Source organism: Bradyrhizobium cytisi (assembly GCF_008123515.1).
Taxonomy (GTDB): domain Bacteria; phylum Pseudomonadota; class Alphaproteobacteria; order Rhizobiales; family Xanthobacteraceae; genus Bradyrhizobium; species Bradyrhizobium cytisi.
The window spans coordinates 1-57,083 of sequence record NZ_VSSR01000071.1 but is presented as its reverse complement, the minus strand read 5'-3'; the positions used below and the strand labels follow the sequence as shown (position 1 = coordinate 57,083).

Here is a 57,083-nt window from a genome sequence, read left to right as displayed (position 1 = left end):
CCGCTTCGCGGGCAAAGATATCTTGAAGCTTTCAGATCGCGAGATGCGCGCGATCCGCGGCAACGACATCTCGATGATCTTTCAGGAACCGATGACGAGCCTCAATCCGGTGCTGACCGTCGGCCGTCAGATCCGTGAAACGCTGATGATCCATCAGGGGCTGGACCAGCAGGCCGCCGAGGCGCACGCGATCGAGATGTTGACGCTGGTCGGCATTCCCGAGCCGAAACGGCGCGTGCGCGAATATCCGCACCAGCTTTCCGGCGGCATGCGTCAGCGCGTGATGATCGCGATCGCGCTCGCCTGCAATCCGAAGCTCCTGATCGCGGACGAGCCGACCACCGCGCTCGACGTCACAATCCAGGCACAGATCCTGAAGCTGATGCTGGATTTGAAGCGCCGTGTCGGTGCGGCGATCATCCTGATCACGCACGATCTCGGCGTGGTCGCCGAAATCGCCGAACGCGTCATGGTCATGTATGCCGGCCGTAAAGTCGAGGAGGCGCCGGTCGCCGAGCTGTTCCGCTCGCCGCGCCATCCCTATACGCAGGGCCTGCTCGGCGCGGTGCCGAGGCTCGGCTCCTCGCTGACCGGCGCCGCGAGGCGGCTCGCCGAGATTCCCGGACAGGTGCCCGATCTGCGCAAGCCCATCACCGGCTGCGTCTTCGCCGGCCGCTGCGCGCTCGCGACCGATCTCTGCCGGCAATATGCGCCGGGTCTCGAGGAAAAGGCGCCGCGCCACATCGCTGCCTGCCATTACGCCGCCAAGGGAGCGGTTGCGGCATGAGCCCCCCGCTGCTCCAGGTCAACGACCTCAAGAAGCATTTTCCGGTCAAGACCGGCCTGTTCGGGCGCAAGTCCGAATGGGTCTACGCGGTCGACGGCGTGTCGTTCGAGATTGCGCGCGGCGAGACGTTGTCGCTGGTCGGCGAATCCGGCTGCGGCAAGTCGACGGTCGGCCGCGCAATCCTGCGGCTGTTCGACGTGACGTCGGGCCAGGTGATCCTCGATGGCCAGCGCATCGACGACGCGCATCCGAGCACGATGCGCCAGATGCGGCAACGCATGCAGGTGGTGTTCCAGGATCCGTTCTCGAGCCTCAATCCGCGCATGCGCGTGCGCGACATCCTGGCGGAGCCGATCCGCAATTTCGGCCTCGCCAAATCTGCGGCCGACCTCGAGACGCGCGTGACCGCGCTGATGGACACGGTGCGCTTGCCGCGGGAAGCGCTCAACCGCAGGCCACACGAATTCTCCGGCGGCCAGCGCCAGCGCATCGGCATTGCACGGGCGCTCGCGGCCGAGCCGGAGCTGATCGTCTGCGACGAGGCAGTTTCGGCGCTCGACGTCTCGGTCAAGGCGCAGATCGTCAACCTCTTGCAGGATCTTCAGCGCGAGTTCGGGCTGGCATTGCTGTTCATCAGCCATGACCTCGCGATCGTCGAGCACATGACCCACCGCGTTGCGGTGATGTATCTCGGCAAGATCGTCGAGGTGGCGCCGCGCCGGGAGATATTTGCGGCGCCCAGGCATCCCTATACCAAGGCGCTGCTCTCGGCAGTTCCGTTGCCGGAGCCCGGTGCGCAGCGCAACCCCATCATCCTGGGCGGCGACGTGCCGAGCCCGATCAATCCGCCGAGCGGGTGCCGCTTCCACACCCGCTGCCCCTACGTGTTCGATCGCTGCCGGACCGAAGAGCCGCAGCTTCGTTCGGCTGGGGGCGAACAGTGGGTGGCCTGCCACCTCGATGCGCTGCCGGCGGGATAAAGAACCTCTTCAGCCAACGTCGATCGCAAGCTGATCATCTGTCGCGGCTGAAGACATCCGGCTGGAGCGGCGCGTGGTTTCCACCGCGCGGGCGACGTCGAAATCCGGCTAGGCCTAGGCTTCCACGCCGGACAGGTCGGTATTTGACGGAACCGCTCCGGCGCTCGAACGGTTGAAGGGCGACACCGCGGTGACGCCGGGATAGCCTTCCGTCGGCGCGGTGCGCAAGCAGGCAAGCAAAACCAGGAGAAAGAGATGATCCGCAAGGCAAAGGCAGTATGGCAGGGCACCGGCCGCGATGGGACCGGCCATCTATCGAGCGAATCCGGCGTGCTCGCCGAGACGCCCTATTCGTTCAAGACGCGGTTCGAGAACGAGAAGGGCACCAATCCCGAGGAATTGATCGCAGCGGCCCACGCCGGCTGCTTCACGATGGCGCTGGCCTTCGGTCTTCAGCTCGCTGGCTTCACGCCGACTGAGCTCTCCACCGAGGCCGCGGTTACCCTCGATCCCGAAGGGAAGGGATTCAAGATCAGCAAGTCGGCGCTGACCTTGCGTGCCAAAGTGCCCAACCTCGACGACGCCGGTTTTGCCCGTATCGCCGGCGAGGCCGAGAAGAACTGTCCGGTGTCGAAAGTGCTCAACGCGACGATTACGCTCGACGCCAAATTGACCTAGCCGAATATTGGGAGCTGCGCCAGGACTTGCCGGCACCAGGACTTGCCGACACCAGGACTTGCCGGCATCGGCCTGATGAAGGCAAAGTCCTGGGCGAGGGGCCGTCGAGGATGGGGTGTTTCCGCTTGAATCGCGGCAATCCCGATGGAGCAGATGGAGCATCAAATGACGACAGAGCGCGCAGTTTTGGCTGGAGGATGTTTCTGGGGCATGCAGGATCTCATCCGCAAGCAGCCTGGCGTGATCTCGACGCGGGTCGGCTACACCGGCGGTCGGGTGAAGAACGCCACCTATCGCAATCACGAAGGCCACGCCGAAGCAATCGAGATCATGTTCGATCCCGCGAAGACCAGCTTCCGGACCATGCTTGAGTTCTTCTTCCAGATCCACGATCCCACGACGTTCAACCGTCAGGGCAATGATCTCGGCACGAGCTACCGCTCCGCGATTTTCTACACGTCAGACGAACAGAAGCACGTCGCCGAAGACACCATTGCCGATGTCGAGGCATCGGGCCTGTGGCCCGGCAAGGTGGTGACGGAAGTCGCCCCCGCCGGCGAATTCTGGGAGGCCGAGCCCGAGCATCAGGATTATCTCGAACGCTATCCCGACGGCTACACCTGCCATTTCATCCGGCCGGACTGGAAGCTGCCGCGACGTGCGGCTGCTGCGGGAGGCTAGCGGTGGCCAAGGGTTCTTGAGTCAGGCGGGCAAGATACGGCTGCTCGCGGTCACACCCGACAAGCGATCGAGCGGCGCGCCTGATATCCCGACCGCCATTGAATCGGGGATGCCGGATCTTCAGTCGCTGCAAGGGTGACAAGAGCGCAGCTCAGAACCGCTTCGCTATCTCGGCGAGGCGGCGGTGGGCGGTGTCGCGGGCGGCACGGATCGGCTCGGCCGGGCCTGCCGTCGGGCCGATCGGCACGAAGCGCACGTCGCTGACGCCTATGAAACGAAGCGCCTCGCGCAGGTACGGAGTCGCCATGTCGATGCGGCCGCGGTTCATGCCGGTGGCAAAGTCGCTGCCGGAGGCGAGGATGACGATCGTCGGCCGATCCTTCAGCAAAGGAAGGTAACCCTGCGCCGGATCGAATCGGAACGTCAGGCCGGGCTGGATGACGATGTCGAACCACTGCTTCAGCTTGTAGGGGATGCCGAAATTCCACATCGGCGTCGAGATCAGCACGCGGTCGGCCAGCGAAAAGCGCAGCGCCATCCGCTCGGCCTGCGCAAAGCTGTCCCGCTGCGCGTCGTTGAAGGCCAGCGCGTTCATCCGCGCATATTTGGCCTCGACGATGGGGCCTGCAAATTCCGGCATGAGCTCGCGCCAGAGATCGACGACGTCGATGTCCCAGTCGGGGCGGGCCTGGCGAAAGCCGTCAAGGAACGTCCGTGCACCGGCGCTCGACTCGGAATCGGCGCGTGGGGAGCAGGAGAGGTGCAGAAGCTTCACCGCCACTCATCCCAGCGCTCTAATGACGGCGTCCGCGCGGGTGACCACCGCGACGTTCTGCATGGCAAAGTTGATCGAGGCCGAGTGCCAGTCGGCATTCATGGTCGAGCAGCAGTCCTCCGGCACGATCATGAAATAACCTTTGTCGGCACCGGTGCGCGCGGTGTGCTCGACCGACATGTTGGTCCAGGCGCCGGTGTTGATGATCATGTCGCGGCCGGTGGCTTTGAGGATCGTCTCGAGCCGCGTGCCTTCCCAGGCGCTCATCCGCATCTTCTCGACGACGAAGTCGCCGGGCCGCGGCTCGAGGCCGGAGACCGGCGCCGCCCCCCAGCTGCCGCGCACCATCGCCTTGCTGTCGACGAGACCCTCGAACAGCGGCGCGTTCAGCGTCACGCCGGGTGCGCCGGGCTCGACCACGAACCAGACGTGGATGATGACCACGCCTCGGGCACGCGCGGCCTCCGCGAGGCGGCGGACATTCTCGACGACATGCTGCTGCTTCGCGTGCCCTGGCGCGCCGGACTCGGCGAAGGCGCCGCCGTCCATGATGACGTCGTTCTGGAGGTCCTGGATGATCATGGCGCAGCGGTTTGGATCGAGGCGCAACTCGCCGTCGGCCAGGATTGGCGCCGCGGCGGCAGGGCCGGCGCTCGTGGTGCCGCCACCACTGCGCCTGCCGCTCATGTAGGGCTCGTGGCGCGGGCCGGCCTTGGTCGGGATGGCATAAACCGAATGCGTCGAGGTCAGGTACAGCGTGCGGAAATCCGGTCCGCCCCAGGCGAGGTTGGCGACGAGCTCGGGCACGCGAACTTTTCCAAGCAGCTCGCCGCGCGGCGAATAGACCCAGACGCCGCCGGGTGCGGTGACCCAGACGTTGCCGTGCTGGTCGCACTTCATGCCGTCTGGCAGGCCCGGCTCCAGCTCGGAGCGGATGCCGCTTGCGAACACCCGCGCGTTCGACAACGTGCCGTCGGCATTGACGTCGAAGACGCGGACCAGCGCCTGCACGGTGTCATTGACATAAAGCAATGTCTCGTCGGGCGAGAAGCACAGTCCGTTCGGTTGATCGAACAGGGTTCTGTCGACCACCAGCTTGGGCTCGCTGCCGGGCACCACGCGATAGACGCCCTGGAAGCCGAGCTGGCGCGGCCGTTCGACGCCGTAGACCGGCATGCGGCCGTACCAGGGATCCGAGAAATAGATCGCGCCGGACGAGTGCACGCAGACGTCGTTGGGGCTGTTGAGCTCCTGCCCGCCAAAGTGCGAGGCCAGCACCTCGCGCCGTCCGTCCGGCCGCTCGCGGATCAGCGACGAGGTCGCGTGCTCGCAGACGATCAGGTTGAGCTCGGAATCGTAAGTCATGCCGTTGCATTTGTTCGACGGACGCTTGACCTCGGCAACGCCGCGCCGCGCATCCCAGCGCCGGCGCACGTCGCCCGGCATGTCCGAGAACAGAAGGTAGTGATCAACGGGATGCCAGATCGGCCCTTCCGTGAAGTCAAAACCTGTGCCGACCTGCGCGACCGGCGCGTAAGGGTCGATCAGCGTCTCGAATTCGGAGCGCAAGGTGACGTGTGTCATGGGTCGGTCCTCAAGATCATCTCAGGCCGGAAACCAGTTCCGCGCGGGCAGGGACTGCACGATCGGGCCCGGCACCTGGTCCTGGAGACGGCCCACGACGTTGCCGCCTTCGATCTTGGCGGGGCGGTCGTGCACCGGCAGCAGATAGCGCGAGTTGCTGAGCAGCTTCTTGATCGCGGCCTTCTCCGCGCGCTTGCTGGTGCCGTGATTGCCGGTCGTGCGCGGCTCCCAATCGTGGATCTCGTTGAAGGGCGTGACGATCTGGTCATTGATATCGTAGATCACATCGCCGCAGATGGTAGCGATGCCGTCGGCGGTCTCGACGATGATGTTCATCGAGCCCTCGGTATGAGCGTTGGCGGCGTCGCAATAGACGCCGGGCATCAGCTCGATCGGGCCGGTGATCTCGAGGTCGAGGAAGCGCAGCGCGCTCTTGGTGTGCAGGCGGTCGATCAGGTGCTTGATGTCGGGTGCCGGATATTGCGGATGCATCAGGCCGGAAACCGAATATTCCAGCTCCTTGCGGTTGAGGACGACAGTCGTGTTCATCGGGAACAGATCGTCCTTGCCGGCATGGTCGATGTGCAGATGGGTGTGGCAGACAAAGCGGACATCGCCCATGCGCACACCGTGGCGTGCGAGCTGGTTCTCGATCATGTTCTCGTGGTACTGCAAGCCGCGCATGCCCAGCGTTTCCATGATCTGGTTGGAGCGATAGCCGGTGTCGACCACGACCGGATATTTGCCGCCGAGGATCAGAAAGCCCAGCGTAAGGACGCGGCGGGTGCGGCCGCAGTCGCGGCCAAGCACCAGGAAGCTCGATTCCAGCTCGATATCGCCGTAATCCAGGATCTTGATCTCGAGCGCCATTCGTATCCCTCCCTGTTCTGCTTTTATCTGTCAAAGCCGATAGACGCGCGTTGCGGTGCCTCTGAAGATCGCATCTCGTTGCTCGGCGTTCAGCGGTGCTGCCGCTGCACGAAAGGCGTCGACGAGTTCGCGATAGCTGGTCCACAACTTCTCGATCGGGAAATTGGAGCCGAACAGGCAGCGCTCGGCGCCGAAGATCGCGACGGTGTCGGTGACGACGGCGGCGATATGCGCGGGGTCGTTGCGATGGATGAACGTGCCGAGCCCCGACAGCTTGGAGACCACGTTCGGACACGTCGCGAGCCGGGCCATCCCGGCGCGCCAGGCAGCGCGCCCCCCAGGCGAAAGGTCCTCGTGCATGCCGGCATGCTGAAGGACGAAGGTCACCTTGGGACAGGACCCCGCAAGCTGCGCTCCATCCGGCATCTGAGGCGCGAAGAGTTGGAGATCAAAGCTCCAGCCGTAGTCGGCGAGGTGCGCAATGTTGCGACGGACCATGGGATCGATGCAGAGATCGGGCTTTGCGGCGAAGCGATAGAGCGGGTTCTCGTGCCAGTGCAGCTGCATGCGTACGCCGCGCACCAGCGGATAGCGCTTCAGGCGGTCGAGCTGCGGGCGCACGTCGTCGACCGCGAAATTGGCATAGGCGACGATGGCATGTGGCCAGCCGTGCTCGTCGGCGGTCTGCTGCACCCAGGCGGCTTCGTCCTCGAAGCGGTCGTTGGCCCAGTTGGTCTGAACGTAGACCGAGCGGGTGACGCCGCTGCCCTCGAGGTCGTTGAGATATTCCCGGATCGGATAGTCGCGCCGGACCGCCTCGTAGGGTCCGAAGATGCGCGGCTGCATTGGGCCGACCAGCCAGGGCAGATCGGCCTGCCGCCAGATATGATGATGCCCGTCGACAATCTCGGTCACGCAACTCTCCTTCGTCCCAGTGCCAGTACGTGGGCAACGATCGACGTGCTGGATCCGCCGTCGACGAGGTCGTCGACGAAGCGCTCGATGGCGACCAGCGCTTCCGTCTGCGGACGGAAGCTCTGCCCGGTCGCGAGCGGCGTCAGCCAGCTGACGCGCCAGGCCCGCCGCGACAGTTTGGCCACGGCGTCACGGAGTGCATCGGGTTCGCCCCGCTCCAGCCCGTCCGAGACGATGACCACGGCCGCCCCTCGCGCGTACCCGCCGAACCGCGGCACTGCGAGGAAGGCCCGCAGCGCGTCGCCGATGCGGGTGCCGCCGTCCCAGTCGCTGACGAGATGCGCGGCCGCACTCAGCGCCTGCTCGCGCCGCTTCAGCCGCAACGAACGAGTGACGCGGGTCAGCCGGGTGCCGAAGGTGAAGACCTCGACATTGGGCGCAGCCTGGACCAGCGCATGAGCGAGTTTCATGTTCTCCTCTGTACGGCTCTTCATCGAGCCGGAGACGTCGATCAGCAGCAGGAACTTTCGCGGGCGCTGGCGTCGCTTCATATGGCCGAGCCGCAGAATTTCGCCGTCATTCCGGACGGAGTCGCGCAAGGTGCGGCGGAGATCGGCAAAGGGACCGCGACGGGCGCGCATGCGGCGATGGCCGCGCCGCCGCGGCAGCCGCCGGGGAGCCTCGCGCGACAGGCGGCGGAGTGCATCTGTCGTGGAAAGCTGCGCAAAGCGGCGTTCAACCAGCGCCTCGGTGCGGGTGGCGGTCAGGCCGGACTCATTGGCCTCCTCGGAGAGCAGCGGCTCCTCGTCGCCGCGGCCCTCTTCCTGTAGCCTGACGGTCTCGTCGTCCTCGCCATCATCGACGCGCTCCAACGCTTCGCTGCCGCGGAAGTGGAGGTCGAACAGGCGGTCAAAACTCGCGCGGCGTTCGGGCGGTGGAGCGAGAGTGGCCAGTGCCGCCTGTCTGATATCCCCGAGGTCGCGTGGGCCGAGCAACTCGATCGCTGTGAGGAACGCGGTGGTCTGCTCCGGGGCGACGGCAAAGCTGTTGGCGCGCATGAGTGCAACGAAGGAGACGAAGATGCGGGCGGCCTGTGGCAGTTGGAGGTCGGTGCTCATGCGGTTGCCTCCGCGAGCATGGCGTCGAGCCGGGGCGAGATGAAATGCAGATCCTCCTCATCCTTCAGCGCCACGCCGATCGAGCGCCTGAAGGCGTCGGGCCAGCGCGCGCCGCCCCTGTGTAGGAGCGTTGCGGCCTCGGCCCAATCGACGGCTTCGGCGATGCCCGGCGCCTTGCTGAGCGGCTCGCGACGGAGCCTGCCGACGGCCGCGACGACGGCGCGTGCGGTCGCTTCCGCAACACTGGAAGCCCGCAGCATGACGATGCGTGCCTCACGCTCTTCGGTGGGATAGTCGATCCAGTGGTAGACGCAGCGGCGGCGCAACGCCTCGTGCAAATCGCGTGTGCGGTTCGAGGTCAGCACGACGACGGGTCGCTCAGTGGCGCGCACCGTGCCGCGCTCGGGGATCGAAATCTGGAAGTCGGACAAAAATTCGAGCAGGAAGGCCTCGAACTCCTGGTCGGCGCGATCGATTTCGTCGATGAGCAGCACGGTGGAGTCTGGGGCCCGCAGCACCGCCAGCATGGGACGCTCGATCAAAAACGTCTCGCCATAGATATCGATACTTTCGTCGCCGGCCTGGCGGATCGCGAGCATCTGGCGCGGGTAGTTCCACTCGTAGAGCGCCGCGGAGGCGTCGATCCCCTCGTAGCATTGCAGGCGGATCAACCGGCGGCCGAGCACGGCGGCGATGGCTTTTGCGGCCTCTGTCTTGCCGACGCCCGGTGCGCCCTCGAGCAACAGCGGCTTGCCAAGCGCGAGGCCGAGGTAGGCGGCAGTCGCGAGGCCCTCGTCGGCAAGGTAATAGGCGGCGCGCAGCGCCTTCTCCAGCGCCTCCGGGCTGTCGATGCCGACGATGTTGCTGCGGACCGCCATGAACCGGGCCCTCTAGCGCCGCGCCTGCGGCCGCGTGCCGCCCTGGGCCTTGATCGCACGCAACACTTTTTCCGGCGTAATCGGCAGATCGTCGATGCGTACACCGACCGCGTTGAAGATCGCATTGGCGATCGCCGGCAGCACGGGGTTCGCACACATCTCACCCGGACCCTTGGCGCCGAATGGACCGTCGGGGGCAGGGCGCTCCAGCACCGCAATGTCATGCGGGCAGATGTCGCCGGGGCCGGGCATCAGATATTCGACGAAGTCGCGCGGGCCGTGCACGGGCTCGGGATAATATGGCTCCGGGGTCTCGTAGAGCGCGTGGCTGACGCCCATCCAGGCGCCGCCGACAAGCTGCTGCTCGACCAGGCGCGGGTTGAGCGCGCGGCCGAGCTCGTAGGCCGAATCCATCCGCACCATCGCAACTTCGCCGGTCTCGTCGTCAACCTCGACCTCGGCGACCAGGCAGGCATGGGCGTAGCAGGTGGCGGGCGACATCTCGCCGGTCTCCGGATTCACTTCAGAGAGAGGCACCAGGAAGATGCCGCGGCCCGAGATGGTCTTGCCCTGCTTGAACTGCGCGGCGATCGCGACGTCCTTGGTCGAGATCGAGCGATGCGGCGCGCCCTTGACGTGGATGTTGCCGCGCCCGTCGGTCTCGAGATCGGCGGCGTTGACCTCGAGCTCTTCGGCCGCAGCTTCCATCATGACACCGCGAGCCTCGCGGGCCGCCGCCATCACGGCGTTGCCGACGCGATGGGTGCCGCGCGAAGCGAACGAGCCCATGCAATGCGGGCCGGTGTCGGAATCTGCGGTGTCGACATAGACGTCCTCGACCGGCACGCCCAGCGTCTCCGCGCAGATCTGCCGCGTCACCGACTTCATGCCCTGTCCCAAGTCGATCGACGACAGCGCCACCGTGAACTTGCCGCTCGGGTTGGAATGCACCAGCGCCTGGCTGGGGTCGCCGCCGAGATTCATGCCGATGGGATAGTTGATCGACGCGATGCCGCGTCCGCGATGCCGGGTCATCTAGCGCCTCCTGGTGCCGAAGACGGAGGAGAAACGGGTCGCGCCATGCGAGGGCGTGGTTGGCCGCGGAGAGGGCGGCGGAGGAGGTGGTGGTGGCGGCTCGCGCGGCGGTTCGCGGGTGACGGTGGGTGGAAGACGGTCGTAGCTGGTGCGCTGCTGCGCCGGAGCGGTGGGCCGCGCGCGCGAAGAATCCGTCGGGGTCGGCGGGATTACCGCGCGGCTGCCGCCGCCGTCCTTGCGCGAGGATGCTCGCTTGAACTCCTCGCGAAGCGGCCACTTGGCTTTCTCGGCCGCGACCTGGACGCATTCGATCAGCGCGGTGTTCTTGGCCTCGCGCCGGTGCGCCTTCATGTCGCCGTCGCGATAGGCGTTGAGGATGCGGAATTCCATCGGATCCATGTTGACGAGGTGTGCCAGCTTGTCCATCTGGCACTCGATGGCAAAGTCCATCGCGGTCACGCCGAAACCGCGCATGGCGGTCGCCGGCGTGCGGTTGGTGAAGACGCAATAGACGTCGCCATAGACGTTGGGGATGGTGTAGGGACCCGGCAAATGCGCTGCGCATTTCACTGCGGCGTAGCTGGACAGCCGCGTATAGGCGCCACTGTCAAAATAGCAGCGGATCTTGCGCGCGACGACGCGGCCGTCGCGCATCACGCCGTCCTTGATGTAGATGCGCTCGGCGCCGCGCGGCGGGCCGTATTGCATCTCCTCCTCGCGCCCGAACACATAGCGCACGGGCCGCCCGGTCAGCATCGCGCCGAGAATGGCGAGCGGCTCGGTCAGCGTGTCCACCTTGCCGCCAAACCCGCCGCCGACGGTGCCGCCGATAAAGTGGAAGGTGTTGGACGGCACGTCCAGAATCTTGGCGCAGGTGTCGACCGAGAAGAACAGCGCCTGGGTCGAGGTGTAGATCACATAACGGCCGTTGGTGTCCGGCGCCGCGATCGCACCATTGGTCTCGGTCGGCGCATGCTCGATCGGCGACATCTGGTAGCGCTGCTCCAGCACGTGGTCGGCGGTCGCGAGCGCCGCGTCGGCATCGCCGAAGCGGAGCCTCTGGTGGTCGTAGGTCTCGTGATAGGTGAAGGTGTTCTTGGGATAGGTTTCGTTGACGACGGGCGCGCCGGGCTTCAACGCATCCTCGACGTCGAACACCGCCGCCAGCGGCTCGTAGTCGACCTTGACTTTTGCGATGGCCTCGAAGGCCTCGCGCTCGCTGTCGGCAACGATGGCGACGATCGGTTCGCCCTTGTAGCGGACCTTGTCGACCGCGAGCGACGGCTCGTCGTCCTTGCCGAAATTGATCAGGCTCAGAAGCGTGTTGAGATTAACCGGCACATCAGTGCCGCGGATGATCCGGCGTACGCCGGCGGAGCGCTCGGCCTCGGTGGTATCGATGCGGCGAATTCTGGCGTGCGCCTGCGTCGAGCGGACGACCTTCAGATGCAGCATGCCCTGGAGCTTGTGGTCGTTGAAGTAGCTCGACGTGCCCGTGACATGGCCGAGCATGTCCTGGCGCTGGGTGCCCTTGCCGATTTCCTTCAGATTGTCGTCGCGCTCGTCGGCGAAGATGTCCTTGCGCAGTTCCAGCATGGTCACGTTCCCTTAGGCGCTGACCCGGCCGCTGGCGGCGGCGAGGATGGCGTTGATGATCGGCTCGTAGCCGGTGCAGCGGCAGATGTTGCCTGAGATGGCTTCAATGACCTCGTCGCGACTCGGCGACGGGTTGCGGTCGAGCAGGGCCTTTGCGGCCATCAGCATGCCCGGGGTGCAATAGCCGCACTGGGCGGCAAAATTGTCGGCGAAGGCGCGCTGGAGCGGATGCAGGTTCGGGCCCTGCTTCATGCCGTCAAGCGTCTCCACCGAACGGCCGGCGACGGTTTCCGCCAGCGTCAGGCAGGAGAGGTGAAGCTCACCGTCGATCAGCACGCTGCAGGTGCCGCAGCCGCCCTGGCCGCAGCCGAATTTGGGCGTCATGTCGCCGATCAGCTCGCGCAGCGCGACCAGCAGATTGGTGCCGCCGTCGACGAAGATCGCGACGTCGCGGCCATTGTGACGAAATTGCAGGGGGATCTTGGACATGACCGTTTATTCCTGTCCTGACAGCAGACGGCGCAGATGGACGCCAACGATCTCGCGGCGATACCAGGCGCTGCCAAGCGCATTGTCCGATGGCGATGTTCCTTCAGTGGCGGCGGATGCGGCCGCCGCTATGGTTGCGGCATCCAGCGAGTGGCCCTCCAGCGCCCGCTCGGCGGCGCGGGCCCGGATCTGGGTCGGTGCCATCGAGCCCAACGCGATCCGCGCGCCAGCGATCCGGCCGCCGCTGATCGGCAGATGCGCGGCCAGCGTGATGACAGAGCCGCCCTTCGGCTTGATGCGCGCGATCTTGCGATACCGAAACGCTTCGCTGCTTGCGGGACGGGTGCAGGAGACCGACAGGACCAGCGTGCCGGCTTGACGGTCGCGGGCCTGCAAAAACTCCTCAATCGGGATGTCGCGCGCGCCAAAGCCGCCTTGCACGGCGACGGTGGCATCGAGCGCCAGCAGCGCGACGGTGAAATCGCCATACGGGTTCGGGGCGAAGAGATTGCCGCCGACAGTCCCCATGTTGCGCACGGCCGGGCCACCAATCGAACGGGCAGGGGCGTGAAGGAAGCCGAGATCTCGCTCGGCAAGGACGCGCGCGAAAGTGACGCCGGCGCCCAGCGTGATGCGCGGGCCGGAGGCATCGATCCGGGTCAGCGCCTGGTCCTGGGCGCGAACGACGGTCGAGATTGTGACGTCGCCCTCGTTCAGCGCGCGCATCACCAGCGTGCCGCCGCCGAGATAGCGCGCGCTGCGGTCGGTGGACAGCGCGCCCGCCGCCTCACTGGCGCTGGTGAAAGTCTTCACTGTCACGCCCATTTATGCGGCCTCCCTCAGATGGCGGCGGATTGCCTCGAACCCGGCCTGATAAATGTCTTCGGCAACCATGTGGGTGATGCGGTCGCGGTCCTCGGGCTTGGTCGTGAAGCGCGACTCCCAATGCCAGAAGGTGCGATCGCCGTCGGTGACCGGCAGCAGGCGGACATGGGCGACGTAGTTGAACATCGGGATCGGGGTATCGAGCAGACAGTAGCTGAAGCTCTGTTCGAGGTCGGACAGCGCCAGCAATTGCTCGCGCAGCTCTGCGCCGTCCTTGAGCTTGAACCGCCTGACGCAGCCGATCTTGTCCGGGGAATGTGCGCGCTCGATCGAGGAGGTCTCAACCGCCGGATGCCAGCGGTCGTGCCCGTTGAAATCGCGCAGCAACGACCACGCCGCATCGGTCGGCGCGTCCAGGATCGTGCTTTTGACGATATGCGGCACCGCCATCACCCTCCGAACACGCGCTTGAGGGCATCGAAGCCGCCCTGGAACACGCCGCCGCCGATGTTGCCGACGAGCTCCGTCTCCCGCTCCGGCGCGCAGTCGAACTCGGCGGTCCATTCCACAAAGGTCTGGTCGCCGTCGGTGACGGGCGTCAGCCGCAAGGTCGCGACGTAGTTCTCGACGCCCATCGGGGATTCCAGGATCGAGTAGGTGCAGAACATGTCGTAGTCGGAGAGGCCCAGAAGCTTCTCGCGGATGCGGTCGCCGTTGCGCAGGCGAAAATCCCTGACGCAGCCGATCTTGTCGGAGGGCTCGCCGCCCTCGATGCGGCTCTCAGCGATCGCCGGGTGCCAGTTCGGTAGGCCATTGAAGTCGCGCACGCGCGCCCAGACGCGGTCATTGCGCGCATTGACGACGGTGGAGACGTAGACGCGGGGCATGGGTCAGACCTCAGCTCTTCTTCCGCGGACCACGCTCGGCCGGCGGTTCGCCGCCCTCAGCTGCAGGCGGAGGGGCTGCGGTCTTGTCGCCGCCACCGCCCCTGCGCGCGGACTCCTTGATGCCCTGCATGTCGCGGGCCTCGCGGATCAGGCCGGGCATTTTTGCGAGGCTGCCACCCTCGACGCCGATGTCAGCCAGCAGCGAATCGATCAGCGGCGCCTGCACGCGGTAGCGCAGCGCCGAGTCGATCACCTCGTCGGTGGCGCTGCGGCCGCCATTGCCGCCATGGCCATTGCCATTGAGCCCGTCGACCTGGAGGATACGGATGCCCTCGATCTTCTCCATCGGCTTGACGCTCTCGCGCACGATGCCCTCGATACGGTCGAGCAGTTTTCTGCGGAACAGCGAGTAGCGGGCCTGGTCGGTAAGGACGTTCTCAGCCTCGTTGAGCATCCGCTGGGCTTCGGCTTCGACGGTGGCACGGACACGCTCGGCGTCCGCGGCAATCCGGGTCTCCTCGGCCTGCTTCTCGGCAATCATGATTTCGACGGTCTTGCGGCGTTTGGCGATCTCGCTCTCGCGCGCGGTGATGACGCGCTCGGTTGCCTCGGTGGCCCGCATCCGCGCTTCCTCGGCCATCGCCTTGGCAGCGGATTCTTCCAGCGACTTCTGATGGATCGCGATTGCCTTCTCCATCAGGACGGTTTCGACCTCCTTCTCGCGGTTGACCTCGAGCTTGCGCAGCTCGCGCTCGCGACCGACGCGGGCTTCGTCCAGGCCGCGGTCGGAGGAGATGCGCGCGCGCTCGACCTCCTCGCGGGAGGCGATCTCGGCCTCCTGCAACGACTGGACCCGGGCGACCTCGAGCTGCTCGATAGCGCGCCGGCGCTCGAGGCGGGCAGCTTCCAGCGCCTGCTCGCGCGAGACGTCGGTGGTCTCGACCTCCTTGCGGGCGACGATCTCGGCCTGCCGGACCTGGCGGTCGGCATCGATCCGCTCCGATTTCTTCGCGGAGAGGGCGATGACGCGGTCCTCGTCAGCGATCTCGATCGCCTTCTTCTGCTCGATATTGAGCACCTCGCGCTTCTTGGAGGAGTTGATCCGTTCAGCTTCCAGGGCAAGATCGACCACGATACGCTGGCGCTCGATGGTGTCGCGCCGTTTCAGTTCGGCGGCCTCCAGTACGCCCGTGCGCTCGATTTCCAGCGAGCGGGTATCGCGCTCGGCCTGGATGCGTTCGGCCGCAACGGCCTTCTCCTGCGCGATGCGGGCCGCCTCGATCGCTTCGCGGGAGGCGATGTCGGCTTCCTCGACGGCGCGATTGCGCGCGATCTCCAGCGAACGCACGCGCTCCTCCTGAGCGATGCGGCTCGCTTCGGTCGTCTCGCGTGCGGCGATGCCCGCAACTTCAAGGGCCTGGTTGCGCTCGATCTCCAGCTGCCTCGTGTTCTGCTCGGCAGCGATGCGCTCGGCGGCGAGCATCCGCTCGCGGGCGATGCGGGCCGCCTCGACCGCGCGCTGTGCCTCGATCTCGGCCTCCTGGATGGTGCGGACCTGCTGGATCTCCAGCGCGCGGGTGCGCTCGTCTGACGCGATACGCTCGACATTGACGATCAGCGTCTGGGCGATGCGCGCTTTCTCGGTAGCTTCGCGGGCGGCGATCTCGGCTTCGTCGATGGCGCGGGTGCGCTCGATCTCGCGGCGGCGCGTTTCCTCTTCGTTGGCGATGCGGGCATCGGTAACGACGCGGTCCTGCTGGATCCGGGCCTTCTCGATCGCCTCGCGCGCGGCGATCTCGGCTTCCTCGACGGTCCGCATCCGCTCGATCTCGCGCTGGCGGACCTCGCGTTCCGACGCAATGCGCGTCGTGTCGATCGAGCGCTGGTTGGCGATCCGCGTCTTCTCGATCTCCTCGCGCGCCAGCAGCTCTTTCTCCTCGATGGTGCGGGTGCGCTCGATCTCCTTCTGGCGGGTCTCGCGCTCGGAGGCGATACGGGCCTCGGCAATCGCCTGTTCATTGGCGATCCGCGAGCGCTCGATCGCCTCGCGTGCGGAAATCTGCGCCTGCTCGGCCTCGGTCTCGCGCAGGGCGCGTTCGCGGGCGACTTCCGTGCGCTGGAGCGCGCGGCGCATCTCGATGTCGCGTTCCTGCTCCAGCCGCGCCGTCTCGCTCTCGCGCTCGATTTCGAGTGCCTGTCGCTCGGCCTCCAGATTGCGGGTGCGGATCTTGATCATCGAGTCCTGCTCGATGTCGTTGCGCAGCTTGCGCCTCGCCTCGATGTCCTCCATCAGCTTGGTCAAGCCTTCGGCGTCGAAGCGGTTCGAGGGGTTGAAGAATTCGAGGTCGGTCTGGTCGAGATCGGTGATGGCGACGGATTCGAGCTCGAGCCCGTTCTGGGCGAGCGCCTCGGCCGCATTGGTCTTGACCCGCGCGACGTAGTCGCCGCGACGTTCATGCATCTCTTCGAGGGTCATTTCGGAAGCGACCGAGCGGATCGCGGAAATGAACTTGCCGGCCAGCAGCGCGTGGAGCTGTTCCGGCTCCATGGTGCGGCGACCGAGCGTTGCGGCGGCGATCGAGACGGCTTCGCGAGTGGCCTGGACCCTGACATAGAAATCGGCCTCGATATCGACGCGCATGCGATCGCGCGTGATCACGGCGTCCTGCCGCGAACGCACGATCCCCATCGGCAGCACGTTCATGTTGACCGACGTGTAATCGTGAATGAAGGGCAGCACGAAGGCACCGCCGTTGATCACGACGCGTTCGCCGAGGAAACCGGTCCGGACGAACGACACCTCCTTGGAGGAGCGGTGGTAGAGCCAGTTGACGATGTAGACGCCAACCACGATCACGATGATCGCGACGATCAGCCAGAGAATAAGCTCGCCGACCAGGATCCCTGACATGTTTCCCTCCCTCAATCTTACAGGCGTTATCGCGCGCCGATCGCCTTGAATTTGCGTACCTGCTCCGTCAACGCCCGCTCCACCGGCAGCCGCTCCATCGAGGAGGCACCGTAGAAGCCGTGGCAGTAGCGGGTGTTCTTCATGATGAAATCGGCATCCGCCGGATCCGCGATCGGGCCGCCATGGGCAAGCACGAGAATGTCCGGATTGACGCTGAGCGCGGCAGACGCCCAGGTGTCGATGCGCGCCGGGCAGTCCTTCAGCTTGGGTGCGGTCTGCGCGCCGATGGTGCCGCCGGTGGTGAGCCCGAGATGGCAGACGATGATGTCGGCGCCGGCGATCGCCATCGCGGCGGCTTCCTTCTCGCTGAAGACGTAAGGCGTCGTCAGCAGGTCCTTCTCGCGCGCCTTGGCGATCATGTCGATCTCCAGCGCGTAGGACATGCCGGTCTCTTCGAGATTGGCGCGGAAGACGCCGTCGATAAGGCCTACGGTCGGGAAGTTCTGCACGCCGGCAAAGCCGAGCGCCTTGAGCTGGTCGAGAAACACATCCATGTCGCGGAACGGATCGGTGCCGTTGACGCCGGCGAGCACCGGCGTCTTGCTGACCACAGGCAACACTTCGCCGGCCATCTCCAGCACGATGGCGTTGGCGTCGCCATAGGGCATCAGCCCGGCAAGCGAGCCGCGGCCGGCCATGCGGTAGCGGCCGGAATTGTAGATCACGATGAGATCGACGCCGCCGGCTTCCTCGCATTTGGCCGACAGGCCGGTGCCAGCGCCGCCGCCGACGATCGGCTCGCCGCGTTTCGCCATCTCGTGAAACCGTCTCAACAATGGTGCGCGTTCAAACCGGGCCATCGGTCACCTCGCTAGTCTCCGGCGTGCCCCGGCGCGGCCGAACAATGTTCGGAACGCAGCTGTGATGGTCGAGGCGAACTCGGGATCGTTGATGTTCTGCTTGACGCGGATCAGTTGGCGGTTGCCCGTCGAACGCACCGTGCGCTCCAGCGTGCGGAACAGGGCGGCGTCGGCCTCGCCATCCCAGAACGGCTGGCCGCGGGCATCGAGCGCGGAGACGCCCCCCTCGGGCAGGAAGAAACGCACCGGCCCGTCCATCTGGTTGAGCCGCTCGCCGATCCAGCGGCCCATGCGTTCGTTCTCCTCCACCGTCGTCCGCATTAGCGTTACCTGCGGATTGTGGACGTGGAATTTGCGGCCGCGATAGCGTTCGGGGATGGTGTCGGGCGCGCCGAAATTGACCATGTCGAGCGCGCCGACCGAGCCGATATAGGGCAGGCGGGTGCGGATGATCGCGCCGAAGCGATCCTCCGTCGCCGGAAATACGCCGCCCATCAGGAGGTCGCAGATTTCGGTGGTGGTGAGGTCGATCACGCCGGCGAGCTGGCTGGAGTCGACCAGCTTCTCCATCGAGCGGCCGCCGACGCCGGTGGCGTGGAAGACGAGGCATTCGAAATCCTCGCGCAGATCGGCCGCGATCTTCTGTACCGCCGGCGTCGTGACGCCGAACATGGTGATACCGACCGACGGCAGCGCGGCGCTGGCAGCCCGTTCCCTGTTCTCGCGCTGGTCGAGCCGCGCCTTGACCATGCCGGCGATGGCGTTGGCGCCGTTCGACAGCACCGCGCGCGAGATCGAGTTGAGGCCCTGCACGTCGGTGACCGAATGCATCATGGTGATGTCGGCGGGCCCCACATAAGGCCCGACGTCCCCGGAGGCGACCGAGGAGATGATCAGCTTCGGCACGCCGACGGGGAGGGTGCGCATGCCGGGTGCGACGAGAGATGCCGCACCCGAGCCGCCAGCGGAAATCACGCCGGCAACATTGCCCTGCCGCTTGATCCAATTGGCGAACGCGTCAGCCATCGCGGTGACTGCAGCACCGCGATCCGGGCCGAACACGGCCGAGCCGCCGCGACCGTGGTTCAGCGCGATCTCCTGGGCGGAGACATCGCAGGTTGCGTGCTTGCCGCTGGTGGAGACGTCGACCAGCCGCGTACGCAGGCCGCCTTCCACGATGATGTCGCGGATGAAGCGAAGTTCCGTGCCCTTGGTGTCGAGCGTGCCGACGACCAATACGACCGGAGGGCCGGAGGTCTGCGCCGTCACCGGCTCACGCTTGCGCCGCGCGGTCTCGTCGAGGCGGGGAACCTGCGTCGAGAGCGTGCGTGCGGCGGCCTCGATGCGCCCGATCGGGACCGGCTGCGACCACCGTGTCGGCGGCGTCGGATTGGAGATGTAGATCCGGATCGGTCCGCTGGCGCGCGTCGGTTGCGGGAGCGGCTTCGTTTCACTGCCGGCAGCCGGCACATCGATTTCGGGTTCGAGCTCGGCGTGCAGTCCGACGCCGAGCAGGCGCCGCTGCAGCTCGCGGTCGGCGGACAGCCGGCCAGAGTCGATGATGCGGTTGATGCGGCCGTTGACCATGATCGCGACATTGCGCGAGATCGCAGTCGCAACCCCAATGTTCTGCTCGATCACAAGCACGGACATGTCGCCGTCCTCGCCGAGCTGCTGCAGCATTTCCTCGACCTGGGCGACGATGACGGGCGCGAGCCCCTCGGTCGGCTCGTCCATGATCAGCAGCTGCGGATTTGTCAGCAGCGCGCGCGAGATTGCGAGCATCTGCTGCTCGCCACCGGAGAGCTGGCCGCCGCCATGATCCTTGCGTTCGGCGAGCCGCGGAAAGGTCTCGTAGATGCGTTCGACGGTCCAGGCACCGGACCGCATGCCGCCGGCGAGCCGCAGATGCTCGTCGACGCTGAGCGAGCGCCACAGCCGCCGGCCCTGCGGCACATAGCCGACGCCGAGCCGCGCGATATGCGCGGGTGGCCGCCGTGTGATGTCCTCGCCGCGGATTCGGATCGAGCCGCCGCTCACCTGCACCAGGCCCATGATCGCCTTGCACAGCGTGGTCTTGCCCATGCCGTTGCGGCCGACCACGGAAAAAACGCCGGCATCGAGCGAGAGGTCGACACCCTGCAGCGCGTGCGAATGGCCGTAATAGACGTCGAGGCCGCGGACCTCGAGCGCTGCGGGGGAGCGGCGGACCTCATTCATGGCCGCCTCCGAGATAAAGTTCCTGCACCTCGGGGTCGGACTGGATCTCCTCGGGCACGCCTTCCTTGAAGATGCGGCCGTTGTGCATCATCGTCACGCTCTCGACGACGCGCAGCGCCACGTCCATGTCGTGCTCGATGATGATGTAGCCGATATGCGCCGGCAGCGAGGTCAGGATCTCGACCAATTCGGCCCGCTCGGTCGGTGAGAGGCCGGCGGCGGGCTCGTCGAACAGCACGAACCGCGGGGCGCCCGCCAGCGCCAGCGCGATTTCGAGCTGGCGCTGCTGGCCGTGTGCGAGCTCGGCGACGCGCTGATCCTTCACCGCGGTGAGGTGCACGGCTTGCACCAGACTGTCAGCGGCCTGCATCAGCGCATCGGTCTGGCCCGGACGAAGGAACGAGAAGCGCCCGCGCGAGACGCCACGGCAGGCGAGATAGACGTTGTCCTGGACGGTGAGGCCGGGGAACAGCGCGGAGATCTGATAGGTCCGCCTCAGCCCGCGGCGGATGCGCTCATAGGGCGGGAAGTGCGTAACGTCCTCACCGAAGAAGCGGATCGTGCCCGATGTCGGCAGGAAGTCGCCGGTGATGCAGTTGAACAGTGTGGTCTTGCCGGCGCCGTTGGAGCCGAGCACGGCGCGCCGCTCGCCGGGGCGCACGGTGATGGTGACGTCGGTCAGCGCCGCCAGCGCGCCGAACAGCCGGGTGACGCCGCGCAGCTCGAGTGCTGCACCGGCACCGACCGCGGAGAGACGCCGGGCGACGCTATCCATGGCCGCGCCCTCCGCCCGGGTGATCTGACTGCGGACGTTGGCTCTGGCGCCAGCGTTGCCACAGGCCGATCACACCGTCTGACGACCAGAACACGATGGCGAGGAAGCCGAGGCCAATCAACAGCCGGAACCGGTTGCCGTCGAGCCCGATCCTGACCAGGAAATCGAGCGCAAACGTGCGCAGGAGGACGAAGACCAGTGCGCCGATATAGGGACCGATCGGCCGGGTAATGCCGCCGACGACGGCGATGATGAGAATGTCGATGCAGGCGCCGACGCTGACTGAGCCGGGCGAGATCTGGCGGTAGTTCCAGACCTGGAGCACGCCGGCAAGGCCTGCGATGAAGGACGCTACCGCATAGGCCGCGACGCGGTGCGCATTGACGTTGAAGCCGAGCGCTGCCATGCGGCGCGGATTGTCGCGCACGCCCTGCAACGCCAGGCCGAACGGTGCGCGAGAGATGTAGTCGACGGCGAAGTAGCAGATCGCGGCGACCGCGAGCACGACATAGTAGAAGGGAATATCCCGGCGCCAGTCGACGCCCCAGAAATGCGGCGTCGAGACATTGTTGATGCCGGTGTGGCCGTTGAAGATCGCCCAGTTCTGGTTGGTGAAGTAATAGAAAGCAGCGCCGATCGCGAGCGTGATCATGATGGTGTAGATGCCCTCGGTCCGCACCGCGAGGGCGCCGCCGAGCGTGCCGAAGATGGTCGCGAGCGTCAGCGCCATCGGCACCGCCAGCCACCACGGCCAGCCCAGGCTGATATTGGCATTGCCGCTGACGCCGAACACCGCGACCATGTAGGCGCAAAAGCCGGCGATGGTGAGCTGCATCAGGCTGACCATGCCGCCATAACCGGCCAAGAACATCAGGCTGAGCGCGATGGTGCCGAGGATCAGCGTCGTCGCAAAAATTTCGATCAGGAAGAAGCCGTTGGCGATCAGTGGCATGATCAGGAGGATGGCCGCCACGATCCAGACCGCGGGATTGTTGGCGTCGGGCCAGCTTCGCGCGGCCGGCCGCTGTGCCGCGGCGGCGGGGTTGTGGATCTGGACGCGAGCGTCGTGGGTGACGGACATGTCAGCGCCTCGCGAGCAGGCCCTGCGGCCGAAGCGCCAGCACCAGCACCATGATCAGGAACGTCACGACGATGGCGTAGGTCGGGATGTAGACCGAGCCGAGTTGCTCGGCGAGGCCGATGATCAGCGCGCCGAGCGCGGCACCCGGGATCGAGCCCATGCCGCCGACGATCACGACCACGAGGGACGCGAGCAGGAAACGGATGTCCTCGCCGGGGGAGAGTGACTGGAAGGTGCCGCCGACCACGCCCGCGATGCCGGCAAGCCCGGCACCGAGCGCGAAGACGAGCACGAAGACGATCTGGATGCGCACGCCGGTTGCGGCGAGGATGTCACGATCGTCGACGCCGGCGCGAATGATCATGCCGATCCGTGTGCGGTTGAGCGCGAGCCACATTGCGATGCCGATGATCACGGATGCCAGGAAGATCACAAGCCGCACCAGCGGATAGCGCAGGTAGACCGGTTCGCCCGAGGATTTCACTGCGGTGATCAGCGGCAGCTCAATCGGACCGATCAGCCAGTTCGGTGTCTGGACTTGATAGAAGTCGCCACCGCAGGCCCACAGCATGAGATCGGCGAACACGATCGAAAGCCCGATCGTCACCATGGTCTGGCGCAGATCCTGGCCCTCCATGCGGCGGAACACAAGGAGCTGAAGCAGGACGCCGACCAGCGCCGTCAGGATGAAGGCAACGATGAACGAAAGAATCCAGGAGCCGGTCGAGGCACTGATGGCGTAACCGACATAGCCGCCGAACAGGTAGAGCGAGCCATGGGCGAGGTTGACGTTGCGCATCAGGCCGAAGATCAGCGTGAAGCCGCTGGCGACGAGGAAATAGAGACCGCCGAGCGTGATGCCGTTGAAGAGCGCGTTGAGGAACACCCGTTTGCGGCCGATCGCCTCTTCAAGCCCCGGTGGCCATACCGCGAAGATCAGCCACAGCGCCACTGCGACAGCGATGATGATGATCAGCGCCCATGCAGGATGGCGCTCGACAAAGCGGGTCATGATCGCCGCTCCGTCGTCACGTCCCTCCAGCCCTCTGCTTTCAAGCGAGGCGAGGTCGCACGCAGACCGTTGGCGGCCGCAAGCCCTGCCATGAACGTACGCTCCCTATCGACCGCGATCCTCTTGTCGGGATCGCGTTCTGCATATCCTAGTGGGACGCACGGGAGCGCGTTTGATCGTGAGTATCTTTTCGCGTGCTCGTCAGCCGCGCAAAACCTTGGCCGCGCGGCGATAATCGGTCGGCGCCATCCCGACATTGGCGGCGAAGAAACGGGTGAAACCGCTCTGCGAGGAGAAGCCGAGATCGAAGCCGATATCGGCGATCGGCGCTTCGCTCGCCACCAGCGCCTCCAGCGCCTGCTCCATCATCAGCGTGTTGAGATAGAGGTGAGGGGTAACGCCGGTCTGGGTGCGGAACAGCCGGTAGAAATGGGGGCGCGACAGGCCGGATTCGCGCGCGATGGTGTCGAGCTCGATCTCGGCGCCGGGGCTCTCCGACATCATCTTGATGCATTTGCGCACGCGAAAATCGGTGACGGAGCCGCTCGCGCGTGGATCCCGCGTGAGCTCGGCCTGCTGCCAGCTTTCGTCGTAGCAGATGTCGATCAGGCTTCTCAGCTCGCCATCGAGGCTATTCAGCGAGGGTGCGCCGCACACAAGGGCGGCTGCGTGCCTGATATGCTTGTCCAGCGCAACCGACCGCGTGAGCTGGGTGCGGCCAAACCGCAGGCGGTCGGCGCCCGGCGCGTCGGGCGCGAACCACTCTGCATTGACATAGAGCACGAAGAACACGGCGCCGCCGTCGAGATCGGACGGCAGGAAATTATGCGGCTCCCATGGATTGACTGCGACCACGGAACCTTCGGTGAGCTCGTAGCGTCCATCGTTGACATCGATGCATGCGGGACGCCCCCCGACATGGAAGATCAAATGACCTTCGCGATGTGCGTGGATGTTGAAAGGGCGGTTCAACTGATAGACCGTCGCCCGGCCAAAGCGGCCGTGGAAGACGGCGAGCGCCCGGCTCATGCCTTCTCTCCCAGAAGCTCTCGTCTTTTTTTGATAGCGTTCAACAACCAAGGAGAGAATGCAAGGGCGCACGTATCGCGCACTTTGCAAATCTCTCCCCGGTCAGTCATGGCGTTGCTGATAAGACTACGTCAGTACTTCTTACATTCCGGTACCGTACGGCTTGGCAAACCGATCTTGGCGAACACGGCGGGGTCGTAGCCCAGCGTCTGGTTCACGTTCGGGATCACCTTCACGACCTTCGAGAACAGCGCGCCCTTGCCGTCGTCGACGACTTCGGTGACGAAGTTGGTGCCGATCGCCTGGCGGTTGGCGTCGAGCTTGATCTTGCCGTTGGGCGCATCGAGCTCGATCTTGGCCAGTGCAGCCTTGTACTTGGACTGGTTGTCGCTGAGATCGCCATTGACCTGACGCAACGCCAGGACCAGCGCCATGGTCGATCCGTAATAGTTGGTGGCGAGCAGCGACGGGCTCGGGAAGCGCTTGTTTGGCGGGAAGGCGTCCTGATAGTCCTTCACGAACTTCTGCCAACCCGGATCTTCCCAGGTGTCGGCCTGGCCGCTCGCGGCCAGCGTGCCGACCAGCGCGTTCTTGGCATTGCCCTTGGACGACAGGATGGTCTGATCGATCATGATCGACCCGCCCATTAGATGCGCCTTGCCGCCGGCCTGCTGGTACTGGTTGAGGAAGTTGACGGCGTCAGCGCCGCCGAGGCCGAGATAGATCGCATCGACGTCGTCGGGCAGGGCGGCGATGACCGAGGCAAAGTCCTTGGTGCCGAGCGGCACCCATTGCCGGTTGGTGACCTGTCCGCCGGCGCCGCAGAACTCCAGCACGAGGCCGAACACCTGGGTATAGATGAAGGAATAGTCCTCACCGACGGTCGCGATCTTGCGATACTTCTTCTCGTCATAGGCGTATTTGCCGAGGCCCACCTGCCACTGCGCGCCGTCCATATTGTAGCGGAAGAAGTTCGGGGCCGGATCGACATAGGTCGTTTCCTGGGCCCCGGAGGCCGCGTTGATGAAGGTCAGCTCGGGATGGGTCTTTGCAAAATTCTTGACCGCGATGCCCTCGTCGCCTGACAGCGGCGACAGCAGGATCTGCACCTTGTCCTGCTCGATCAGCTTTCGCACCGCACGGACCGCAGAGTCCGGCGTTGCGTCAGTCGAGGCGATGACGAATTCGAGCTCCTTGTCGCCAACCTTCTTGCCGAGCACGTTGAGCGCGGTCTGGAAGCCGCGGATGCCGTCCTCGCCGAGCACGGTATAGGTGCCTTCGAGCGTCGCGGTGACGCCGACCTTGATCTTCTCCTGCGCGAAGGCGGTGCCCGACAACAACAGGCTGCTCAACGCGATCAGTCCTAGACTGCCTTTCAACATTGCTCTCCTCCCTGGGGCGTTCTTGTCGTTGTTTTTCACTCGTTGTTTTTCACCGCATCCTCGCGCGTCCGCCGCGCGGTGCGACGTTTTGCAAGGCCAACGGTTCTTGAGGTGGAGGCTAACCGAACTCGGATGCGGCGCACGCGTCGGAGCCATGCGCGGCTTAACGGGCAGTCTCATTTTGAATGGTGCGTCGCAAATCGTTCCTCACCGCCCGAAGCCCGATCGGGGTGGCAGTCATTCAGTCGGCTTCAATACGCGATCTGCCATTGACAGGCAGCCCGAGGTGATAGAATTATAACAAGATAAGTTGTAAAAATAACAATATGTCACCATCGTACCAGCATCTCGCAGGGCGACGGGAGGAAGGTTTGGAATTGTCCGGTTCGGGTACGGCAGAGCCAGGGACGTCGACCTCGCTTTTGATGGTCAGTGCCATCAACAAGCGTTTTGGCGGCGTGCGAGCGCTGCGCGACGTCAACCTCGAGGTTCGCGCCGGCGAAGTGCACGCGCTGCTGGGCGAGAATGGCGCGGGAAAATCCACGCTGATCAAGATCCTCAGCGGTGTTCATGCCCTCGACAGCGGCACGATCGAGATCGCCGGCAGGCCGGTGGAATTCGACAGCCCGGCGAAGTCGCGCGAGGCGGGGATCGCCGTCGTCTATCAGGACCTCAGCCTCGTCGAATCCTTGAGTGTCGCGGATAATCTGTTGCTCGGCCGTGAGCCGCGTGCGCGTTTCGGCTTCGTCCGGCAGCGCGCGCTGATGGCCAGGGCCGAGGCGTTCCTGAACGAGCTCGGCATTCCCCTGGATACGAGAGCGACTGTCGGCTCGCTGCCTTTCGCCTATCGCCAGATGACGGAGATCGCCAAGGCCCTGATGGGCGAGGTTCGGCTTCTGATCCTCGATGAGCCGACCTCTTCGCTGACATCGGATGAGGTCCGGATCCTGTTCGATGCGATCGGGAAGGCAACGCGTCGTGGAGTCGGCGTGATCTATGTGACCCATCGGCTCAACGAGGTCTTCGAGATCTCGCAGCGCGTGACTGTGCTCCGCGATGGCGCTAACGCCGGCACGTTCGTCACCGCCGAGACCGACATGAAGCGGCTGGTGAACGCGATCGTCGGAGCCGATCGATCGACACCCACTGGCCCGCGCACCGAACCCGCCGCGAAGCGTGAATTGGATCCGTTGCCGGTCTTGTCGCTGTCGGATGTGTCTAACGACCGGCTTCGCGCTGTCGATCTGTCCGTGCTGAAGGGCGAGATCCACGGCCTCGCCGGATTGATCGGCAGCGGACGCACGGAGATTCTGGAGACAGTGTTCGGCCTCCGGCCGCTCGAGAGCGGCGCAATCGAGATCGAGGGCCGGCGATGGCTGCCGGGAGGACCTGCCGATGCGATAGAGCAGGGCATCGCGCTGGTGCCGGAAGACCGGCACGTGCAGGGTCTGGTCCTGGACCATTCGATCGAACGAAATGTCACTTTGCCGCGGATTTCCCATTTCTCGCGCTGGGGCTGGATGCAGCAACGCGCCGCTGCCAGGCGGGCCGAAACCGCGGTCGCCAGGCTTTCGGTGAAAGCGCCGGGCGCGTTCAGCCTGGTCAGGACACTCTCCGGCGGCAACCAGCAAAAGGTCGTGTTCGGAAAATGGAATGATCCGCGGCCGCGCGTGCTGCTCCTGGACGAACCGACGGTCGGCGTCGACGTGGGCGCACGCGAGGAGATCTATGCCGTGATCCGGAATGCCGTCCGCGACGGCAGCGGGGTCCTGGTCGTCTCGTCCGATCTCGTCGAGTTGATCGAGCTCTGCGACCGCATCTCCGTGATCGTCAACGGGCATGTGGCTCGTACGCTTTCGCGCGGCGAGATCGATGATGCCGAAGAGCTGCATCATCTCCTCCAGATCTACCAGGCCTCCGGGCCAGGCCACTTGCAAGAGCTTCCCGCATGACAGAACTGACTGCTCCCAACGTGGTCGCCTCGTCGACCCGATCCGATCGCCGCCGCAAGATTCTCCAGAATCTGCTGCGGGGCGAGCGGCCGTACATGCTGTACATCGCCTTCGTGATCCTGCTGGTCGTGTTCAGCCTGTCCTCGCCCTGGTTCCTCTCGGTCGACAATTTCCTGAATATCGGGCGCCAGACCACGCTGGTGTCGATCATCGCGGTCGGCATGACCTTCATTATCATCGCGCGCCAGATCGATCTGTCGGTTGCCTCGACATTGGCGCTATCAGGCATGGCGGCCGCTCTCGCGATGAGCCAGATCAACAACAGCTGGATCGTGGGCGCCGTGGCCGGGCTCGGCACCGGTGCGCTGGTCGGGCTGCTCAATGGCATCCTGACCACGCAGCTATCGATCCCGTCGTTCCTGGTGACGCTGGGCTCGCTGAGCATGGCGCGGGGACTGGCGATGATGGTGACCAACACCAAGCCGGTGATCATCACCAACGAGACTTATTTTGCGATCTTTGGGGAAGGTACGTTCCTCGGCATACCGGTTCCGATCGCCTGGACGTTGGCGGCGATGATCATCGGCATCCTGCTGCTGCACTACAACGTGTTCGGCCGGCGCATCTATGCGGTCGGCGGCAATCCGACCGCGGCGCTCTATTCCGGCATCAACACCAAACGGATCACGACTTCGGCCTTTGTCCTGACCGGCACGCTGGCCGGATTAGCGGCGCTGGTGCTGTCGGCGCGTTCACACGCCGCGCGGCCAGATGTCGTGCAGGGCATGGAGCTCGACGTCATCGCCGCGGTGATCCTCGGGGGCTGCAGCCTGTTCGGCGGGCGCGGCTACATCCTGGGAACGCTGTTCGGCAGCTTGATCATTGGCACGCTCAACAACGGCCTTGTTCTGCTCGGCGTGAGCTCGCCGATGCAGCTCGTGATCAAGGGCGCGATCATCGTGGCCGCGGTTGCTTTCACGAAACGCTAGTCGAAGTCAGGCGCGGCGCATGAGCCACAAGTTCATCGCGCTGCGTGGGTAGGGGCAAGGTCGCTGGCCCTCTGGTGAATCGGCGACCAAAAATGGAGGAAACAATGAAACCAATCTTGCGACAGACCTTGCCTTTGACTGTGTTGATGGCCGCTGCGGCAGCCGTCTCGATTGTCCCCTCGGCCCGCGCCGAAGTGCCCGCGACCTGCGTCAAGGGCGTCGATCTCGCAACGCTCGGGCCGAAATCGATCGTCGGCCAGGGCCCCCATGGCGAGAAGGCGGCTTCCCCCGAGGTGCTTGCGCTGTCGGAGGCCGACGCCGCCAAGGTCAAGGAGAAGCACTTCAAGGTCGGCATCTCCATGCAGACGGTCAACCTCGACTGGTCGCAGCTGCAGATCCAGGGCATCACCGATACGCTGAAGAAGTACGGCGTGACGGTGACGGGTGTCGCATCCGCCGAATATCAGGTGGACAAGCAGATCGCTGATATCGAGAACACCATACAGCAGCATCCTGACGGCATCATTTCGATCCCGGTCGATTTCACCGCGACCGCGCCGACCTACAAGAAGATCGCCAAAGCCGGCATCAAGCTCGTGCTGATGGACAGCATCCCGACCGGCCTGAAGCATCCCGAGGAATATGCGACGATGGTCTCGGCCGATAGCCAGGGCAACGGCCAGATCGCGGCACAGATCCTGGCGTCCTGCGTGGCGCAGAGCGGCACCATCGGTCTCGTCAATTTCGGCGTCGATTATTTCAGCACCAACGAGCGCACCAAGGGCGTGCGGGAGTGGATGAAAGCAAACCGGCCCGACATCAAGATGAAGCAGGTCGATTTCACCGATCCGCCGAAGGTCTCGCAGATCGCCGGCGACTTCCTGACCGGCAATCCCGACGTCAAAGGACTGTACGCGGTGTGGGATCAACCGGCGCTCGACACGTTGAGCTCGATGCGGGCCCAGGGCATCGACATTCCCATGACGACGGTCGACCTCGGCCTGCAATCGGCCATCGAGATCGCCAAGGGCGGGCCGCTGAAGGCGACCGGCTCTCAGCGTCCCTACGACCAGGGTGTCGCCGAGGCGATGGCGATGATGAACGCGCTGCTGGGTAAGGAAACGCCTGGCTGGATCGGTGTGCAGTCGCTGCCGGTGACGCAGTCGAATGTGCTGGAGTCCTACAAGACCGTGTTCAAGAAAGATCCGCCGGCCGAGCTGGCGGATGCCTGCAACAAGGCGAAGCCTGCCTGCAACTGAGCCTGTCATACAATGCGTGGTCCCGCTGGACCACGCATTGTTCGGCGGACCTCATCCTGGCGAACCAGCTCACGCCCGGATCAGGCTGCGCTGGTGACGTATTCGACCGGATGGCTGCGGAAGTGCTTGCGCGTGTCTGCCGGCACGGAGCCGCCGACGATGATCCGCGAGAACGAGCTGACGTCGGCGAAGAACGCGGGCTTGAGGCTGCCGAGCTTGCTGGCGTCGACCACGAGGATGCTCTCCATCGCGGTCGCGATGACGGCCTGCTTGATGGCGACTTCGTGGAAATTCGAGCAGCTGGCGCCGCGGGTCCAGTGCAGGCCGCCGGCCGAGACGAAAGCCTTGTTGACCCCGAGCCGCCGCAGATAGGACAGGCCGTCATCTGACGAGAACGACTGCGACGACGGATGGTAGAGCCCGCCCATCAACATCACCTGCGTCGCTGCACGGTGGGTGACGATCGAGGCGACGTTCAGCGAATAGCAGATCACCGAGAGAGGCATGTCCTCGGGCAGGCAATCCGCGAGCGACTGCATCGTGGTGCCGCAGTCGATGAAGATGGTATCACCTTCCTTGATCGAGGCGGCTGCGGATCGGCAGGCGAGGAGCTTGTCCTGCGTATGCTGGTCGATTTCCTGCTCGAATGTGTACTTGATCCCGGTCGGCGACGCCGCGTTGACGACGTAACCGCCGAGCAGGGCGAGCACCGCCTCGGGCCCGGCTAGGTCGCGCCTGACCGTCATCTCCGACACCTTCAGCAGTCCTGCGGCGTCCTTCAGATGCAGTGCGCCGCTCGTCTCGACGGCGCGGCGGAGCCGCTGCAGCCGCTGGACGCGGGTCTCGCTGGGGCGTGCGGTCGGCGTTTCAGTCATTTTCGTCACCGAGCTTGCTTATCCGGTTGACAATGATCTTACAATGATGTGAGTTTAGCAACGCCATTTTGTTACAATAATAACATCTGGCCCGAAGGGTGTTGCCGCTGTCCGCGATGGCAGGCAGCAGAAGCTCCAGCGGGCAAGGGATGGGAGGATCGCATGTCGCAATCGGCACATTCAGTCTATCTGCCGTTTCAGCCGATTCGCTAGCATCGCACGGCGTACCGATGGCGCAGGGCGTCTTGATATCAAATCCATCCGCGGTGCCGGCGCAGCCCCATGCGCGGGATCACAATCGTCCGCATCCGATCGCGCGCAACAGCGGCCGCGCCCTCGAGATGGACTGGGTCGATGAGATCAGGATCAATCTGTCCGCCGCCGAGCGCCGGGTTGCCAGCCTGCCGGGCCGACGCACCGTCAAGAAGGACGCGCAGGCGGCATGGTTGCTCAAGGCGATCACCTGCATCGACCTGACGACGCTCAACGGCGACGATACGACTGAGCGGGTGAAGCGCCTCTGCGCCAAGGCGAGGGCGCCGATACGAAGCGACCTTCTCGAGGCACTCGGCTTTGCCGGGCGCGGGCTGCACACGGGCGCGATCTGCGTCTATCACCGCTTCGTCGCAACCGCGGTCGAAGCGCTCGAGGGGTATGACATTCCGGTTGCTGCGGTCTCGACCGGATTCCCTGCTGGCCTCGTGCCCCATGATCTGAAGCTCAAGGAGATCGAGGCGTCCGTCAGGGACGGGGCGCATGAGATCGACATCGTCATCACGCGTGAGCATGTGCTGACCGGAGACTGGCGCGCTCTTTACGCCGAGGTCCGGGATTTCCGCGCCGCCTGCGGCGATGCGCATCTGAAGACGATCCTGGCAACGGGCGATCTCAAAACGCTGCGCAACGTCGCCAAGGCGTCGATGGTCTGCATGATGGCGGGCGCCGACTTCATCAAGACCTCCACCGGCAAGGAGGGCGTCAATGCCACGTTGCCGGTGACGCTCGCGATGCTGCGCATGATCAGGGTCTATGAGGAGCGCACCGGCTTCAAGATCGGCTTCAAGCCGGCCGGCGGAATCTCGACGGCGAAGGACGTGCTCAACTACCAGTTCCTGATGAAGGAGGAGTTGGGACGCGATTGGCTCGAGCCGGATCTGTTCCGCGTCGGCGCCTCGAGCCTGCTCGCCGACATCGAGCGTCAGCTTGAGCATCACGTCACCGGCCGCTACTCGGCCTTCAACCGTCATCCCGTGGGCTGAGCATGAGTATCGCACATTACTACGAGACCATGGATTATGGTCCTGCCCCCGAGGCGGACGGCGAGGCGCGCGCCTGGCTGAAGCGGCACGAGGCGACGTTTGGGCATTTCATTGCCGGCAAATTCGCAGCTCCAGCGTCGGGCAAGCATCTGACGACGATCGAGCCGGCCACCGGCAAGACGCTGGCCAGGATCGCGCAAGGCATCGCTGCGGATGTCGAGGCTGCCGTCGGCGCCGCGCGATCGGCGCAGTCGTCATGGGCAAAGCTCGGTGGTCACGGTCGTGCCCGTCATCTCTATGCGCTGGCGCGCATGCTGCAGCGTCACGCTCGCCTGTTCGCGGTGCTGGAAGCGATCGACAATGGCAAGCCGATCAGGGAAACCCGCGATCTCGACGTGCCACTCGCCGCGCGCCACTTCCTGTATCACGCCGGCTGGGCGCAGTTGCAGGAGCGCGAATTCGTCGACCATGTCCCGGTCGGTGTGGTCGGCCAGATCATCCCCTGGAACTTTCCGCTGCTGATGCTGGCCTGGAAGATCGCGCCCGCGCTGGCGACCGGCAATACCGTGGTGCTGAAACCGGCAGAATTCACGTCACTCACCGCGCTGCTGTTCGCCGAGCTCGCGGCGGAAGCCGGCCTGCCGCCCGGCGTGTTGAATGTGGTGACGGGCGATGGCGCCACCGGCGCGTTGCTCGTCGAAAATCCCGGTGTCGACAAGATCGCCTTCACCGGATCGACCGAGGTCGGGCGGTTGATCCGTCAGTCGACCGCCGGGAGCGGCAAATCGCTGACGCTCGAGCTTGGCGGCAAGTCGCCATTCATCGTGTTCGACGACGCCGACCTCGATGGCGCCGTGGAAGGCGTGGTCGACGCGATCTGGTTCAACCAGGGCCAGGTCTGCTGCGCCGGATCGCGGCTGCTGTTGCAGGAGGGCATTGCAGAGACATTCCGCAAGCGCCTGATCCGCCGCATGGAGACGCTGCGCGTGGGTCCGCCGCTCGACAAGGCGATCGACATGGGCGCGGTGGTCGCACCAGTGCAGCTCGAGCGGATCAAGGCGCTGGTCGAAACGGGAGTGAAGGAGGGCGCCGAGAAGTATCAGGCGCCGGGACCGATCCCCGCCGAGGGATGCTTCTATCCCCCGACCTTGCTCTGGAACGTGCATCCGTCATCGACCGTGGCGATCGAGGAGATCTTTGGCCCGGTGCTGGTCGCGATGACGTTCCGGACGCCGGACGAGGCGGTGATGCTCGCCAACAACACGCGCTATGGCCTTGCCGCCAGCGTGTGGAGCGAGACCATCGGCCTGGCGCTCGATATCGCGCCAAAACTTCAGGCCGGCGTGGTCTGGGTCAATGCGACCAATTTGTTTGATGCCAGCGTCGGCTTCGGCGGCTATCGCGAGTCCGGCTTCGGCCGCGAGGGTGGCCGGGAAGGCCTCTACGAATATCTCAAGCCGAAGGCCTGGAGCGGGCGGAAGGCGCGGGCGAAGGTGCCGCCGCCATCCCCGGCGGCTCCTGCCGACGGCGCCGGATTTGGCACGCCGTCGATCGATCGGACCGCCAAGCTGTTTGTCGGCGGCAAGCAGGTCCGTCCTGACGGAAATTATTCGCGCGCAGTGCTGTCGCCGAAGGGGCGGCAGCTCGGCGAAGCCGGCGAGGGCAATCGCAAGGATATCCGTAACGCCGTGGCCGCCGCGCGCTCGGCCGAAGGGTGGGCGCGGGCGACGACGCATAATCGCGCCCAAATCCTCTACTATCTTGCCGAGAATCTGTCCGCGCGCGGCGACGAGTTCGCCAAGCGCATCGGTGATATGACCGGCGTTTCGCCCGCAAAGGCGCGCGCGGAGGTCGAGGCGAGTATCGAGCGGCTGTTCAGCTATGGGGCGTGGGCCGATAAATACGAGGGGACGATCCATGCGCCGCCGTTGCGCGGCGTGGCGCTGGCCATGCACGAGCCGATCGGCGTGGTCGGGGTGGCCTGTCCGGACGAGGCCCCGTTGCTGGGCTTCATCAGCCTGGTGGCACCGTTGATCGCGATGGGCAACCGTGTCGTCGCCGTTCCGAGCGAGCGGCATCCGCTTGCAGCGACCGATTTCTACCAGGTGCTGGAGACGTCGGACGTGCCGTCAGGCGTGGTGAATATCGTCACCGGCGAGCGCGATGTGCTGGCAAAGGTCCTTGCCGAGCATGACGACGTCGATGCGCTCTGGGTGTTCGGCTCGCAAGAGGCCTCGACGGCCGCCGAGCGGCTGTCGGTCGGCAACCTCAAGCGCACGCTGGTCGACCACGGGCTGGCGCTCGATTGGTACGACCGGGCGGCGAGCGAAGGTCCGATCCTGCTCCGTCATGCGGTGCAGGTGAAGAACATCTGGATTCCCTACGGGGACTGAAGACGTCACCTTGCGGTGATACTGGTTGGCATCCGAACCATCAGAGTTCGGGCGATTTTGACGACAAGGGAGGGACGCAACATGCTCAAGGGCATCAATCCACTGCTCAATGCCGACGTGCTCTATGCCTTGCGCGCGATGGGGCACGGAGACCGCCTCGTGGTGTGCGATACCAATTTTCCTGCTGACTCGATCGCACGCCAGACCGTGTTCGGCGAGCTGCTTCGCATCGACAACGTCAGCACGGCAAAGGCGATCGAAGCCATCCTCTCGGTGCTGCCGCTCGATACGTTCGTCGACGATGCCGCGATCCGCATGGAGATCGTCGGCCAGCCCCAGGAGGTGCCGCCGGTGCAGCGCGAGGTGCAGGCCGCGATCGACCGCGCCGAGGGACGCTCCTGGCCGCTGGTCGGGGTCGAGCGCCATGCCTTCTATGAAAGGGCCAAGACGGCCTATTGCGTGATCGCCACCGGTGAGCGGCGCTTCTACGGCTGCTTCCTGTTCTCCAAGGGCGTCATCGCGCCGGACGAAGAGTGACGACCATGAGCAAGACTGGCGTCGCAGTGCTCGGCATCTTCGTTGTCGATCTGGCCTTTCGGGCCGGCAGCATGCCTGCGATCGGCGAGACGATCGCAGGCTCGGGATTTGCCATGGGACCAGGCGGCAAGGGATCGAACCAGGCCGTGGCCGCTGCGCGCGCGGGCGCGGACGTGACCTTCATCTCCCGGATTGGCCGCGACGCCTTCGGCGATCTTGCCATCAAGACGTGGGAGGCCGAGGGAATTCGCCCGTGCGTGGCCAGGACTGCGGAGGCGCCAACCGGCGCCGCCTTCATCTATGTCCACGAGACACGCGGCGACAACGCCATCATCGTGGTGAGCGGAGCGGCCGACGGTCTCAGCCCTGCCGACGTCGACGCGGCCGCGGATGCGATCCGCACCAGCCGCGTCTTCGTGACCCAGCTCGAGCAACCGGTCGCCGCCGCGCAGCGCGGCCTCGAGATCGCGCGCGCTGCGGGCAGCGTCACCGTGTTCAACCCGGCACCCGCGGGCGCATTCGACGACAGCCTGTTTGCATTGTGCGACTACGTCGTTCCCAACGAGACCGAGGCGGAAGCGCTGACGGGGATCGCGGTGAGCGATCTCGACGGCGCCCGCCGCGCCGGAGACGCGTTGCTGGCCAAGGGAGCGGGGACCGCGCTGATCACGCTCGGTGAACGCGGGGCGCTGTTTCACGGGCGAGATCGCTCGCTGCACGTGCCCCCGTTCGCCGCCGGCAAGGTGGTCGAAACCGCGGGCGCGGGCGATGCATTCGTCGGCGGCTTCGCAGCAGCGCTTGCGGGCGGCGCCGATCCACTGGAAGCGGCGCGGTTCGGGTCGGCCACGGCGGGGATTTCCGTGACGCGTGCGGGGACTGCGCCTGCCATGCCGCGGCGTGCCGAGATTGAAGCCCTGTTGAAGCGATGATCTGCTCATGATGCGGAACGATCCGATCAAGCATGTCTTCATCTGGCCGGCGGTGCTCGTCGTGCTGGCGATCTCGATCTTTCCGCTGATCTATTCGTTCACCACGAGCTTCCTCAGCTATCGCCTGATTCCCCCGATCCCGCCGCGCGTCGTGTGGCTCGGAAATTATGTTTCGCTCTTGCAAGAGCCGCGCTTCTGGAATGCGATCTTCACGACGACGATGATCGCGTTCATCGCGGTCGGTTTGCAGTACGTAATCGGGTTTGGCGTTGCGCTCGCGCTGAACGCGCGCATTCCGGGCGAACGGCTGTTTCGCGTGGCCTTGCTGCTGCCCATGCTGCTGGCCCCGGTTGCCGTCGCGCTCGTTGCCCGAATGATCTTCAATCCGACCATGGGGCCGCTCAACCAGCTTTTGTCCATGTTCGGACTGGCGAACCTGCCGTTCCTCACCAACGGACATTGGGCGCTCGCCTGCATCATTGCGGTTGAGATCTGGCAGTGGACGCCGTTCATCATCCTGATGATGCTGGCTGGCCTGCAAACACTCCCTGAAGATGTCTACGAGGCGGCCGAGCTCGAGAATGCCAGCGCCTGGCAGCAATTCTGGGGCATCACGTTCCCGATGATGCTGCCGATCTCCGCTGCGGTCGTCTTCATCCGCCTGATCGAGAGCTACAAGATCATGGACACCGTGTTCGTGATGACGGGCGGTGGACCCGGCGTGGACACCGAGACCTTGACCTTGTTCGCCTATCAAGAGGGCTTCAAGAAGTTCAATCTCGGCTACACGTCGGCACTCAGCTTCCTGTTCCTGATCGCGATCACGATCATCGGCGTGACCTATCTGGCGCTGCTGCGGCCGCATCTGGAGAAGCGCCGATGAGCGGGCAGGGCCTGACCGGACTGTCGAGCTGGAGTCGCCGCCTGGTCACGGCCGGCGTGCTCGTCTGGTGCCTGATCACGGCGTTTCCGCTCTATTGGGTGGTGGTGACGGCGTTCAAGACCCCGCCGGGCGTGGTCGGCGGCCCGACCTATATTCCGTTCGTCGACTTCACGCCGACCCTGCAGCCCTTCATCGATCTCTACCAGGGTATCCGTGGCGAGTTCTTCCGAACCTTCCTGAACTCGACAATCGTCGGAATGTCGGCGGCAGCGATCGCGACCGCAGTCGGCGCAATGGCGGCCTATGCACTGGTGCGGTTCGAATTCAGGGTGCGCTTCGGCGCCGGCCTGATCTTCTTCCTGCTCGCGCTCGGCGGCTATCTGCTGTTCAACAATTCGTTCGGATTCACCCGCCCGCAGGCGCTGCTGCTGGCGTTCCCGATCGCGCTTGCCGCTGCAATCCTGGCCAACCGCCTGCCGCTGCCGGGGCCGATCCTCGGCAATGAGGACATCCTGTTCTGGTTTGTCAGCCAGCGCATGTTTCCGCCGATCGTCACGGCTTTCGCGCTGTATCTGCTCTACAGCGAAATCGGCCGGCTCGGCTTCCAGCTCATCGATAGCTATGTCGGCCTGACGCTGTGCTATGTCGCGTTCTCGCTGCCGATCGTGGTCTGGCTGATGCGTGACTTCTTCGAGGCCATTCCGATCGAGGTCGAAGAAGCCGCGATGGTCGACAATGTGCCGAGCTGGCGCATCTTCCTCGGCATCGTGGTGCCGATGTCGATGAACGGGCTGCTGGCGACTTTCATGATCACGCTCGCCTTCGTCTGGAACGAGTTCCTGTTCGCGCTGTTCCTGACCAATTCCAGATGGCAGACGCTGCCTATCCTGGTGGCGGGACAAAACAGCCAGCGCGGCGACGAATGGTGGGCGATCTCGGCCGCGGCGCTCGTCGCCATCATTCCGATGATGATCATGGCGGGTCTGCTCAGTCGCATGATGCGGTCGGGCCTGCTGCTCGGAGCGATCAAATAGCAAAAACTTATGTAGGGAGGACTGGACGATGTTGCGACGGACATTTCTGATGCTGACCACCTCGCTCGCGATGGCTTGCACCGTGAGCCAGGCGAACGCTGCCTGTAGCCCGGATTACTCCGGCGTCACCTTGACGGTGGCGTCGCAGACCGGACCGTATATCGCCTCCGCGCTCAAGCTCGGCGCGGATGAATGGACCAAGAAGACCTGCGGCAAAGTCAATGTCGTCGAGTTTCCATGGTCGGAGCTCTACCCGAAGATCGTTACATCGCTTACCGGGTCGGACGCGACGTTCGATCTGGTCAGCTTTGCGCCGGCCTGGCTGCCGGACTTTGTCTCCTTTCTCAGCGAGATGCCGAAGGAGATGCAGTCCGGCAAGGATTGGGACGATGTCGAGCCGGCCTATCGCGAGCGCCTGATGGTGTGGGAAGGCAAGATCTATTCGCAGTCGATGGACGGCGACGTCCACACCTACACCTATCGCACCGACCTGTTCAGCGATCCCAAGGAGAAGGACGCCTTCAAGGCCAAGTACGGCTATGATCTGGCACCGCCAAAGACCTGGAAGCAATATCTCGACATCGCGGAGTTCTTCCAGCGCCCGGACAAGGGGCTCTGGGGCACAGCTGAAGCCTTCCGTCGCGGCGGCCAGCAGTTCTGGTTCTTCTTCAGCCACGCGGCGGCCTATACCAACAACCCGAACTATCCGGGCGCGATGTTCTTCGATCCCGAAACGATGGATGCCCAGATCAACAATCCTGGCTGGGTGAAGGGACTCGAGGAATACATCCGGGCTTCAAAGCTTGGCCCGCCCAATGCGCTGAACTTCTCGTTCGGCGAGGTCAATGCCGCCGTGGCCGGTGGCCAGGTGGCCGAGTCGATCGGCTGGGGTGATACCGGCGTGATCGCCGCCGATCCCAAGCAATCGAAGATTTCGGGCAAGGTCGGTTCGGCGATCCTGCCGGGATCGGATGAGATCTGGAATGCCAAGACCAAGAAGTGGGACAAGTTCGCAAGCGTGTTGCCGACGCCATTCATGGCGTTCGGTGGATGGCAGATCGCGGTACCGAAGGTCGGCAAGAACCAGCAGGCAGCGTGGGACTTCGTCAAGACGCTGACGAGCCCCGAAGTGTCGGGGCAGGCGGCGATCACCGGCGGCACCGGGGTCAATCCTTACCGCAAATCGCACACGGCCAATCTGCAATTGTGGAGCAAGAACTTCTCGCCGGAAGAGGCCAAGGAATACCTTGGCGCGCAAGCGGATTCGATCAATGCCAAGAATGTCGCGCTCGACATGCGTCTGCCCGGCTATTTCTCCTACACCGAGGTCGTCGAGATCGAGCTCGGCAAGGCGCTGGCCGGCCAGACCACGCCGCAGGCCGCGCTGGACGCGGTCGCGAAGGAATGGAATCGCCTGACCGATGAGTTCGGCCGCGCGAAGCAACTGGCGGCCTATCGCGCCGCGATGGGTCTTCCACCCAAGAACTAGCTTCCCGCGGAGACTGCCCCGGATGATGCGTAAGCATCATCCGGGCTTTGTTGGCCGTCGATATAAGGGACGGAAAAAGGAATCCATGGCGCACGTCGAGATCGAAAACGTCAGCAAGGCATATGGGCCCTACAAGATCATCGAGGGGCTCGATCTGAACGTAGCCGACGAGGAATTCGTCGTGCTTGTCGGCCCGTCCGGCTGCGGCAAGACCACGACGTTACGCATGATTGCAGGGCTGGAGGCGGTCACCAGCGGAAACATCCGCATCGGCAGCCGCGACGTGACGCAGTTGCGCCCAGGCTTGCGCAATTGTGCGATGGTGTTCCAGAACTATGCCCTCTATCCACATATGACGGTCGAGGAGAACATCGGCTACGGCATGAAGGTGCGGGGCGACTCACGCGCCAGCATCGCGAAAGCAGTCCAGGACGTGGCACGGGTTCTCGAGCTCGAGCAATATCTGGACCGCCGGCCCAAGCAGCTCTCCGGCGGACAGCGTCAGCGCGTGGCGATCGGCCGTGCCATCGTGCGCAGCCCGGACGTGTTTCTGTTCGACGAGCCATTGTCAAACCTCGACGCCAAGCTCCGCATCGAGATGCGGACCGAGATCAAGGCACTGCACCGCCGTCTCGCCAAGACGATCGTCTATGTCACGCACGACCAGGTCGAGGCGATGACCATGGCGGATCGCGTCGTGGTGATGAATCGCGGCCGGATCGAGCAGGCGGCCGACCCGATCACGATCTACGAGAAGCCCAGCAATCTCTTCGTCGCGGGATTCATGGGCGCACCCAGTATGAATTTTATCCATGGCGAGATTGCCGCTCGCGACGGCGCGCTGGTCTTCAGCGAGGCGTCGGGTACGGTGCTGAAATTGCCGAAGTCCCGCGAGGCGGCCTATGCCGGGAGCGTCGGCAAGCCGGTTGTGCTCGGCGTGCGGCCCGACCATGTGCTGCGGCAAGATGCGCCGATGGGCTCATCGATCCGCTTGATGGTGAAAGACGTGGAGCCGCTCGGGCCGCATACGCTCGTGATCGGAACCGTAGGCGCATTTCCGTTCACGGCTCAGATGCCGGTCGGTGTCGCTGCGGCGCCGGATCGCTTCATAGACGTTGCTCTTGATCTGGAGCGAACGCACCTTTTCGACAAGGTTTCAGGGAAGGCCATTTCCTAGCCCGCGGTTTTCGCGGGCGTTGCGGGTCAGGCTCCCGGTCGACACCACCGATCCTGACAGCGTCTATCCGACCAATGTGGTGCGTCGAAAAGATCTGGTTTCGATGCGCATGGTGCACAGCTGTCGTGGGCTGATCAGGGGTGCCGCAAGCAACTACTGAACCAGGAAAAGGAATCCGACCAGGGATTTCGGACTGATGGGCTCCAGGCTTTTCAATCGCTTAGGGGCAACGTGCGCAGGAACGGGTGCACCGGACTGCAATCCGGACCTGCACCCGTACTGACGATTGACAGGCAATTATTACATGTCTAAAAATATGCAAATACATATAATTTGTGAGATGCCTGAATGGACGCGCATCCGCTTAAGCTCAAGGTGAGATCGTATGCCGCGGAGACGCCGTTCATACGGAGCCTTGTGTTTGACGTGGAGGACGGCGTCGTGCCGCGATGGCAGGCGGGCGCACATATCCGCGTGGCGCTCCCGAATGGAGGAGACCGGCCGTACTCGTTGATGGCTTTGCCCGGCCGCCCCGAGGGTACGCTGGCGCTCGGGGTGCTGCGCGAGGAGGCTTCGAGCGGCGGTTCGCAATTCATGCATGCGCTGAAGATCGGCGATGTCGTGCAGGCGAGTGCGCCGGTCAACAATTTTCGTCTGCATGAGAACGCGGCGCCCGCGCTGCTGTTTGCCGGCGGCATCGGTGTCACGCCGATCCTGTCGATGGCGGCGGAGCTAACCGCCCGCGCAACTCCGTTTCGCCTGCACTATTCGGGACGCACGCAAGGACTGTTGGCATTCCTGCCGCATCTCCAGGAGATTTGCGCCAAGAGTCTGTCCATTCACTACGATGGTGACGAGTCCCGTCTGGACATCGCAATCGCGCTCGGCGATGCAGCCGCAAGCTCCCACATCTACGTCTGCGGTCCGGCGGGCATGATCGAAGCGGTGAGAGCGGCTGCGCTTGCCGCGAGCATTCCGGCCGACCGCATCCACTACGAGCTCTTCAAGGCGGAGCAGCCGTTCTCGCCAGACAGGCCGTTCGAGGTCGAGCTCAAATCGTCGGGGCAGGTCGTCAGCGTCGCGGCCGGTCAGACCATCATCCAGGCGCTGCAGGCGGCGGGTCTCGACGTGCTCTACGACTGCCAGCGCGGCGATTGCGGCATCTGCCAGTGCGGCGTGATTGCAGGCGTGCCCGACCATCGCGACGTCATCCTCAGCGATGACGAGAAGGCCTCCAACAAGGTCATGCAGATCTGCGTGTCACGCGCGAAATCGAAACGTCTGGTGCTGGATCTATGAGGGAGGCGAGGGACGCAATGGCGAAATACGGACGGAATGCCCACGCGGTTGCGGCGCTGGTGCGCGACGCCGAGGTGCACCGCGACGTCTATGTCGACCCCGAGGTCTTCGAGCTCGAGATGGAGCACCTGTTCCCGAACAGCTGGGTCTATGTCGGGCATGCGAGCCAGCTTGCAAAGCCCGGCGATTTCATCACCGCCAATATCGGCCGGCAGCCGGTGCTGGCGAGCCGCCACAGCGACGGCTCCATCCACGTCTTCTACAACCGCTGTCCGCACAAGGGCGTGAAGATCGCGTCCGAGCCCTGCGGCAACACCGGTAAGTTCTTCCGTTGCCCCTATCACGCCTGGTCTTTCAAGACCGATGGGTCGCTGCTCGCGATCCCGCTCAAGAAGGGCTACGAGGGCACCGGCTTTGGCGACACCCAGGCAAATGGGGGGCTGTCGAAAGTCAGGAACGTCGTGATCTATCGCGATTTCATCTTCGCGCGACTGAGCGACAACGGCGTGTCCTTCGAGGACTATTTCGGCGAGAGCCTTTCGACCATCGACAACATGGTCGACCGCTCCCCGGAGGGCAAGCTCGCCGTCGTGGCCACGCCGATCCGCTACATGCATACCTGCAATTGGAAGATGCTGGTCGAGAACCAGACCGACACCTGCCATCCGATGGTCGCGCATGAGAGCTCGGCCGGCACCGCGGTCAAGGTCTGGAAGCGCGAGCAAGGCTGCTCCACGGAAACGCCGATGGCGGTCCAGCTCTACGGTCCCTTCATGAGCCCGTACGAGTTCTACGAGCAGAGCGGCATCAGGATCTGGCCGAACGGCCATGGCCACACCGGCGTCGCCAACTCCATCCATTCGAACTATTCGGATATCCCGGGCTATCTCGACCAGATGGTCGCGGCTCACGGTGAGACGCGGGTGCACGAAATTCTCGGCGAGGTCAGGCACAACACCGTGTATTTTCCCAACATCATGGTGAAGGGAGCCGTCCAGATCCTGCGCAACTTCATCCCGATCGCGGTCGACAGGACGTTGGTCGAGAGCTGGGTCTATCGTCTGGTCGGCGCGCCCGACAAGCTCTACGAGCGCGCGCTGATGTACAACCGTTTCATCAATGCGCCGACCTCGATCGTCGGCCACGACGATCTGGAGATGTACGAGCGGGCGCAGGAAGGCCTGAAGTCCAACGGCAATCAATGGGTCAATCTACGGCGGCTCTACGAGAGCAATGAAGAGCAGAACGTCACCGCCGTCATCAACGGCACCTCCGAGCGCCAGATGCGGAACCAGTTTCATGCCTGGGCCAAGTTCATGACCATGGACATGGACAAGCACATCGAGGCCGCCGAATGATCACCGAGAAGACGATCGCCGACCTGATCTACCGGGAGGCCGAATTTCTCGACACGATGCAATGGCAGGCGTGGCTCGATCTGTTTCACCCCGAGGGGCGTTACTGGATGCCGCTGGAATGGCAGCAGCAGGATCCGGTGCTCCAGCCGTCGCTGATGTACGAGGACCTGCTGCTGCTCAAGGTGCGGGTCGAGCGTCTCGCCGGCGAGAGGACCTTCAGCCAGAAGCCGAAGAGCCGCTGCCACCATCTGCTCCAGGCGCCGCGCATCGTGACGTGCGACCCGGCTGCGGGCGTATTCAAGGCGCGGACGTCCTACATCTACACCGAGACCCGCGGCGACATGCTGGAGCGCTATTCGGGATGGGCGTCGCACGAATTCGTAGAGGTCGGTGACGCCCTGAAGATCAAGCTCAAGCGCGTCGATCTCGTCAATTTTGATGCGCCGTTCGGAAACATCCAGCTCTTCATGTGAGTAATGCCTTGACCGCTACAGTCTACGCCCGCTTCCGTGAAACCGCACTGCGCCGAGGCGAGGCGGGCTTCCTCAACGTGTTGCCGGAGACGGCCGGCATCTACGGCATCGCGGCAGGTGAGATCTCCTATCGCGCCATGCTCGATCGGGTCGAGCACTGGCGGTCGGCATTTGCGAGCCGAGGCTATGGCGATGGCCACCGGGTCGGGTTGCTGCTCCAAAACAGGCCTGTTTTCATCGAGCTGTGGTTTGCGCTGAACGCGCTCGGCGTCTCCGTGGTGCCGATCAATCCGGATCTGCGGCTGAGCGAGCTCGAATACATCGTCGCGCATTCCGAGATGAATGCGGCGTTCGTCCTCGCCGAGCGGCGCGGCGAGGTCGAGACCGCGGCGCATCAGGCGGGTCGACCGATCCCGGTGGTGACGGATCAGGACGAGGTTCCCGTCCCCTTCGGTGGGGCGCGACCTTCGACCGTGGGAGGCGAGGCGAGCGAATGCGCGCTGCTCTATACGTCGGGGACAACAGGACAGCCCAAGGGCTGCGTGCTCACCAACACCTATTTCCTGCATTCCGGCAACTGGTATCGCGATGTCGGTGGGCTGATTGACCTCAAGGCAGACGGCGAGCGCATGATCACGCCGCTGCCGCTGTTTCACATGAACGCGATGGCGGTGTCGCTGATGGCGATGCTGTCGGTCGGCGGCACCCTGACCATGCTCGATCGCTTCCACCCGCGCACCTGGTGGGCTTCCGTCCGCGACAGCCGCGCCACCTGCCTGCATTATCTCGGGGTGATGCCCTCGATGCTGATGAGTGCGCCGCCTTCGGAGCAGGACCGCGCACACACCGTGCGCTTCGGCTTCGGCGCCGGCGTCGACAAGCTTCTGCATGCGCCATTCGAGCAGCGCTTCGGCTTTCCGCTGCTCGAGGCCTGGGCGATGACGGAGACCGGAAGCGGTGGCGTCATCGCCGCCAATGTCGAGCCGCGCAAGATCGGCACCAGTTGCTTCGGCCGCCCGGCGCCCGAAATCGACGTTCGTATCGTCGACGACAGCGGCAACGATGCGCCGGTGGGAATGCCGGGCGAGCTGCTGGTGCGGCGGGGCGGTGCGGATCCGCGCTACGGCTTCTTCCGCGGGTACCTGAAGAACCCGGAAGCGACCGCCGAGGCGTGGGACGGCGGCTGGTTGCACACTGGCGATATCGTATCGCGCGATGCGGACGGCGATCTCCATTTCGTCGATCGCAAGAAGAACGTGATCCGGCGATCCGGCGAGAACATTGCCGCAGTCGAGGTCGAGTCCGTCCTCAACCGCCATCCCGCGATCCGGCAGGCCGCGGTTGCGGCCACGCCCGATCAGGTGCGCGGCGACGAAGTTGCAGCGGTCATCATCACCGAGCAGGCCGGCGCTGATCGTGCGGTCGCCGAAGAGATCGTGCGCTGGAGCCTGGTGCAGATGGCCTATTACAAGGCGCCGGGCTGGATCTGCTTCGTCGACAGCCTGCCGCTGACCGCAACCGAGAAGATCCAGCGCGCCGGGCTGAAGGATGTTGTCGCAAGGCTAATGCGCGATGGCGCCTTCTTCGATCTGCGCGACCTCAAGAAGCGGCAGGTTTGACCATGAGCGAGACCCGCACGACACTCATCACCGGCGGCAATTCGGGGATCGGCGAGGCGCTGGCGAAAAAGCTCCTCGAGCGCGGGCAGCGCGTGGTCTCGGTCGGGCTGGAGAAGCCAACCTGGACGCATGATCTGCTCGCGGCCTATTGCGCTGATCTCTCCTCCATCGAGGCGACACGCGAGATCGCGCAAGAAATCTGCCGGGATCACGCCGTCGATCGCCTCGTGCACAACGCCGGCGTGATCCTGCCGAACCTGCTGCCCGATGCCAAGCCGGAAGACATTCTGATGCTGGCGCAGCTGCACCTGGGCGCACCGATGCTGCTGACCCAGGCCGCGCTGGAGGGGATGCGTGCGCGCCGCTTCGGACGCATCGTATTCGTCAGCTCGCGTGCTGCGATGGGCGCGGCGACGCGCTCGGCCTATTCTGCGACCAAGGCCGGCGTGCATGGCATGGCGCGGACCTGGGCGCTGGAGCTTGCCGCGAGCGGCATCACCGTGAATGTCGTCGCACCGGGGCCGATCCTGACCGACAATTTCTGGGGCATCGTCCCCAAGGGCTCCGAGCAGCAGGAGCGGATGGCGCGCAATGTCCCGGTCGGGCGGCTCGGTTCGCGCGAGGATGTCGCGCACGCGATCGAGTTCTTCCTCGACGACCGCTCCGATTTCGTCACCGGCCAGGTGCTCTATGTCTGCGGCGGCACCAGCCTTGTCGGCCTCGGTCCATAGTTCTTCAGATCTGGTTCTGGCGGATATTCTCGACCATCTTGGCCAGCACCCGCGCACAGACCTCGATGTCATCAGGCTCGATGCCTTCGATCAGCTTGTCGTAATTGTTCGCCATGATCGGCCAGATCTTGCGCAGCAGCGCTTCGCCGTCCGGCGTCAGTCCCACGACGCGGCGGCGCTGGTCTTCCTCGGCGATCTCGCGCTTGACGAGGCCCGACGACACCATGGACTCGACCATGCGGCTCGCGGTCGACTGCTCGGTCACCGCGAGAACGGCGACCTCGTTGACGGTGAGGGTCTTGTAGATGAACAGGACCGACAGCGTCCGGAACACGACATTGTTGACGCCGTGCTCGCTCAGGTCGCGGTTCTGATCGAGGTTCCAGCGATTGGCGAGCCGGTTGAACAGATACGGGATGTAGGTTTGCAGCTGGTCCCTTGTCCTGGGCGGACCCGACTTCCATCTGCTCTTGGATTCTCTGGCCATTATCTCTTGCGACTTTGCTTCTTGGTCTCGGTATGAAGTTTTGAAGAAAGCGATTTCAGCACGGACAGCGCGCCGTCCAGCTCCCGGGCCGAAACGTTCTCGAACCGTTTGCCGAGATGCTTCTTGTGGACGTCGGCGGCCTTCCTGAACAGCGCTTCGCCTTTCGGCGTCAGGCGCACGATGAAGGACCGCCGGTCCTCGCTCGACATTTCCCTGCTGATGAGGCCGTCGGCGAGCAGACGCTGCACCAGCCCCGAGACATTGCCGCCGGTGACTTTCAGGTTCTGCGACAATTGCCCGAGCGCGAGGCCGTCCCTGTAACGATCGAGCTGGGCCAGCACGTCGAATTTTGCGAGCGACAAGCCGAACTCGGAGTTCAGCATCGCACTCAGCGACGCGAACAGTTCGCCATGCAGCGACAGCAATTGCAGCCACAGCCGGGTTTCAATCTGCCCGGGGACGGGAACAATGTTCTCTTTGAGTGCTGTCATGCAAAAGTCTTGATGGTCTGGATCACGCCATCGAGCTCCTTGCCGGCGCTGTCCTTCAGCGCGGCCTCCCGCAGGCGGCGCGCCCAATCGGCGGCATCGTCGCGTCGCTCGACCAGCTTGATGGCCGCGAGCGTCCGGTCGAATTTCGACAGGCCTCTGGCGTGGGTATCGGAATAGCCTTTCACGAGGCGTCGGCATTGCAGGATCTCGACGCCGAGCTGGTAATTGGTGCCGACCGCGTCGGTTGCGGCCTTGAGCCATCCGTCCCGGTGCGCCGTCTCGATGGCGTGACGCAGCGAGCGGCGGCGCAGGCCGCGCAGTCCGCCCACGACATAGAGCGCCAGGAACCAGGGCAGCGAGTAGGTTCGCACCCGGCGTCCCCGGTTGACGCGGCGATCGAGCCAGCCGAGCAGGCGCGGCTTGGTGCCAAGCCAGCGACTGAGGCCCGCGGGCAGCATGCCCATGACCTCCTCCATGCGGGGATGCATGAACTCGGTGGTCTGGAGCACTTGGCCCTGCGACATCTCGAGCTCGCTCTCGATGCGCGCGCGGCGACCGGCGCGAGTCTTGAGGTCGGCGACGCGGATGACATCGTCATAGCTCATGGCGTTGGCCAGGTATTTTGCCGCGGCCTGCGTGAAGGCATAAGCGTGCGCGCCACCGCCGGCGTTTCGGTCGGCCGCGTGCAACGTTCTGAGGATGTCGAGATATTCGCCGCCATAGGCGACGTCCTGGAAGTCGACCACCTTCCGCAAGCCCGCGCGTGCCATGGCGAGCACTGGTTCGGGCAGCTCCTGATTCAATCTCGCGACGAGGCCGGCGAGATCCGGATCGCGCGTTGCGGGAGAGGGGACGGCCTGTCTGGCTTGCGCCGGCGCGGCAACGTCGGCGGCGCCGGTCTTGACCTGGTCAAAGGCGGCCTCAAAAGTCTCGATGCTGGCCTTCGCGCCTTTCCCACCTGCGCGGATCACGTCGAGATAGCTGTCGCGGCTGAACGGCAGCACACCGGCCGCCGCGAGCGCGCCGAACATCGCGGCCGAAATGACGCTGCCATGCGCGATCGCCAGCGCGTTCAAGTCGAAGATGATCTCGGTCTTGGCGGCAACCCCGATGGCACCGGTGACGGCACCGCCATCGGCAATGCCGTTGCCCGGCGCGATCTTCTCGCCGATCGCAAACGACCGGTGGTTGGAGGCGATCAGCGTGGTGCGATCCGGCGTCACGAGGCCGCGCAGGATGGATCGGCCGGCCTCCATGAACTCCGCGGCCATCACCACGTCGACGTCGCCGGGTGTCGGCATCAGCGACAGGATCGGCTTGCGGCCATCGAGCGGCGGCATCGTCTCGATGTAGTAGATCGTAGCGCCGGTGCGCTGGGCGACACCGGGCACCGAGGTCGATTGCGCGACCCAGCCGTGGTTCTCGGCGAGCTGAACGATCCAGTCGGTCAGCACGCCGCCGCCCTGGCCGCCCATCGCGACGATCGCGAGCGAGATCGGCCGCTCGGTCGCTTCACCGGCGGCAGGCAGCGCGAGCCGGACCGTCTCGTCTCTCATGCCAGCGCCTCGAGCGCGGGACGACGCCGGTCGCGCCGCCGCTGCAGCCAGCCGATCACGGTCATGGCGACCTTCGATTTGAAGCTGTCCCAGCGCGTCGGATTATGAATGACGTCGGCACGGTAGAACGAGGGGCAGAGCACGGCGGCTTCCGCGACCTCGCCGCAATTGCCACATCCGACGCAGGAATTATCGATCGCGGCAACCGGATCGTCGCGCAGGGGATCGTCGAGCTGCTTCACCGACAGCGACGGGCAGCCCGAGAGCCGGATGCAGGCGTGATCGCCGGTGCAGACGTCCTCGTCGACGCCGAAGCGCTCCTTGACGGTGCGCAATCCGTCCTTGATCGCCTTGTTCATCTGCGGCTTCACGCGGCGCTGCTTGTTCAGCATGCATTCGGAGGAGGCGACGATGACCTTGGGACCTTCGTCCTTGGTCGTCAGCGCCTCCTTCAGCGTGTCGCGCATCTTGCCGACGTCGTAGGTGCGGTCGAGCTGGCGCACCCATTGGCCGCCGATGCCCTTCACGGCCTTGACGATGGAGTTATTGGTGTCGCGCCGCTTGTTGGTCGCGCGCGACGACAGGATGTCCTGACCGCCGGTGGCCGAGGTGTAGAAATTATCGACGATGACGAAGACGCCGTCATGCTTGTTGAACACGGCATTGCCGATGCCGCTGGTCAATCCGTTGTGCCAGAAGCCGCCGTCGCCCATCACCGCGATCGAGCGCTTGTCGGCCTTGACGTTGAAGGCCGAGGTCGAGGCCGGACCGAGGCCGAAGCCCATCGTGGTCGCGCCGATATTGAACGGCGGCAGGATCGAGAACAGATGGCAGCCGATGTCGGCCGAGACGTGGTGCTGACCAAGCTCTTCCTCGACCAGCTTCATCGCGGCGAAGATCGGCCGCTCCGGACATCCAGTGCAGAGCCCGGGCGGGCGTGCTGGCACCACCTGCTTCAGCCTCTCGACCGCGGGGTGATTGAGCACGGGAGTTGCGTCCGGCGCCGGCGGACGGTTGCCGAGCAGCCGAGGTTCGGTCTTCTCCAAAAACTCCCTGACGCCGCCGAGCAGAACCTGCGCGGTGTAGTCGCCGCCCATCGGCAGCACGTCCTTGCCATGGACGCGCGCCTGGATGTCCTTGCGCCGCAGGACCGTGTTGATGGCCTGCTCCAGATATTCCGGCTGGCCTTCCTCGACGATCAGGACGGCCTCCTTGCCGGCACAGAACTCGGCAACCTCGGTGTCGATCACGGGGTAGGTGACGTTCATGACGTAGAGCGGGACTTGCGTATTGCCATAGGCGTCCGACAGTCCGAGATATTGCAGCGCGCGGATGACATTGTTGTACATGCCGCCCTGCATGATGATGCCGACCTTGCCCTGCGTCGGCCCCATCCACTCGTTCAGTTTATTGTCGCGGACGAATCCAACCGCCGCGGGCATCCGCGTCTTGATCTTCTCCTGCTCGTGCTCATAGGCCGCCGGCGGCAGCACGATGCGGTTGACGTCGCGCCTGGGATTGTTGAGCGCGTCCTTGATGGTGTGAGCCGGCTTGCGGTTGTCCTTGCAGGCGAAGCTGCCGTGCATGTGACAGGCGCGAACACGCACCTCGAGCATGACAGGCGTGTTCGAGAACTCGGAGAGCTCAAAACCCTTTTCGATCAGATTGACGATGCACTCATGATCGGGGCGGGGATCGAGCAGCCAGATCTGCGATTTCATCGCAAACGCATGCGTGCGCTCCTGCATGATCGAGGAGCCTTCGCCATAATCCTCGCCGACGATGATCATGGTGCCGCCGGTGACGCCGCCCGAGGCGAGATTGGCGAGCGCGTCGGAGGCCACGTTGGTGCCGACGGTGGACTTCCACGCAACCGCGCCGCGCAGGGGATACATCACCGACGCCGACAGCATCGCCGCCGCGGCCGCCTCGTTGGCGGAGCTCTGGAACACGACGCCGAGATCGTCGAGCACGTCCTTGGCGTCGGCGAGCACGTCCATCAGGTGCGAGATCGGCGAACCCTGGTAGCCGCCGACATAGGCGACGCCGGATTGCAGTAGCGCCTTGGTGATGGCGAGGATGCCTTCGCCGCGAAAGGTGTCGCCGTTGCCGAGCCGGAGATCCTCGACCTCGCGAGCAAAAGACCGTTCAGCCATTGCACCCTCCAGAAATATGCGATAGCATACGTTTACATGTGAAGTAAGTCAACGCCGCGCCATGTTATCACGCTTGCGGACCTCGGCTCCGACAAGGCGGTCGTGAGCCGGCGACAGGGTAGGGCCAATGCTGAAGCTGCCGCGCTTTAGAGCTGCCGCCGTCCAGGCTTCACCTGTCTATCTCAATCCGAGCGCGACGGCCGACAAGGCGGCTTCACTGGTCCGTGAAGCCGCAGCCAATGGCGCGAAGCTCGTCGCGTTCCCCGAGGTGTTCGTTCCCGGCTATCCCTACTGGAACTGGATCACCGATCCCGTCACCGGCGGCGCATGGTTCGAGAAGCTCGCCAAGGCATCCGTGCTGGTGCCGGGGCCGGAGGTCGATGTCGTTCGCAAAGCGGCGCGCGATTGCGCCTGCTACGTCGTGCTCGGCGTCAACGAGCGCAGCCCGGTGTCGCTGGGGGCGATCTACAACACGATGGTGTTCATCGGGCCGGACGGTGCGCTGCTGGGCAAGCACCGCAAGCTGGTCCCGACCTGGGCAGAGAAGCTGACCTGGACCGGCGGTGATGGATCGAGCCTGCGCGTCTATGATACCGAGATCGGGCGTCTCGGAGGCCTTGCCTGCGGCGAGAACACCAACACGCTCGCGCGCTTTGCGCTGTTGGGTCAGGGTGAGCTCGTGCATGTCGCCAGCTACATCTCGCTTCCGGTCGCACCTCCCGACTACGACATGGCGGAGGCGATCAAGTTGCGCGCGATTGCGCATTCCTTTGAAGGCAAGATTTTTACGGTCGTCTCCTGCTCGACGGTGTCGGAGGAGATCATCACGACGATGGAAACGGTCGTCCCCGACGCGCGTGCGCGCCTGCAGCGCAAATCCAGTGCCTTCTCCGGCATCATCGGGCCGGACGGTCGCGTGGTCGGAGATGCCCTGATCGACGACGAGGGCATCGTCTATGCCGACATCGATCTCGACCGCTGCATCCAGCCGAAGCAGATGCACGACATTGTCGGGCACTATAATCGGTTCGACATTTTTGATCTGCGGATCAACCGGCGTCCGCTGGCGCCGCTGGACCTCGCAGATGGTGATGCCATCGAGCAGGCGAGCTTCTCGTCGATACCACCCAAATCGGAATGATGGGGATGGTTGTTGGGAATGGTAGCACCACAAACTCGTCATGCCCGGGCTTGTCCCGGGCATCCACGTTCTTTGTGCCGCGCGAAAGGTCGTGGATGGCCGGGACAAGCCCGGCCATGACGATGTGGAGACATTCGCGTGCAAATTCATCATGCTTGGTTGAAGCCACTTGACGGACTTGGAGGACAGGATGCGCGAGAACGTCGTCGGCCGGGCCAATGTCGAAGACACCCCCGAGCTCAAGGCCTATTACAAGGACCTCGAAAAATACGAGGCCGGCGCGCTGTGGACGGTCGCCAACAAGATCGAGCCGTGGGCGCCGCAATCGGCCTCCGTTCCCGTGCTCTGGCGCTACAACGATCTGCGCGAGCACGTGCTGCGCTCGGTCGAGCTGGTCTCGCCGGAGAAGGCGGGGCGGCGGGTGATCTATCTCAACAATCCCGGCCGCCGCGACGTCTCGGCCGCGGTCGGCTGGCTCTATTCGGGATTGCAGGTGATGCATCCCGGTGAGGTCGCGACCGCGCACGCGCATTCGGCTTCAGCGCTGCGCTTCATCATGGAAGGATCCGGTGCCTACACCATCGTCGACGGTCACAAGATGACGCTGGGGGCGCGGGATTTCGTGCTGACGCCGAACGGCACCTGGCACGAGCATGGCGTCGAAGCCAACGGCTCCGTCTGCATCTGGCAGGATGGCCTCGATATCCCCCTGGTCAACGCGCTGGAAGCCAACTTCTTCGCGGTCCATCCCAAGGTTCAGCAGGAAGAGTCCGGCTATCCCGTCGACGATATGACCAAAACCTGGGGCAATCCCGGTCTTCGCCCGGCCGGCTCGAAATGGTCGAACGGCTATTCCCCGATGTTCAAATACGAGTGGGAGCCGACCTACGAGTCCTTGCGCAAATATACGGACGCGACCGACGGCTCGCCCTATGACGGCATTCTCATGAACTACGTCAATCCGATCACCGGCGGGCACGTGATGCAGACGATCGGCGCCAGCATGCAGTTGCTGCGGCCGGGCGAACGAACGAAGTCGCACCGCCACACCGGCAGCTTTATCTATCAGGTCGCCAAGGGCCGCGGCTATTCGGTGATCGCAGGCAAGCGTTTCGAGTGGCAGGAGCGCGACATCTTCTGCGTTCCGTCCTGGGCGTGGCATGAGCACGGCAACGCCTCGGAGAGCGAGGATGCCTGCCTGTTCTGCTTCAACGATCTGCCTGTCATCGAAGGCCTCGGTTTCTACCGGGAAGAGGCCTATGGCGACAATGCCGGTCACCAGCCGGTCGCTGCCTGACGTACCTCCAGCAGAATTCAACCGAAACAGCCGGATAGAGATTCGATGCGCCTTGTTACCTACACCTTGGGCTCCAGCGGTGCCCGCCTCGGGGTCCTCGTTGATGGCTTGGTTGTGGACGTCGAACGCCTCGGTGCGTCGCATGGCCTTGCATGGCCGAGCGACATGCTGTCGTTGATCGACAACAGCGTGACGCTGCTGCCGGCGCTCAGGGAGTGCCTGGACAACGCCAATGGACGCTTGCCGCCTGGCTCTGCCGTGCCGGTCGAGGACGGGAAGCTGCAAGCGCCGATCCCGCGGCCGCGAAAGAACATTTTTGGCATCGGGCTGAACTACCGTGCGCACGTCGCAGAGTCCGCCAGGAGCCTGGATACGGAAAAGGATCTGCCGAAGCAGCCGGTCGTCTTCTCCAAGCCGCCCACCTCGGTGATCGGTCCGGGCGGCGCGATCCAGCACAACGCGAAGATGACGCAGCAGCTCGACTGGGAGGTCGAGCTCGCCGTCATCATCGGCAAGACCGCGACCCGCGTCGCGACCGGGAAGGCGATGGACCACGTCTTCGGCTATTCGGTGATGATCGACATTTCCGCGCGCGACAATCGCCGCGCCGGCCAGTGGATCTTCTCCAAGGGCATGGACACCTATGCGCCGTTCGGCCCCTGCATCGTGACGGCGGACGAGATTCCCAACCCGCATGACCTGCGGCTCTGGCTGACCAAGAACGGGATCATGAAGCAGGACTCCAATACCAAATACATGATCTTCGACATTCCGGTTCTGATATCGGACATTTCATCGGGCATGACGCTGGAGCCGGGCGACATCATCGCGACCGGAACGCCGGAAGGCGTCGGCGCCGGCATGAGCCCGCAGGAATGGCTGTGGCCGGGTGACGTGGTGGAGGCAGGGGTCGACGGCGTCGGTGTCATCAGGCACCCGGTCGTTGCGATCTGATGGCGTCGTTCTCGTTCGATCGCGAACTCAGGTTCGGAGACTGCGATCCCTCGGGCATCGCGTACTTCCCCTCCTACCTGAACATCCTCAACGGTGTCGTCGAAGACTTTTGGGCGGCAATCGGTTTTCCATGGCCGGAACTGATCATGGTCCGAAAGATCGGGACGCCGACGGTGCACCTGACCTGCGACTTCTCCCGGCCATCGATGTTCGGCGATCTCCTGACGTTCAAGTTGCAGATCGGCCGGGTCGGTGGATCGCCTCTCCATTTGGAGCACGTGGTCTCGGGCGCGACCGGCATGCGCTGGCGTGCGCGTCAGATCCTTGCCGCGACCTCGCTTGTCGATCATCATGCGATCCCGTGGCCTGATAACATTCGCGCCGCGCTCATGGCGCATGTGAGCGCGGACGAGGGGGCTGAGGTAACGCCGGCATGATCTCGCTCTTCATGACATTCTCAGATCCGGCAGGCGAACGACGGATTGGCCCTAGCGAAATTGCAGCCGTCGCGCAGCTGGTCGGATCGATCCCTGACATGACCGAGGCCTTGCTGTTCACGCCGCTCGAACAGTCGATCGACCATCCCTACAAGACCGACGGCTCCGGTCCCGTGTTTGCGTTTCAATTGCGGTTTCCCGACCTGTTCGCTTGCGAGGCGGCGATGGATCGCGGCGGCATCCTTGCCAATCTCGCGGCGGGAGCCGAACTACCGAGCCTCGCTGGCTTGGATGTCACGCACCAGGTGATGCTGACGCGCGCGTTTCCCGTCGATGTCGCCGAACATCCGGCGGGAACGACAACTCCGTGCAGTTACCTCGTCCACTATCCCGGGCCAGCCGAGGACATGAACGCCTGGAACCTGCATTATCTGGAGCACCATCCGTCGATCATGCGGACCTTCCCGAACGTCCGCCAGATCGAAATCTACACCCGCATCGATTGGGTCGACCGGCTGCCGTCGCAGCGCGTCGAGCACATGCAGCGCAACAAGCTGGTGTTCGACAGCCCGCAAGCCCTCGCGCATGCGCTCGGCTCCGACGTGATCAAGCGCATGCGCGCGGACTTCGTAAAATTCCCGCCGTTCGCGGGCGGCAACAAGCATTTTCCGATGCTGACGCGGGTGGTTCGGCCGAAGCCCTAGAGAACTGAGAGCGTAGAAAAAGGGACCGCGAGTGACAAATTCAGATTGATCGCCAAATGTCCGCTTTGGCGCCGATTTCGGACTCAAGTGGAGCGTCACGGCCCTTCCGAAACGGCCCAAACGGTCCTGACGCCACTTGGGCGGCCTCCCACGCTTTCAACACCTCGACGATATCACCGATTTCCCAAAGCCGCTCGGTCCGTTGCGGCCATGCCATTGGGTCATGGACACTATGTGGGGATGCCAACGAACCCCTGATCCAACTTACATCTCTTCCGAATTGTTGTCCTCTTTGAAGATCGTTTGCAGCAAGCGCCATAGCTCGCGGTGACCAGCAGTTTGACCGCCCTGCTTGAGGTAGTCAGCGATATCCATCGTTGATGATTGGATCTGAATCGTGCCAACAACGCTGGCATCAAAATCCGCCACCTCGCGCTCGACGTATAACTTCTTTGCGTCGGTATCGAAAATGAGTGTGCAACGATCCGCGTGGGTGACCTCAGGGCCTGTCACATGACGATATAATTCGCGCTTTAGGAGAGCCATCTTGTGCTCCTGTCAGAATCGCTGACCAATCAACCCGGCTCAATCATACCAATCTTAACGATCACGCGGCAGCGTCCTGGCCTCCTCGAACAACTTTCCCTCGCGCATAACCCATCGAGACCGCTGCATTTAGTTTCTCCAGATCGGTTTCGAGGTAGTGGTTGGCGACGATCAGCGCCTTGTCTCACGGGTTGAAATCGGCGCAATATGCACCGGGGTGGGGACAAGGAGGCCAACATGCCAGAGTCCCATGGCGATGTTGATTATACGGTCCATGTGAATCAAGGAGAGACGACCTTCCGCGCCAATACTCCTCAGGGAGAGGAGTTTCTTGGTGGTCCCGAGCTGACCTTGTCGAATGAGGAAGCGCATACCTTCATTCAGGACGCCCGAGCGAAGGGCCTAACGGTCAAGCCGTTTTTCTAATGGATCGCGCCGAGTTGAACGGCGATATCGTCCCGGCCAAGTCACCAGACTATGGGATTTGCGGATTTACACCGCGCAGGGATCGAACTCTGTAGCCACTGACAGAATGCGAGGCCAATCACCTAAACGCCCCCCAAGACCAAGGCCGAGCTTCGCGAGATGTTGACCGGGGGCTGTCCGCAAAACGCAACTTGAGCCAAAGCGCCCGGCGTAGGCCGAGAGAGATGGCAAGAAATGGCGCCTAACTCGCATCTGAGTGCAAGACCACAGTTGCCGTTCCTTGCATATCTGGCCACACGCAAAAGCCGCCAAGGTCTCCCTCGGCGGTTCGTGCCGTTGCATTTGCGTAGAGGTACTGCGTCGAGCGGTGCCCGAACGCAGCCCGTGCTCGCTCTTGTTTGGACGCACGCGACCTTCAATGAGGCGGTGGGTGCGTTGCCAATGTATCGGGCCAACGATCCCCGATCCTCTCAACATGTGACCGGCGGCGATGCTCTTCAAGCCAGCACTGCTGTCCCGTTCGATGAAATGGCAATGCAGGTTTTTCGATTGAGCGCCCTTCACCGATTAAGGTCAGCAACTGATCCACCACAACCCGGATACGCGTTTCGAAATTCGTATCGGTGATGATTTCGCCGCGCTCGACGGGCCATTGGCAGATCACCGACAAGCAGGATTGTGCGGCGAGCTCCGGACACTGCCTGCGGCAGGTACCTTCGAGGGCGAGTTCTCCGACGTCACCCGCTCCTAGAGGCGCGGGCTAAGATGGTCGAAACCGATGCTCGTCGAGTTGGATCGACTCCGCAGTTAGGTCGGCGCTTTCAATCCTGGGGAGCCAATCCATTGCTGAAGCTGGAGGGCGGTTTCGCTTATACGCGCCGCTTTCAGGAGAGCTTCGCGTTTCGCTCCGGGCGGTGCTGCCTCGGCGCGCCGGCGGGCTTCGTCCGCCAACTGGGCAAGTCGAACGGTTACGGGAATGGTTTGTTTGGTTCGCATGGGGTGGCTCCGCGTGATAGCGGGAGCACGAGCAGCTCTCAGTCACCGATAGATACCGTGATGGGCCGGTGATGGAATGACTAGGCGCTTGTTCTGCCCGAATAGATACTAAATTCCGCAGTGCAAAGTAGGCCGCAGCGAGATTCAAATTAGACCATTGAGGTCGGAAGCGTGAACCTTCAGAAGAGGCCGCCAACTGGGGCGGCCTTACTTCAACGGAATTACGGGAATTACGGTGGAATTACGGAATTACGGTGACACCCATTAG

At 64.2% G+C, this 57,083-nt stretch carries 53 protein-coding genes and 1 pseudogene (1 of these 54 running past the window's edge); 27 read left to right on the top strand and 27 right to left on the bottom strand.

Annotated features, from left to right (window positions below):
* The 5 genes and pseudogenes from FXB38_RS34895 to FXB38_RS45145 all read left to right on the top strand — a co-directional run.
* On the top strand, positions 1–787 hold the 3' portion of the coding sequence (locus FXB38_RS34895) for an ABC transporter ATP-binding protein (RefSeq protein ID WP_187435349.1). It extends 203 nt beyond the left edge of the window; only the last 787 of its 990 coding nucleotides appear in the window; its start codon lies beyond the left edge, outside the window; the stop codon is at positions 785–787.
* Positions 784–1,767: an ABC transporter ATP-binding protein gene (locus FXB38_RS34890; RefSeq protein ID WP_148755478.1), complete on the top strand. Its 984-nt coding sequence runs from the start codon at positions 784–786 to the stop codon at positions 1,765–1,767. Before FXB38_RS34895 ends, FXB38_RS34890 begins: the two co-directional genes overlap by 4 nt.
* Positions 1,768–2,022: 255 nt before the next feature.
* Positions 2,023–2,445, top strand: coding sequence for an OsmC family protein (locus tag FXB38_RS34885; RefSeq protein ID WP_148755477.1), 423 nt, complete (start codon positions 2,023–2,025; stop codon positions 2,443–2,445).
* A 165-nt stretch (positions 2,446–2,610) separates the two neighbouring features.
* Positions 2,611–3,126: a peptide-methionine (S)-S-oxide reductase MsrA gene (gene msrA, locus FXB38_RS34880; protein WP_148755476.1), complete on the top strand. Its 516-nt coding sequence runs from the start codon at positions 2,611–2,613 to the stop codon at positions 3,124–3,126.
* Between the two features lie 16 nt (positions 3,127–3,142).
* Positions 3,143–3,250: pseudogene (locus tag FXB38_RS45145) on the top strand (tripartite tricarboxylate transporter substrate binding protein); the annotation flags it as partial.
* A gap of 27 nt (positions 3,251–3,277) precedes the next feature.
* On the opposite strand, the gene FXB38_RS34870 reads toward FXB38_RS45145, so the two are convergent.
* From FXB38_RS34870 to FXB38_RS34775, 20 genes are all read right to left on the bottom strand, one after another.
* On the bottom strand, positions 3,278–3,907 hold the full coding sequence (locus FXB38_RS34870) for an FMN-dependent NADH-azoreductase (RefSeq protein WP_187435348.1): 630 nt from the start codon (positions 3,905–3,907) through the stop codon (positions 3,278–3,280).
* Positions 3,908–5,485 (bottom strand): isochorismatase family protein, encoded by a 1,578-nt coding sequence (locus FXB38_RS34865; protein WP_148755474.1) that lies wholly within the window; start codon positions 5,483–5,485, stop codon positions 3,908–3,910.
* A 21-nt stretch (positions 5,486–5,506) separates the two neighbouring features.
* Positions 5,507–6,355, bottom strand: coding sequence for an MBL fold metallo-hydrolase (locus FXB38_RS34860; RefSeq protein WP_148755473.1), 849 nt, complete (start codon positions 6,353–6,355; stop codon positions 5,507–5,509).
* 30 nt (positions 6,356–6,385) lie between these two features.
* Complete coding sequence (locus tag FXB38_RS34855) at positions 6,386–7,270, bottom strand: amidohydrolase family protein (RefSeq protein ID WP_148755472.1); 885 nt, start codon at positions 7,268–7,270, stop codon at positions 6,386–6,388.
* On the bottom strand, positions 7,267–8,388 hold the full coding sequence (locus FXB38_RS34850) for a vWA domain-containing protein (protein ID WP_148755471.1): 1,122 nt from the start codon (positions 8,386–8,388) through the stop codon (positions 7,267–7,269). Before FXB38_RS34850 ends, FXB38_RS34855 begins: the two co-directional genes overlap by 4 nt.
* Positions 8,385–9,266, bottom strand: coding sequence for an AAA family ATPase (locus FXB38_RS34845; protein WP_148755470.1), 882 nt, complete (start codon positions 9,264–9,266; stop codon positions 8,385–8,387). Before FXB38_RS34845 ends, FXB38_RS34850 begins: the two co-directional genes overlap by 4 nt.
* A 12-nt stretch (positions 9,267–9,278) precedes the next feature.
* The gene (locus FXB38_RS34840; protein ID WP_148755469.1) at positions 9,279–10,301 is read right to left on the bottom strand and encodes a xanthine dehydrogenase family protein molybdopterin-binding subunit; all 1,023 of its coding nucleotides are present in this window, start codon (positions 10,299–10,301) and stop codon (positions 9,279–9,281) included.
* Positions 10,302–11,897, bottom strand: a complete 1,596-nt coding sequence (locus FXB38_RS34835) for a xanthine dehydrogenase family protein molybdopterin-binding subunit (protein WP_148755468.1) — start codon at positions 11,895–11,897, stop codon at positions 10,302–10,304.
* Positions 11,898–11,909: 12 nt separating this feature from the next.
* Positions 11,910–12,386 carry a (2Fe-2S)-binding protein gene (locus tag FXB38_RS34830; RefSeq protein WP_148755467.1) on the bottom strand — a complete coding sequence of 159 codons (477 nt, stop codon included), beginning with the start codon at positions 12,384–12,386 and terminating at the stop codon, positions 11,910–11,912.
* 6 nt (positions 12,387–12,392) lie between these two features.
* Positions 12,393–13,211, bottom strand: coding sequence for an FAD binding domain-containing protein (locus FXB38_RS34825; protein WP_148755466.1), 819 nt, complete (start codon positions 13,209–13,211; stop codon positions 12,393–12,395).
* Entirely contained in the window at positions 13,212–13,655 is a 444-nt protein-coding gene (locus FXB38_RS34820; protein ID WP_148755542.1) for an SRPBCC family protein, read from the bottom strand. It abuts the gene before it with no gap.
* A gap of 5 nt (positions 13,656–13,660) precedes the next feature.
* The gene (locus tag FXB38_RS34815; protein ID WP_015686997.1) at positions 13,661–14,098 is read right to left on the bottom strand and encodes an SRPBCC family protein; all 438 of its coding nucleotides are present in this window, start codon (positions 14,096–14,098) and stop codon (positions 13,661–13,663) included.
* Positions 14,099–14,108: 10 nt separating this feature from the next.
* Complete coding sequence (locus FXB38_RS34810; protein ID WP_148755465.1) at positions 14,109–17,009, bottom strand: flotillin family protein; 2,901 nt, start codon at positions 17,007–17,009, stop codon at positions 14,109–14,111.
* Between the two features lie 26 nt (positions 17,010–17,035).
* Positions 17,036–17,869 carry a phosphoenolpyruvate hydrolase family protein gene (locus FXB38_RS34805; RefSeq protein ID WP_148755464.1) on the bottom strand — a complete coding sequence of 278 codons (834 nt, stop codon included), beginning with the start codon at positions 17,867–17,869 and terminating at the stop codon, positions 17,036–17,038.
* Between the two features lie 3 nt (positions 17,870–17,872).
* Positions 17,873–20,089, bottom strand: a complete 2,217-nt coding sequence (locus tag FXB38_RS34800; RefSeq protein ID WP_148755463.1) for an ABC transporter permease — start codon at positions 20,087–20,089, stop codon at positions 17,873–17,875.
* Positions 20,082–20,864, bottom strand: coding sequence for an ABC transporter ATP-binding protein (locus FXB38_RS34795; protein ID WP_148755462.1), 783 nt, complete (start codon positions 20,862–20,864; stop codon positions 20,082–20,084). The genes FXB38_RS34800 and FXB38_RS34795 overlap by 8 nt, the downstream gene beginning before the upstream one ends.
* Positions 20,857–21,945, bottom strand: a complete 1,089-nt coding sequence (locus FXB38_RS34790; protein ID WP_148755461.1) for a branched-chain amino acid ABC transporter permease — start codon at positions 21,943–21,945, stop codon at positions 20,857–20,859. Before FXB38_RS34790 ends, FXB38_RS34795 begins: the two co-directional genes overlap by 8 nt.
* Position 21,946: 1 nt before the next feature.
* Positions 21,947–22,957 (bottom strand): branched-chain amino acid ABC transporter permease, encoded by a 1,011-nt coding sequence (locus FXB38_RS34785; RefSeq protein WP_148755460.1) that lies wholly within the window; start codon positions 22,955–22,957, stop codon positions 21,947–21,949.
* A 201-nt stretch (positions 22,958–23,158) separates the two neighbouring features.
* Positions 23,159–23,986: an AraC family transcriptional regulator gene (locus tag FXB38_RS34780; RefSeq protein ID WP_148755459.1), complete on the bottom strand. Its 828-nt coding sequence runs from the start codon at positions 23,984–23,986 to the stop codon at positions 23,159–23,161.
* A 131-nt stretch (positions 23,987–24,117) separates the two neighbouring features.
* Positions 24,118–25,368 (bottom strand): ABC transporter substrate-binding protein, encoded by a 1,251-nt coding sequence (locus tag FXB38_RS34775; RefSeq protein WP_148755458.1) that lies wholly within the window; start codon positions 25,366–25,368, stop codon positions 24,118–24,120.
* 371 nt (positions 25,369–25,739) lie between these two features.
* Here FXB38_RS34775 and FXB38_RS34770 point away from each other — a divergent pair, with 371 nt between their 5' ends.
* From FXB38_RS34770 to FXB38_RS34760, 3 genes are all read left to right on the top strand, one after another.
* Complete coding sequence (locus FXB38_RS34770; protein WP_246230363.1) at positions 25,740–27,320, top strand: sugar ABC transporter ATP-binding protein; 1,581 nt, start codon at positions 25,740–25,742, stop codon at positions 27,318–27,320.
* Entirely contained in the window at positions 27,317–28,309 is a 993-nt protein-coding gene (locus FXB38_RS34765; RefSeq protein WP_148755457.1) for an ABC transporter permease, read from the top strand. The genes FXB38_RS34770 and FXB38_RS34765 overlap by 4 nt, the downstream gene beginning before the upstream one ends.
* Before the next feature lie 104 nt (positions 28,310–28,413).
* Positions 28,414–29,568 carry a substrate-binding domain-containing protein gene (locus tag FXB38_RS34760; protein WP_148755456.1) on the top strand — a complete coding sequence of 385 codons (1,155 nt, stop codon included), beginning with the start codon at positions 28,414–28,416 and terminating at the stop codon, positions 29,566–29,568.
* 80 nt (positions 29,569–29,648) lie between these two features.
* Here the strand turns inward: FXB38_RS34760 and FXB38_RS34755 are convergent, their stop codons facing one another.
* Positions 29,649–30,443, bottom strand: a complete 795-nt coding sequence (locus FXB38_RS34755) for a DeoR/GlpR family DNA-binding transcription regulator (RefSeq protein WP_148755455.1) — start codon at positions 30,441–30,443, stop codon at positions 29,649–29,651.
* 230 nt (positions 30,444–30,673) lie between these two features.
* On the opposite strand from FXB38_RS34755, the gene deoC reads away from it, so the two are divergent.
* From deoC to FXB38_RS34690, 13 genes are all read left to right on the top strand, one after another.
* Positions 30,674–31,702 (top strand): deoxyribose-phosphate aldolase, encoded by a 1,029-nt coding sequence (deoC, locus tag FXB38_RS34750; RefSeq protein ID WP_246230361.1) that lies wholly within the window; start codon positions 30,674–30,676, stop codon positions 31,700–31,702.
* 2 nt (positions 31,703–31,704) lie between these two features.
* A complete protein-coding gene (locus FXB38_RS34745) occupies positions 31,705–34,095 on the top strand; it encodes an aldehyde dehydrogenase family protein (protein WP_148755453.1) in 2,391 nt (796 codons plus the stop codon).
* 81 nt (positions 34,096–34,176) lie between these two features.
* Positions 34,177–34,632, top strand: a complete 456-nt coding sequence (locus tag FXB38_RS34740) for an RbsD/FucU family protein (protein ID WP_148755452.1) — start codon at positions 34,177–34,179, stop codon at positions 34,630–34,632.
* A gap of 5 nt (positions 34,633–34,637) precedes the next feature.
* A complete protein-coding gene (rbsK, locus tag FXB38_RS34735) occupies positions 34,638–35,561 on the top strand; it encodes a ribokinase (RefSeq protein ID WP_148755451.1) in 924 nt (307 codons plus the stop codon).
* Between the two features lie 7 nt (positions 35,562–35,568).
* Positions 35,569–36,444, top strand: coding sequence for a carbohydrate ABC transporter permease (locus FXB38_RS34730; protein ID WP_148755450.1), 876 nt, complete (start codon positions 35,569–35,571; stop codon positions 36,442–36,444).
* Positions 36,441–37,478: a carbohydrate ABC transporter permease gene (locus FXB38_RS34725; protein ID WP_148755449.1), complete on the top strand. Its 1,038-nt coding sequence runs from the start codon at positions 36,441–36,443 to the stop codon at positions 37,476–37,478. Before FXB38_RS34730 ends, FXB38_RS34725 begins: the two co-directional genes overlap by 4 nt.
* Positions 37,479–37,527: 49 nt before the next feature.
* Complete coding sequence (locus FXB38_RS34720) at positions 37,528–38,967, top strand: extracellular solute-binding protein (RefSeq protein ID WP_246230370.1); 1,440 nt, start codon at positions 37,528–37,530, stop codon at positions 38,965–38,967.
* Between the two features lie 85 nt (positions 38,968–39,052).
* Positions 39,053–40,144, top strand: a complete 1,092-nt coding sequence (locus tag FXB38_RS34715) for an ABC transporter ATP-binding protein (protein ID WP_148755447.1) — start codon at positions 39,053–39,055, stop codon at positions 40,142–40,144.
* A gap of 348 nt (positions 40,145–40,492) precedes the next feature.
* Entirely contained in the window at positions 40,493–41,443 is a 951-nt protein-coding gene (locus tag FXB38_RS34710) for a PDR/VanB family oxidoreductase (RefSeq protein ID WP_148755446.1), read from the top strand.
* 17 nt (positions 41,444–41,460) lie between these two features.
* Complete coding sequence (locus FXB38_RS34705; RefSeq protein ID WP_187435347.1) at positions 41,461–42,801, top strand: aromatic ring-hydroxylating dioxygenase subunit alpha; 1,341 nt, start codon at positions 41,461–41,463, stop codon at positions 42,799–42,801.
* Complete coding sequence (locus FXB38_RS34700; RefSeq protein WP_148755444.1) at positions 42,798–43,274, top strand: aromatic-ring-hydroxylating dioxygenase subunit beta; 477 nt, start codon at positions 42,798–42,800, stop codon at positions 43,272–43,274. The genes FXB38_RS34705 and FXB38_RS34700 overlap by 4 nt, the downstream gene beginning before the upstream one ends.
* 8 nt (positions 43,275–43,282) lie before the next feature.
* A complete protein-coding gene (locus FXB38_RS34695) occupies positions 43,283–44,893 on the top strand; it encodes an ATP-dependent acyl-CoA ligase (protein WP_187435346.1) in 1,611 nt (536 codons plus the stop codon).
* 2 nt (positions 44,894–44,895) lie between these two features.
* Positions 44,896–45,624, top strand: coding sequence for an SDR family NAD(P)-dependent oxidoreductase (locus FXB38_RS34690; RefSeq protein WP_148755443.1), 729 nt, complete (start codon positions 44,896–44,898; stop codon positions 45,622–45,624).
* Positions 45,625–45,628: 4 nt separating this feature from the next.
* Here the strand turns inward: FXB38_RS34690 and FXB38_RS34685 are convergent, their stop codons facing one another.
* From FXB38_RS34685 to FXB38_RS34670, 4 genes are read right to left on the bottom strand one after another with little or no spacing between them, the layout of a single operon-like run.
* Entirely contained in the window at positions 45,629–46,111 is a 483-nt protein-coding gene (locus FXB38_RS34685; RefSeq protein WP_148755442.1) for a MarR family winged helix-turn-helix transcriptional regulator, read from the bottom strand.
* A complete protein-coding gene (locus FXB38_RS34680) occupies positions 46,111–46,602 on the bottom strand; it encodes a MarR family winged helix-turn-helix transcriptional regulator (protein WP_148755441.1) in 492 nt (163 codons plus the stop codon). Before FXB38_RS34680 ends, FXB38_RS34685 begins: the two co-directional genes overlap by 1 nt.
* Positions 46,599–48,158, bottom strand: coding sequence for an indolepyruvate oxidoreductase subunit beta family protein (locus FXB38_RS34675; protein WP_148755440.1), 1,560 nt, complete (start codon positions 48,156–48,158; stop codon positions 46,599–46,601). Before FXB38_RS34675 ends, FXB38_RS34680 begins: the two co-directional genes overlap by 4 nt.
* Positions 48,155–50,314, bottom strand: coding sequence for a thiamine pyrophosphate-dependent enzyme (locus tag FXB38_RS34670; RefSeq protein ID WP_148755439.1), 2,160 nt, complete (start codon positions 50,312–50,314; stop codon positions 48,155–48,157). The genes FXB38_RS34675 and FXB38_RS34670 overlap by 4 nt, the downstream gene beginning before the upstream one ends.
* Before the next feature lie 127 nt (positions 50,315–50,441).
* Here FXB38_RS34670 and FXB38_RS34665 point away from each other — a divergent pair, with 127 nt between their 5' ends.
* The 5 genes from FXB38_RS34665 (at position 50,442) to FXB38_RS34640 (ending at position 54,847) form a co-directional block, all read left to right on the top strand.
* A complete protein-coding gene (locus FXB38_RS34665; RefSeq protein WP_148755438.1) occupies positions 50,442–51,455 on the top strand; it encodes a carbon-nitrogen hydrolase family protein in 1,014 nt (337 codons plus the stop codon).
* 190 nt (positions 51,456–51,645) lie between these two features.
* Positions 51,646–52,752, top strand: coding sequence for a cupin domain-containing protein (locus tag FXB38_RS34655; protein ID WP_148755436.1), 1,107 nt, complete (start codon positions 51,646–51,648; stop codon positions 52,750–52,752).
* Between the two features lie 45 nt (positions 52,753–52,797).
* On the top strand, positions 52,798–53,706 hold the full coding sequence (locus FXB38_RS34650) for a fumarylacetoacetate hydrolase family protein (protein WP_148755435.1): 909 nt from the start codon (positions 52,798–52,800) through the stop codon (positions 53,704–53,706).
* On the top strand, positions 53,706–54,143 hold the full coding sequence (locus tag FXB38_RS34645; protein WP_148755434.1) for an acyl-CoA thioesterase: 438 nt from the start codon (positions 53,706–53,708) through the stop codon (positions 54,141–54,143). The genes FXB38_RS34650 and FXB38_RS34645 overlap by 1 nt, the downstream gene beginning before the upstream one ends.
* Positions 54,144–54,241: 98 nt before the next feature.
* Positions 54,242–54,847: a hypothetical protein gene (locus FXB38_RS34640; RefSeq protein ID WP_246230359.1), complete on the top strand. Its 606-nt coding sequence runs from the start codon at positions 54,242–54,244 to the stop codon at positions 54,845–54,847.
* Positions 54,848–55,111: 264 nt separating this feature from the next.
* Here the strand turns inward: FXB38_RS34640 and FXB38_RS34635 are convergent, their stop codons facing one another.
* Positions 55,112–55,393: a hypothetical protein gene (locus FXB38_RS34635; RefSeq protein WP_148755432.1), complete on the bottom strand. Its 282-nt coding sequence runs from the start codon at positions 55,391–55,393 to the stop codon at positions 55,112–55,114.
* Positions 55,394–55,630: 237 nt separating this feature from the next.
* Between FXB38_RS34635 and FXB38_RS34630 the strand changes: the two genes are divergently transcribed.
* Entirely contained in the window at positions 55,631–55,819 is a 189-nt protein-coding gene (locus FXB38_RS34630; RefSeq protein WP_148755431.1) for a hypothetical protein, read from the top strand.
* Positions 55,820–56,626: 807 nt separating this feature from the next.
* On the opposite strand, the gene FXB38_RS34625 is transcribed toward FXB38_RS34630, so the two are convergent.
* Complete coding sequence (locus tag FXB38_RS34625; protein ID WP_148755430.1) at positions 56,627–56,815, bottom strand: hypothetical protein; 189 nt, start codon at positions 56,813–56,815, stop codon at positions 56,627–56,629.
* Positions 56,816–57,083 lie beyond the last annotated feature (268 nt).

Bases quoted from the DNA above. Each gene is read 5' to 3' on its own strand.
- FXB38_RS34785 (WP_148755460.1), bottom strand. From the start codon at position 22,957: ATGACCCGCTTTGTCGAGCGCCATCCTGCATGGGCGCTGATCATCATC.
- FXB38_RS34680 (WP_148755441.1), bottom strand. From the start codon at position 46,602: ATGACAGCACTCAAAGAGAACATTGTTCCCGTCCCCGGGCAGATTGAA.
- FXB38_RS34760 (WP_148755456.1), top strand. From the start codon at position 28,414: ATGAAACCAATCTTGCGACAGACCTTGCCTTTGACTGTGTTGATGGCC.
- FXB38_RS34890 (WP_148755478.1), top strand. From the start codon at position 784: ATGAGCCCCCCGCTGCTCCAGGTCAACGACCTCAAGAAGCATTTTCCG.
- FXB38_RS34675 (WP_148755440.1), bottom strand. From the start codon at position 48,158: ATGAGAGACGAGACGGTCCGGCTCGCGCTGCCTGCCGCCGGTGAAGCG.
- FXB38_RS34745 (WP_148755453.1), top strand. From the start codon at position 31,705: ATGAGTATCGCACATTACTACGAGACCATGGATTATGGTCCTGCCCCC.
- FXB38_RS34830 (WP_148755467.1), bottom strand. From the start codon at position 12,386: ATGTCCAAGATCCCCCTGCAATTTCGTCACAATGGCCGCGACGTCGCG.
- FXB38_RS34685 (WP_148755442.1), bottom strand. From the start codon at position 46,111: ATGGCCAGAGAATCCAAGAGCAGATGGAAGTCGGGTCCGCCCAGGACA.
- FXB38_RS34690 (WP_148755443.1), top strand. From the start codon at position 44,896: ATGAGCGAGACCCGCACGACACTCATCACCGGCGGCAATTCGGGGATC.
- FXB38_RS34845 (WP_148755470.1), bottom strand. From the start codon at position 9,266: ATGGCGGTCCGCAGCAACATCGTCGGCATCGACAGCCCGGAGGCGCTG.
- FXB38_RS34865 (WP_148755474.1), bottom strand. From the start codon at position 5,485: ATGACACACGTCACCTTGCGCTCCGAATTCGAGACGCTGATCGACCCT.
- FXB38_RS34635 (WP_148755432.1), bottom strand. From the start codon at position 55,393: ATGGCTCTCCTAAAGCGCGAATTATATCGTCATGTGACAGGCCCTGAG.
- FXB38_RS34710 (WP_148755446.1), top strand. From the start codon at position 40,493: ATGGACGCGCATCCGCTTAAGCTCAAGGTGAGATCGTATGCCGCGGAG.
- FXB38_RS34740 (WP_148755452.1), top strand. From the start codon at position 34,177: ATGCTCAAGGGCATCAATCCACTGCTCAATGCCGACGTGCTCTATGCC.
- FXB38_RS34815 (WP_015686997.1), bottom strand. From the start codon at position 14,098: ATGCCCCGCGTCTACGTCTCCACCGTCGTCAATGCGCGCAATGACCGC.
- rbsK (WP_148755451.1), top strand. From the start codon at position 34,638: ATGAGCAAGACTGGCGTCGCAGTGCTCGGCATCTTCGTTGTCGATCTG.
- FXB38_RS34670 (WP_148755439.1), bottom strand. From the start codon at position 50,314: ATGGCTGAACGGTCTTTTGCTCGCGAGGTCGAGGATCTCCGGCTCGGC.
- FXB38_RS34625 (WP_148755430.1), bottom strand. From the start codon at position 56,815: ATGCGAACCAAACAAACCATTCCCGTAACCGTTCGACTTGCCCAGTTG.
- FXB38_RS34725 (WP_148755449.1), top strand. From the start codon at position 36,441: ATGAGCGGGCAGGGCCTGACCGGACTGTCGAGCTGGAGTCGCCGCCTG.
- FXB38_RS34840 (WP_148755469.1), bottom strand. From the start codon at position 10,301: ATGACCCGGCATCGCGGACGCGGCATCGCGTCGATCAACTATCCCATC.
- FXB38_RS34800 (WP_148755463.1), bottom strand. From the start codon at position 20,089: ATGAATGAGGTCCGCCGCTCCCCCGCAGCGCTCGAGGTCCGCGGCCTC.
- FXB38_RS34700 (WP_148755444.1), top strand. From the start codon at position 42,798: ATGATCACCGAGAAGACGATCGCCGACCTGATCTACCGGGAGGCCGAA.
- FXB38_RS34765 (WP_148755457.1), top strand. From the start codon at position 27,317: ATGACAGAACTGACTGCTCCCAACGTGGTCGCCTCGTCGACCCGATCC.
- FXB38_RS34810 (WP_148755465.1), bottom strand. From the start codon at position 17,009: ATGTCAGGGATCCTGGTCGGCGAGCTTATTCTCTGGCTGATCGTCGCG.
- FXB38_RS34795 (WP_148755462.1), bottom strand. From the start codon at position 20,864: ATGGATAGCGTCGCCCGGCGTCTCTCCGCGGTCGGTGCCGGTGCAGCA.
- FXB38_RS34860 (WP_148755473.1), bottom strand. From the start codon at position 6,355: ATGGCGCTCGAGATCAAGATCCTGGATTACGGCGATATCGAGCTGGAA.
- FXB38_RS34630 (WP_148755431.1), top strand. From the start codon at position 55,631: ATGCCAGAGTCCCATGGCGATGTTGATTATACGGTCCATGTGAATCAA.
- FXB38_RS34645 (WP_148755434.1), top strand. From the start codon at position 53,706: ATGGCGTCGTTCTCGTTCGATCGCGAACTCAGGTTCGGAGACTGCGAT.
- FXB38_RS34835 (WP_148755468.1), bottom strand. From the start codon at position 11,897: ATGCTGGAACTGCGCAAGGACATCTTCGCCGACGAGCGCGACGACAAT.
- FXB38_RS34655 (WP_148755436.1), top strand. From the start codon at position 51,646: ATGCGCGAGAACGTCGTCGGCCGGGCCAATGTCGAAGACACCCCCGAG.
- FXB38_RS34850 (WP_148755471.1), bottom strand. From the start codon at position 8,388: ATGAGCACCGACCTCCAACTGCCACAGGCCGCCCGCATCTTCGTCTCC.
- FXB38_RS34730 (WP_148755450.1), top strand. From the start codon at position 35,569: ATGATGCGGAACGATCCGATCAAGCATGTCTTCATCTGGCCGGCGGTG.
- FXB38_RS34780 (WP_148755459.1), bottom strand. From the start codon at position 23,986: ATGAGCCGGGCGCTCGCCGTCTTCCACGGCCGCTTTGGCCGGGCGACG.
- FXB38_RS34825 (WP_148755466.1), bottom strand. From the start codon at position 13,211: ATGGGCGTGACAGTGAAGACTTTCACCAGCGCCAGTGAGGCGGCGGGC.
- msrA (WP_148755476.1), top strand. From the start codon at position 2,611: ATGACGACAGAGCGCGCAGTTTTGGCTGGAGGATGTTTCTGGGGCATG.
- FXB38_RS34885 (WP_148755477.1), top strand. From the start codon at position 2,023: ATGATCCGCAAGGCAAAGGCAGTATGGCAGGGCACCGGCCGCGATGGG.
- FXB38_RS34790 (WP_148755461.1), bottom strand. From the start codon at position 21,945: ATGTCCGTCACCCACGACGCTCGCGTCCAGATCCACAACCCCGCCGCC.
- FXB38_RS34715 (WP_148755447.1), top strand. From the start codon at position 39,053: ATGGCGCACGTCGAGATCGAAAACGTCAGCAAGGCATATGGGCCCTAC.
- FXB38_RS34720 (WP_246230370.1), top strand. From the start codon at position 37,528: ATGCTGACCACCTCGCTCGCGATGGCTTGCACCGTGAGCCAGGCGAAC.
- FXB38_RS34805 (WP_148755464.1), bottom strand. From the start codon at position 17,869: ATGGCCCGGTTTGAACGCGCACCATTGTTGAGACGGTTTCACGAGATG.
- FXB38_RS34775 (WP_148755458.1), bottom strand. From the start codon at position 25,368: ATGTTGAAAGGCAGTCTAGGACTGATCGCGTTGAGCAGCCTGTTGTTG.
- FXB38_RS34650 (WP_148755435.1), top strand. From the start codon at position 52,798: ATGCGCCTTGTTACCTACACCTTGGGCTCCAGCGGTGCCCGCCTCGGG.
- FXB38_RS34755 (WP_148755455.1), bottom strand. From the start codon at position 30,443: ATGACTGAAACGCCGACCGCACGCCCCAGCGAGACCCGCGTCCAGCGG.
- FXB38_RS34705 (WP_187435347.1), top strand. From the start codon at position 41,461: ATGGCGAAATACGGACGGAATGCCCACGCGGTTGCGGCGCTGGTGCGC.
- FXB38_RS34640 (WP_246230359.1), top strand. From the start codon at position 54,242: ATGACCGAGGCCTTGCTGTTCACGCCGCTCGAACAGTCGATCGACCAT.
- FXB38_RS34665 (WP_148755438.1), top strand. From the start codon at position 50,442: ATGCTGAAGCTGCCGCGCTTTAGAGCTGCCGCCGTCCAGGCTTCACCT.
- deoC (WP_246230361.1), top strand. From the start codon at position 30,674: ATGGCGCAGGGCGTCTTGATATCAAATCCATCCGCGGTGCCGGCGCAG.